Source organism: Nitrosomonas marina, from assembly GCF_900111605.1.
GTDB lineage: Bacteria > Pseudomonadota > Gammaproteobacteria > Burkholderiales > Nitrosomonadaceae > Nitrosomonas > Nitrosomonas marina_A.
This window is the reverse complement of sequence record NZ_FOIA01000022.1, coordinates 1-57,671: the sequence shown is the minus strand read 5'-3', so window position 1 is coordinate 57,671 and position 57,671 is coordinate 1. Positions and strand designations below refer to the sequence as shown.

The 57,671-nt window shown below is 46.4% G+C and carries 53 protein-coding genes and 2 tRNA genes; 39 read left to right on the top strand and 16 right to left on the bottom strand.

The genetic code is table 11. The features are described 5' to 3' along the window. Positions 1-133: 133 nt before the first annotated feature. The 7 genes from BMY62_RS10730 to BMY62_RS10700 all read left to right on the top strand — a co-directional run bounded on the left by BMY62_RS10730 (position 134) and on the right by BMY62_RS10700 (position 10,060). Positions 134-1,642, top strand: a complete 1,509-nt coding sequence (locus BMY62_RS10730) for a bifunctional metallophosphatase/5'-nucleotidase (RefSeq protein WP_256207563.1) — start codon at positions 134-136, stop codon at positions 1,640-1,642. Between the two features lie 193 nt (positions 1,643-1,835). Continuing rightward, positions 1,836-2,030 (top strand): type II toxin-antitoxin system VapB family antitoxin, encoded by a 195-nt coding sequence (locus tag BMY62_RS10725; protein ID WP_090659512.1) that lies wholly within the window; start codon positions 1,836-1,838, stop codon positions 2,028-2,030. After that, positions 2,030-2,413, top strand: a complete 384-nt coding sequence (locus tag BMY62_RS10720) for a PIN domain-containing protein (RefSeq protein ID WP_090659508.1) — start codon at positions 2,030-2,032, stop codon at positions 2,411-2,413. The genes BMY62_RS10725 and BMY62_RS10720 overlap by 1 nt, the downstream gene beginning before the upstream one ends. A 186-nt stretch (positions 2,414-2,599) precedes the next feature. Then, a complete protein-coding gene (locus BMY62_RS10715; protein ID WP_090659505.1) occupies positions 2,600-3,196 on the top strand; it encodes a LemA family protein in 597 nt (198 codons plus the stop codon). 9 nt (positions 3,197-3,205) lie between these two features. After that, positions 3,206-5,107: a M48 family metallopeptidase gene (locus BMY62_RS10710; protein ID WP_090659502.1), complete on the top strand. Its 1,902-nt coding sequence runs from the start codon at positions 3,206-3,208 to the stop codon at positions 5,105-5,107. A gap of 85 nt (positions 5,108-5,192) precedes the next feature. Next, complete coding sequence (locus tag BMY62_RS10705; protein WP_090659499.1) at positions 5,193-8,834, top strand: hydantoinase B/oxoprolinase family protein; 3,642 nt, start codon at positions 5,193-5,195, stop codon at positions 8,832-8,834. A gap of 320 nt (positions 8,835-9,154) precedes the next feature. Then, positions 9,155-10,060 carry a DUF1194 domain-containing protein gene (locus tag BMY62_RS10700; RefSeq protein WP_143058793.1) on the top strand — a complete coding sequence of 302 codons (906 nt, stop codon included), beginning with the start codon at positions 9,155-9,157 and terminating at the stop codon, positions 10,058-10,060. Between the two features lie 269 nt (positions 10,061-10,329). Here BMY62_RS10700 and BMY62_RS10695 read toward each other — a convergent pair whose 3' ends face one another. Together BMY62_RS10695 and BMY62_RS10690 are read right to left on the bottom strand one after the other, a co-directional pair. Beyond that, positions 10,330-11,031, bottom strand: coding sequence for a transaldolase family protein (locus tag BMY62_RS10695; RefSeq protein WP_090659494.1), 702 nt, complete (start codon positions 11,029-11,031; stop codon positions 10,330-10,332). 37 nt (positions 11,032-11,068) lie between these two features. Next, positions 11,069-11,506: a secondary thiamine-phosphate synthase enzyme YjbQ gene (locus tag BMY62_RS10690; RefSeq protein ID WP_218142970.1), complete on the bottom strand. Its 438-nt coding sequence runs from the start codon at positions 11,504-11,506 to the stop codon at positions 11,069-11,071. Between the two features lie 289 nt (positions 11,507-11,795). Between BMY62_RS10690 and BMY62_RS10685 the strand changes: the two genes are divergently transcribed. Both BMY62_RS10685 and BMY62_RS10680 read left to right on the top strand, forming a co-directional pair. Further along, a complete protein-coding gene (locus BMY62_RS10685) occupies positions 11,796-12,191 on the top strand; it encodes a surface-adhesin E family protein (RefSeq protein ID WP_143058792.1) in 396 nt (131 codons plus the stop codon). Positions 12,192-12,265: 74 nt separating this feature from the next. After that, the gene (locus BMY62_RS10680; RefSeq protein WP_256207562.1) at positions 12,266-12,499 is read left to right on the top strand and encodes a hypothetical protein; all 234 of its coding nucleotides are present in this window, start codon (positions 12,266-12,268) and stop codon (positions 12,497-12,499) included. A gap of 14 nt (positions 12,500-12,513) precedes the next feature. Here BMY62_RS10680 and lspA read toward each other — a convergent pair whose 3' ends face one another. From lspA to BMY62_RS10665, 3 genes are all read right to left on the bottom strand, one after another. Beyond that, positions 12,514-13,032 carry a signal peptidase II gene (gene lspA / locus BMY62_RS10675; protein ID WP_090659529.1) on the bottom strand — a complete coding sequence of 173 codons (519 nt, stop codon included), beginning with the start codon at positions 13,030-13,032 and terminating at the stop codon, positions 12,514-12,516. Between the two features lie 76 nt (positions 13,033-13,108). Continuing rightward, positions 13,109-15,940 carry an isoleucine--tRNA ligase gene (gene ileS, locus BMY62_RS10670; RefSeq protein WP_090659526.1) on the bottom strand — a complete coding sequence of 944 codons (2,832 nt, stop codon included), beginning with the start codon at positions 15,938-15,940 and terminating at the stop codon, positions 13,109-13,111. Positions 15,941-16,090: 150 nt separating this feature from the next. Beyond that, complete coding sequence (locus tag BMY62_RS10665) at positions 16,091-17,047, bottom strand: bifunctional riboflavin kinase/FAD synthetase (protein ID WP_090659488.1); 957 nt, start codon at positions 17,045-17,047, stop codon at positions 16,091-16,093. 177 nt (positions 17,048-17,224) lie between these two features. Here BMY62_RS10665 and BMY62_RS10660 point away from each other — a divergent pair, with 177 nt between their 5' ends. Both BMY62_RS10660 and BMY62_RS10655 read left to right on the top strand, forming a co-directional pair. After that, positions 17,225-18,043, top strand: a complete 819-nt coding sequence (locus BMY62_RS10660) for a glycine/sarcosine N-methyltransferase (RefSeq protein ID WP_090659486.1) — start codon at positions 17,225-17,227, stop codon at positions 18,041-18,043. A gap of 1 nt (position 18,044) precedes the next feature. Further along, positions 18,045-18,902, top strand: a complete 858-nt coding sequence (locus BMY62_RS10655; RefSeq protein WP_090659483.1) for an SAM-dependent methyltransferase — start codon at positions 18,045-18,047, stop codon at positions 18,900-18,902. Positions 18,903-19,056: 154 nt separating this feature from the next. Here BMY62_RS10655 and BMY62_RS10650 read toward each other — a convergent pair whose 3' ends face one another. The 4 genes from BMY62_RS10650 to gpmA all read right to left on the bottom strand — a co-directional run bounded on the left by BMY62_RS10650 (position 19,057) and on the right by gpmA (position 23,476). Further along, the gene (locus BMY62_RS10650; protein WP_090659480.1) at positions 19,057-19,806 is read right to left on the bottom strand and encodes a HesA/MoeB/ThiF family protein; all 750 of its coding nucleotides are present in this window, start codon (positions 19,804-19,806) and stop codon (positions 19,057-19,059) included. A gap of 24 nt (positions 19,807-19,830) precedes the next feature. Further along, a complete protein-coding gene (locus BMY62_RS10645) occupies positions 19,831-21,249 on the bottom strand; it encodes a S41 family peptidase (protein WP_090659477.1) in 1,419 nt (472 codons plus the stop codon). 186 nt (positions 21,250-21,435) lie between these two features. Beyond that, positions 21,436-22,632: a murein hydrolase activator EnvC family protein gene (locus tag BMY62_RS10640; RefSeq protein ID WP_177170360.1), complete on the bottom strand. Its 1,197-nt coding sequence runs from the start codon at positions 22,630-22,632 to the stop codon at positions 21,436-21,438. A 94-nt stretch (positions 22,633-22,726) separates the two neighbouring features. After that, entirely contained in the window at positions 22,727-23,476 is a 750-nt protein-coding gene (gene gpmA / locus BMY62_RS10635; RefSeq protein WP_090659471.1) for a 2,3-diphosphoglycerate-dependent phosphoglycerate mutase, read from the bottom strand. 386 nt (positions 23,477-23,862) lie between these two features. On the opposite strand from gpmA, the gene BMY62_RS10625 reads away from it, so the two are divergent. The 9 genes from BMY62_RS10625 (at position 23,863) to BMY62_RS10585 (ending at position 29,349) form a co-directional block, all read left to right on the top strand. Further along, positions 23,863-24,300, top strand: a complete 438-nt coding sequence (locus BMY62_RS10625; RefSeq protein ID WP_090659465.1) for a rhodanese-like domain-containing protein — start codon at positions 23,863-23,865, stop codon at positions 24,298-24,300. A 3-nt stretch (positions 24,301-24,303) separates the two neighbouring features. Next, positions 24,304-24,561, top strand: coding sequence for a glutaredoxin 3 (gene grxC / locus BMY62_RS10620; protein ID WP_090659461.1), 258 nt, complete (start codon positions 24,304-24,306; stop codon positions 24,559-24,561). A 52-nt stretch (positions 24,562-24,613) separates the two neighbouring features. Further along, entirely contained in the window at positions 24,614-25,069 is a 456-nt protein-coding gene (secB, locus tag BMY62_RS10615; protein WP_090659458.1) for a protein-export chaperone SecB, read from the top strand. A 134-nt stretch (positions 25,070-25,203) separates the two neighbouring features. Next, positions 25,204-25,584, top strand: coding sequence for an SH3 domain-containing protein (locus BMY62_RS10610; protein WP_256207560.1), 381 nt, complete (start codon positions 25,204-25,206; stop codon positions 25,582-25,584). Then, entirely contained in the window at positions 25,581-26,570 is a 990-nt protein-coding gene (locus BMY62_RS10605) for an NAD(P)H-dependent glycerol-3-phosphate dehydrogenase (protein ID WP_090659456.1), read from the top strand. The genes BMY62_RS10610 and BMY62_RS10605 overlap by 4 nt, the downstream gene beginning before the upstream one ends. A gap of 233 nt (positions 26,571-26,803) precedes the next feature. After that, on the top strand, positions 26,804-27,076 hold the full coding sequence (locus BMY62_RS10600; RefSeq protein WP_090631190.1) for an HU family DNA-binding protein: 273 nt from the start codon (positions 26,804-26,806) through the stop codon (positions 27,074-27,076). Positions 27,077-27,091: 15 nt separating this feature from the next. Continuing rightward, a tRNA-Val gene (locus BMY62_RS10595) sits at positions 27,092-27,167 on the top strand. A 34-nt stretch (positions 27,168-27,201) separates the two neighbouring features. Then, positions 27,202-27,278, top strand: a tRNA-Asp gene (locus BMY62_RS10590). A 190-nt stretch (positions 27,279-27,468) separates the two neighbouring features. Further along, the gene (locus tag BMY62_RS10585; protein WP_090659453.1) at positions 27,469-29,349 is read left to right on the top strand and encodes a SurA N-terminal domain-containing protein; all 1,881 of its coding nucleotides are present in this window, start codon (positions 27,469-27,471) and stop codon (positions 29,347-29,349) included. 92 nt (positions 29,350-29,441) lie between these two features. Here the strand turns inward: BMY62_RS10585 and ispB are convergent, their stop codons facing one another. Further along, positions 29,442-30,410 carry an octaprenyl diphosphate synthase gene (gene ispB, locus BMY62_RS10580; protein ID WP_090659450.1) on the bottom strand — a complete coding sequence of 323 codons (969 nt, stop codon included), beginning with the start codon at positions 30,408-30,410 and terminating at the stop codon, positions 29,442-29,444. 148 nt (positions 30,411-30,558) lie between these two features. Between ispB and rplU the strand changes: the two genes are divergently transcribed. From rplU to argB, 8 genes are all read left to right on the top strand, one after another. After that, positions 30,559-30,870, top strand: coding sequence for a 50S ribosomal protein L21 (gene rplU / locus BMY62_RS10575; protein ID WP_090659448.1), 312 nt, complete (start codon positions 30,559-30,561; stop codon positions 30,868-30,870). 19 nt (positions 30,871-30,889) lie between these two features. Further along, entirely contained in the window at positions 30,890-31,147 is a 258-nt protein-coding gene (gene rpmA / locus BMY62_RS10570) for a 50S ribosomal protein L27 (RefSeq protein WP_090659445.1), read from the top strand. A 109-nt stretch (positions 31,148-31,256) separates the two neighbouring features. Further along, the gene (gene cgtA, locus BMY62_RS10565) at positions 31,257-32,285 is read left to right on the top strand and encodes an Obg family GTPase CgtA (protein WP_090659442.1); all 1,029 of its coding nucleotides are present in this window, start codon (positions 31,257-31,259) and stop codon (positions 32,283-32,285) included. A 35-nt stretch (positions 32,286-32,320) separates the two neighbouring features. Next, positions 32,321-33,430: a glutamate 5-kinase gene (gene proB / locus BMY62_RS10560; RefSeq protein ID WP_090659439.1), complete on the top strand. Its 1,110-nt coding sequence runs from the start codon at positions 32,321-32,323 to the stop codon at positions 33,428-33,430. A gap of 38 nt (positions 33,431-33,468) precedes the next feature. Continuing rightward, positions 33,469-34,581 carry an acetyltransferase domain-containing protein gene (locus tag BMY62_RS10555; protein WP_090659436.1) on the top strand — a complete coding sequence of 371 codons (1,113 nt, stop codon included), beginning with the start codon at positions 33,469-33,471 and terminating at the stop codon, positions 34,579-34,581. A 48-nt stretch (positions 34,582-34,629) separates the two neighbouring features. After that, on the top strand, positions 34,630-34,995 hold the full coding sequence (locus BMY62_RS10550) for a response regulator (RefSeq protein WP_090659433.1): 366 nt from the start codon (positions 34,630-34,632) through the stop codon (positions 34,993-34,995). Positions 34,996-35,036: 41 nt separating this feature from the next. Further along, positions 35,037-35,537 (top strand): chemotaxis protein CheW, encoded by a 501-nt coding sequence (locus BMY62_RS10545; protein WP_090659430.1) that lies wholly within the window; start codon positions 35,037-35,039, stop codon positions 35,535-35,537. A gap of 78 nt (positions 35,538-35,615) precedes the next feature. Further along, positions 35,616-36,503, top strand: a complete 888-nt coding sequence (argB, locus tag BMY62_RS10540) for an acetylglutamate kinase (RefSeq protein WP_090659427.1) — start codon at positions 35,616-35,618, stop codon at positions 36,501-36,503. 51 nt (positions 36,504-36,554) lie between these two features. Here argB and BMY62_RS10535 read toward each other — a convergent pair whose 3' ends face one another. After that, entirely contained in the window at positions 36,555-37,289 is a 735-nt protein-coding gene (locus BMY62_RS10535) for an RNA methyltransferase (RefSeq protein ID WP_090659425.1), read from the bottom strand. A gap of 584 nt (positions 37,290-37,873) precedes the next feature. On the opposite strand from BMY62_RS10535, the gene BMY62_RS10530 reads away from it, so the two are divergent. Further along, entirely contained in the window at positions 37,874-40,087 is a 2,214-nt protein-coding gene (locus BMY62_RS10530) for a RelA/SpoT family protein (protein WP_090659423.1), read from the top strand. Positions 40,088-40,191: 104 nt separating this feature from the next. On the opposite strand, the gene BMY62_RS10525 is transcribed toward BMY62_RS10530, so the two are convergent. From BMY62_RS10525 to BMY62_RS16160, 5 genes are all read right to left on the bottom strand, one after another. Beyond that, on the bottom strand, positions 40,192-40,824 hold the full coding sequence (locus BMY62_RS10525) for a cell wall hydrolase (RefSeq protein WP_256207559.1): 633 nt from the start codon (positions 40,822-40,824) through the stop codon (positions 40,192-40,194). 131 nt (positions 40,825-40,955) lie between these two features. After that, positions 40,956-41,759: an OmpA family protein gene (locus BMY62_RS10520; RefSeq protein WP_177170359.1), complete on the bottom strand. Its 804-nt coding sequence runs from the start codon at positions 41,757-41,759 to the stop codon at positions 40,956-40,958. Positions 41,760-41,828: 69 nt separating this feature from the next. Next, a complete protein-coding gene (locus tag BMY62_RS10515; RefSeq protein WP_090659417.1) occupies positions 41,829-42,236 on the bottom strand; it encodes a DUF4398 domain-containing protein in 408 nt (135 codons plus the stop codon). Between the two features lie 50 nt (positions 42,237-42,286). Next, positions 42,287-42,505 (bottom strand): hypothetical protein, encoded by a 219-nt coding sequence (locus BMY62_RS10510; RefSeq protein ID WP_090659414.1) that lies wholly within the window; start codon positions 42,503-42,505, stop codon positions 42,287-42,289. 208 nt (positions 42,506-42,713) lie between these two features. Beyond that, complete coding sequence (locus BMY62_RS16160; protein WP_177170358.1) at positions 42,714-42,863, bottom strand: hypothetical protein; 150 nt, start codon at positions 42,861-42,863, stop codon at positions 42,714-42,716. Between the two features lie 240 nt (positions 42,864-43,103). Between BMY62_RS16160 and BMY62_RS10505 the strand changes: the two genes are divergently transcribed. The 10 genes from BMY62_RS10505 (at position 43,104) to BMY62_RS10465 (ending at position 57,386) form a co-directional block, all read left to right on the top strand. Next, complete coding sequence (locus BMY62_RS10505) at positions 43,104-44,753, top strand: S10 family peptidase (protein ID WP_090659411.1); 1,650 nt, start codon at positions 43,104-43,106, stop codon at positions 44,751-44,753. Between the two features lie 545 nt (positions 44,754-45,298). Then, positions 45,299-45,817 (top strand): hypothetical protein, encoded by a 519-nt coding sequence (locus tag BMY62_RS10500; RefSeq protein WP_090659408.1) that lies wholly within the window; start codon positions 45,299-45,301, stop codon positions 45,815-45,817. Next, a complete protein-coding gene (locus BMY62_RS10495; RefSeq protein WP_090659405.1) occupies positions 45,792-46,697 on the top strand; it encodes a hypothetical protein in 906 nt (301 codons plus the stop codon). The genes BMY62_RS10500 and BMY62_RS10495 overlap by 26 nt, the downstream gene beginning before the upstream one ends. Before the next feature lie 21 nt (positions 46,698-46,718). After that, positions 46,719-47,180, top strand: a complete 462-nt coding sequence (locus BMY62_RS10490) for a thiol-disulfide oxidoreductase DCC family protein (RefSeq protein WP_090659402.1) — start codon at positions 46,719-46,721, stop codon at positions 47,178-47,180. A gap of 444 nt (positions 47,181-47,624) precedes the next feature. Next, positions 47,625-47,924: a Fic family protein gene (locus BMY62_RS10485; RefSeq protein WP_090659399.1), complete on the top strand. Its 300-nt coding sequence runs from the start codon at positions 47,625-47,627 to the stop codon at positions 47,922-47,924. Between the two features lie 621 nt (positions 47,925-48,545). Beyond that, positions 48,546-50,867: a type I restriction-modification system subunit M gene (locus BMY62_RS10480; protein ID WP_090659396.1), complete on the top strand. Its 2,322-nt coding sequence runs from the start codon at positions 48,546-48,548 to the stop codon at positions 50,865-50,867. Further along, positions 50,867-52,201 (top strand): restriction endonuclease subunit S, encoded by a 1,335-nt coding sequence (locus BMY62_RS10475; protein ID WP_090659393.1) that lies wholly within the window; start codon positions 50,867-50,869, stop codon positions 52,199-52,201. Before BMY62_RS10480 ends, BMY62_RS10475 begins: the two co-directional genes overlap by 1 nt. Beyond that, complete coding sequence (locus BMY62_RS16155; protein ID WP_177170357.1) at positions 52,198-52,374, top strand: hypothetical protein; 177 nt, start codon at positions 52,198-52,200, stop codon at positions 52,372-52,374. Before BMY62_RS10475 ends, BMY62_RS16155 begins: the two co-directional genes overlap by 4 nt. Before the next feature lie 204 nt (positions 52,375-52,578). Then, positions 52,579-53,988 (top strand): ATP-binding protein, encoded by a 1,410-nt coding sequence (locus BMY62_RS10470; RefSeq protein WP_090659390.1) that lies wholly within the window; start codon positions 52,579-52,581, stop codon positions 53,986-53,988. A 149-nt stretch (positions 53,989-54,137) separates the two neighbouring features. Continuing rightward, positions 54,138-57,386 carry a type I restriction endonuclease subunit R gene (locus BMY62_RS10465; protein WP_090659387.1) on the top strand — a complete coding sequence of 1,083 codons (3,249 nt, stop codon included), beginning with the start codon at positions 54,138-54,140 and terminating at the stop codon, positions 57,384-57,386. Positions 57,387-57,671: the final 285 nt, after the last annotated feature.

The window sequence follows — 57,671 nt, the reverse complement described above, 5'->3', positions numbered from 1 at the left end:
AAGCTATTTGTCAATATTTGAGAAAAAACTGTTGTTGAACGATCACAAAGTCGGTTTCCAATAATGTCAGGCATTGTTATTGAACGGCATGCTACACTTTTGTGCCGTTTAACAGAAATCACAGGAGCCCGTCGTGAAGAAGCTGACATCAGTTGTTTTGTCGGTGTGCGTTCTCGTTGTTACTTCAGCCTGCACCACAGTATCCGATCACACAACCGCAGCAGATGACAGAATCCATGTCACCATTCTGCATTTCAACGATATTTACGAAATCACCCCGGTCAGCGGCGGCAGGGAAGGTGGCATTGCGCGCGTGGCGACGCTGCGTCAACAGCTGCTGGTACGAAATCCGAATACCATCACCACACTGGGCGGCGACCTGTTCAGTCCGTCCGCGATCGGCACAGCCGAATATCAGGGTGACCGCCTGGCAGGACGGCAAATGATCGATGTGTTAAACCGTTTCGGACTGGACTACGCCACATTTGGCAATCATGAATTCGATTTGAAAGAAAGCCAGTTTCGGCAACGCATGCGGGAAGCGAAGTTTACCTGGGTGTCGAGCAATGTGTTCGATATAGGTGGCCGATCCCATGACGGCGTTTTGCAGAACCTGGTCGTGCCTGTAAACGATCCAAAAAGCGGCGAAGTTTTCAGGATCGGTTTGTTCGGGCTGACGTTGTCGGTGAATCAAGCTGATTACGTGCGCTACGACGATCCGTCAAAGGTGGCGGGCCAGCAGGTTGCGCAACTGTCCGGGCAGACCGATTTCATCATCGCGCTGACGCATCAGTCAATAGCTGACGATGTTGCGCTGGTGCAGCAAAACCCGCAGGTCGGCCTGGTCCTTGGCGGGCACGAGCATATTAACTACCAGCGCTGGCGCGGCAGCCGTTTCGCACCTATATTGAAAGGTGATGCCAATGTGCGCTCGGTGTACGTCGTCGATCTGTATTTCGATCCAGTAACCCGGCAGACTGAGGTCAAACCGGCATTTGTGCCGATCGATGAGCGGTTCGACGAAGACTCTACGGTAAAAGCAGTCGTCGACCAGTGGGTGGGTATTGCGTTTGATGCCTTTCGCCAGCAGGGTTTTGAACCGGAAAAAGTGATTGCCAATACCACAGAATCACTCGATGGCCTGGAATCCAGCGTGCGCAGTTCGCAAACCAACCTGACGCAGTTGGTAGCCGTCGGTATGCTGGGGGCATATCCCGACGCCGAACTGTCGCTGTATAACAGTGGCGCCATCCGCATCGATGATAATTTGCCGCCGGGAAAAATCACCGTATACGACGTCATTCGTATCCTGCCGTTTGGCGGCCAAGTGCAATTGGCGGCGATCAAGGGCAGCCTGTTGATCAAGACACTTGATCAGGGGCTGGCAAACAAAAACACGGGCGGGTTTTTGCAATACGCCAACGTACAACAACAGAACGGTATCTGGCTGGTCAACGGCAAACCGGTAGACGCGGCAAAAACCTACCGGCTGGCGATTAACGACTTTCTGGCATCCGGCCGGGAACGAGGGCTGGATTTCTTGAAGCCGGACAACCCCGATTTCACCATCATTCAACCTGGTGAAGGGCTGGCGTATGACATGCGGCAGTTACTGATCGATGTGCTGGCGGATTCAAAGTGATGACTGTTTTGTAATATATCGTTTTGGTGGATGGCAATTCACTTGTCCGCCCTATAAATGAATCCATGTTTTCGATTTGCAAAATTGCGGGGTTGAAATGAAGACCAGCCATCCATCAACCGTTCAGCGCATCCAGCATTGAAACTATATGCATTTTTGGCTAATATGTTATGCATCATTTGCGAGGTGAAATATGCGTACAACGATTGATTTGCCAGAGGATTTATTGAACGAAGCGATGAAGTTAACCCATACGCGCACTAAAACGGGTGTTATTGTATTGGCGCTGGAAGAATTGATTCGAAAATCAAAAATTGCAAATCTCAAGCGGTATAAAGGAATAATTGATCTGGATATTGATCTCGATACCTTACGGAATCGCGGTTAATGCGGGTTCTGGTTGATACGTCGATATGGATAGACTATTTTCGCAGTGGGGCGCATTCCGCAGCGTTGGATAATTTGATTGATGAAAATCTGCTTGTGATCAATGACATTATCCTGGCTGAACTCGTTCCTTATTTGAGGATCAAGAAGCAAACTGCTGTTATTCAATTACTCCATGAAATTAAACAGATTCCTTTGGCTATCGAATGGAAAGAAATCATTGAAATTCAGGTGAAGTGTCTGCAGGCTGGCACAAATGGCGTGGGGATTCCTGATTTGATCATCGCCCAAAATGCGATGGGCAATGATTGTCTGGTTTATTCATTGGATAAACATTTCATTTTGTTAGGCCGGGTGATGAAAATCGGTCTTTATCAGAAATAAGTCAGCGCTGTAGTGTGAATAAGTCTGCGTCATCCACCAATCTTGCACCTTGATTCCACAGCATCCGAATTCCGGTGAAACGTTGATTTTTCCGGCCTATTCGTGCTTTACATTACGTGGGGCTGCCTTCATCATGTTAAGCATTGTTTTACCTGATAATGCTTGATCTTCAAACAGGAGAGATCGATGGAAATAACGACGATTGTGGTGCTGGTTGTGCTGGCGATGTTTGTTTTTTATGTCATTGCGATTTTCAATAATCTGGTGACCAAGCGTAACCGCTACAAGAATGCGTTTGCCCAGATTGAAGTGCAGTTGAAGCGCCGATATGACTTGATTCCCAATCTGGTTGAAACCGCCAAAGGCTATTTGAAGCATGAACGGGAAACGCTGGAAAATGTGATTGCTGCGCGTAATGCGGCTGCCAATAATCTGGCTGCGGCAGCTTCGGATCCGACCAATGCCAATGCGATACGCGAGTTGATTGGTGCTGAAGGTCAACTCGCCAGCGCGATGGGCAAATTCAATGTTGTGCTGGAAGCCTATCCCGATCTTAAGGCCAATCAGAATATGATGCAATTGAGCGAAGAGCTGGTCAGCACAGAAAATAAAGTGGCTTTTGCCCGTCAGGCCTATAATGATCAGGTGATGGACTATAATAACTACAAACAGTCATTCCCGCCGGTGGTTTTTGCTAATCTGTTTGGCCATCGCGACGATGCGTCTTTGTTGGAATTTGAAGACAGCGCCCAGATCCAGGCCGCACCAAAAGTTTCATTTTAGTGCCGGGGTATGAATTTTTTTGAATTGCAGGACAGGGCACGGCATAGCACGGTCATACTGGTTGTGCTGTTTTTGCTGGCCGTTTTTACGTTGATTATCCTGACCAATCTGCTGGTGATGTTTGCGTTCGGCTATGTTAATACGCAGCAGCTGACGTTGGAAACTTTTCAGCGGCAGTTTGACTGGAATATATTTTTGAAGGTCGGCCTGGGTGTGCTGGCGATTGTGGCGTTTGGCAGTTTGTACAAAATATACAGCCTAAACGGCAGTGGCGAAAAGGTTGCCGAGCTGATGGGCGGAGAACTGATTGTCGACGCTAGCGGTAACATGTCTAAACAACGTGTACTGAATGTGGTGGAAGAGATGGCGATCGCTTCCGGCACGCCGGTGCCGCCTGTTTATCTGTTGCATGAAGATGGTATCAATGCTTTTGCGGCCGGTAATTCGCCCAGCAATGCCGTGATCGGTGTTACGCGCGGGACGATTGAGAAATTAAGCCGGGATGAATTGCAGGGCGTGATCGCGCATGAGTTCAGCCATATCTTAAATGGCGATATGAAATTAAACATCCAGCTGATCGGTATTTTGCACGGCATCATGGTTCTCGGCCTGATTGGTTACTATTTGCTGCGTACAGGCGGCCGCTCCAGAAGCAGCAGGAATGGCGGAGGTGTTGTGGCGCTGGCTCTGGGATTGGTTGTGATAGGCTACGGCGGCACTTTTTTTGGCAATTTGATCAAGGCTTCCGTAAACCGTCAGCGTGAATATCTGGCGGATGCATCTGCCGTGCAGTTTACCCGCAATCCAAACGGCATAGCCGGCGCGCTCAAACGGATTGGCAGCGACACCCTGGGTTCCACGTTACAAAATCCGAATGGTGCGGAAATCAGCCACGCGCTTTTTGGAGACGGTATCAGGCACACATTTACCAGGCTGTTCGCTACCCATCCTCCATTGGAAAAACGCATTCTTCAGATTGATCCCGATTGGAACGGGAAGTTTGATGTTCAACCAATCGCAATATTGCAGGAGGTAGAGAGATCGCCCGCGCAAGCGGCGCGCCACAAAGCAGCCGGATTAATGACCGGTGCCGCAACGGTGATGGCCGGCGGCGCCTTTGTGGACAGAATCGGCCGGCTAAACGATGCACAAATCAATTACGCGCATCAGTTGTTAAGTGAACTGCCAGCTGAAATCAAACAGGCCGCGCATGATCCGTTTGCCGCACGGGCTTTGATTTATTTTATGGTATTGGACAATGCACCGGCCATGCGCCAACAGCAGTTGCAGCATTTGGCCACAGCGGCGGACGACGGTGTATATGCCGAAACCCTCAAGCTGACAGAAAAATTTGCCAAACTGGAACTGGCGCATCGATTGCCGGTGCTGGATATTGCACTATCGACGTTGCGTCAATTGTCAAAACCGCAATATCTGGTGTTCAAAAAGAATCTCTATACACTGGTGGCGATGGATGCCCGAATTCATTTGTTTGAATGGACACTGCAGAAGATTGTAGTGCACCATCTGGATATTGCATTTGAGGAAAAGAGACAACTGTCGGGACAGTTTAAACTGGCGCAGACACAACAGGCGTGTGCCCTGGTTTTGTCTTTATTGGTGCATGCCGGCAAACCGCAAGGGGTGAGCAAGGAACATGCTTTTGCAGTGGCCAGGGAAAATCTGGCTGGATTAAATGTTTCATTATTGCCGGCTAAAGATTTAAAGCTGGATAAGGTTGATGAAGCACTGGATCAATTGGCGCAACTGGCGCCGCTGACAAAACCGTTGTTGCTCAAGGCATGTGTTAAGGCGATTGCCGCAGATGGGCAGGTGTCGGCAGCAGAAGCCGAATTGTTTCGAGCGGTTGCCGATTTGATTGATTGCCCCATGCCGCCATTGGTGGGTTGATTGCGTTAAAAACCCGCGGGGCGGATCTGTAATGTATCATTTGTCAGTACAGTCATTGAATTCTTCTTTGTAATAACCCTGATTTATGTTTGATCCGCAATTCAGCGTCACCCATGATAAACAATGGCAATTCTGGATTGACCGTGGCGGCACATTTACCGACATTGTGGCGCGGTCGGTTAAGGGCGAACTGAAAACCTGCAAACTCTTGTCCGAGAACCCGGAACAGTATTCTGACGCGGCGCTTGCAGGTATCTGCAGGATTCTGGGTGTTACATCGGATCAAACTGTTCCGGCGCATTTGATCGACCATGTCAAAATGGGCACTACGATTGCAACCAATGCGCTGCTCGAGCGCAAAGGTGAGCGTGTGGCGCTGGTTATTACCGGTGGCTTTGCCGATGCCTTGCGCATCGGCTATCAAAACCGTCCGCGATTATTCGATCTGAATATTCAGCTGCCGGAAATGCTCTATGAAACGGTTATCGAAGCGCATGAGCGGATCGGTTCAGACGGTCAAGTCATCAAGACGCTCGACGAAACAGCGCTGGCTGCTGAATTACTCCACGCCTTTCGCCAGGGTATCCGTGCGGTGGCCATTGTGTTTATGCATGGTTATCGTTTTCATGCGCATGAATTGGCGGCTGCGCGCATTGCCAAAGATATCGGTTTCACGCAGATTTCCGTCAGCCATCAGGTCAGCCCGTTGATCAGGTTGGTGTCGCGCGGTGATACGACAGTAATGGATGCGTATTTGTCGCCGATTTTGCGCCGTTATATCGACCGGATTGAGACCGCGCTGGGTGATACGCAATTGTTGTTCATGCAGTCAAACGGGGGATTGACCCGGGCAGGCAAGTTTCAGGGCAGAGACAGTATTTTGTCCGGTCCGGCGGGAGGGGTGGTCGGTATGGCGCGCACGGCGGCAAAGGCAGGTTTTAGCAAGATCATCGGATTTGACATGGGCGGCACGTCGACCGATGTGAGCCATTATGATGGCAGTTTTGAACGTATTTATGACGGAGAGGTGGCCGGTGTACGTATCCGTGCGCCGATGATGGCGATTCATACCGTGGCGGCGGGAGGTGGTTCAGTTTTGCATTTTGACGGCAGTCGCTTTCGCGTTGGGCCTGACAGCGCTGGCGCCAATCCGGGGCCTGCATGTTACCGCCGTGCCGGGCCGCTGACGGTGACCGACTGCAACGTCATGCTTGGCAAAATCCAGCCGGATTTTTTTCCGCATATTTTTGGGCCGAATGCTGATGCCTCGCTGGATGCGGATATTGTCAGGAAAAAATTCGCTCAACTGGCTTGTGAAGTAACGGCTGCGAGCGACAGGGACTACACGCCCGAGCAGGTGGCGGAAGGTTTTCTGAAGATTGCCGTGGAAAACATGGCTAACGCAATCAAGAAAATATCGGTGGAAAAAGGCCGTGACATCACCGGCTATGCGCTCAACGGCTTTGGTGGGGCGGCGGGACAGCATGTCTGCCAGGTCGCCGATGTGCTGGGAATAAAGTCCATTCTGATGCACCCGCTGGCAGGTGTAATGTCGGCTTATGGTATGGGACTCGCCGATATCATCGCCATTCATACCGAAACGGTGGAGGCACCGCTTGATGCGCAGACATTGAAAATGGCCAGCCGATCACTGGACAAACTTGCACAGTCAGTGCAGCACGAAGTTGCCAGTCAGGGTATCGCGACCGTTAGCATTTCACTGATCAAAAGTATCGGCTTGCGTTATCAGGGCACCGATACGGTGTTGACAGTCAAGTGCGCGCCGCTTGCTCAACTGCAAACGGATTTTACCGAACTGCACCAGCGCCAGTTCGGCTTTACACAGCCCCAGCGCAGTCTGGTGATAGCAGCGGTGTCTGCAGAAGCAATCGGCAAGACCGGTGACGCTGCTGAAGGTCATTCCAATCGTGCTAATGAAGAAACCGGTTCGCGTGCAAAACCGCAACCGATCGAAACCGTTTCCATGATCAGCAACGATTTGCAATACGCTACACCGGTATATGCCAGTGGTCAGTTACAAGTCGGCGACCGTATTCAAGGCCCGGCGATCATCAGCGATGCCAATGCAACTATCGTCATTGAACCGGGCTGGCAGGCGCGGTGCCAGATTCATGGCGAACTGGTGCTTACACGGCATGAACCCCGCCCGCTGCGCGAAAGCATTGGCGCCAAAGCTGACCCAGTAATGCTGGAAATTTTCAACAACCTGTTCATGTCGATCGCCGAGCAGATGGGTGCGGCGCTGGCGAATACGGCATCGTCGGTCAATATCAAGGAACGGCTTGATTTCTCGTGTGCTGTATTCGATCGCTTCGGCAATCTGGTCGCCAATGCGCCCCATATGCCGGTGCATTTGGGCAGTATGGGAGAAAGTGTCAAGGCGGTGATTGCCGGTCACCCTGCCATGCAACATGGTGATGTATTCGCGATCAACGCGCCGTACAACGGTGGCACGCATTTGCCGGATGTCACAGTCGTGACACCGGTATTTGATATGCAGCGTAACCAGGTAATTTTTTACGTTGCATCGCGTGGCCACCACGCCGATTTGGGTGGCATCACGCCGGGTTCCATGCCCTCCGACAGTAAAACGGTTGAAGAAGAAGGTATTTTGTTTGACAACATTCAGATCGTGCGCAATCACGTACTGTTACGGGACGAGATCCGCCGGCTGCTTACCGGCGGACAGTATCCGGCACGTAACCCAGAACAGAATATTGCAGACCTCGGTGCGCAGATCGCGGCCAACGAGAAGGGTGTGCATGAACTCAAGCACATGGTTGACCATTTTGGTCTTGAAGTCGTTGATGCGTACATGCAGCATGTGCAGGACAACGCCGAAGAAGTCGTGCGCCGCGTGCTGGATATGCTTGCCGATGGCGAATTTGTTTATGAAATGGATGACGGTTCTGTCATTTGTGTAGCTATTCGTATCAACAAGCGTGCGCGCAAGGCCGTGGTCGATTTTACCGGCACTTCCGTGCAACGGCCCAACAACTTCAACGCGCCATTGCCGGTGTGTCGCGCGGCTGTTTTATATGTATTTCGTACGCTGGTGAATGATGAAATACCGCTCAATGCAGGCTGCCTGAAGCCGATCGAGATCATCGCGCCGAAAGGGTGCATGCTCAATCCACAATATCCCGCGGCCGTGGTCGCCGGAAACGTGGAAACCAGTCAGTGTGTGACCGATGCCCTGTACGGCGCGCTTGGCGTTATGGCTGCCGCGCAGGGTACGATGAACAATTTCACCTTCGGAAACGATCAATACCAGTATTACGAGACTATTTGCGGCGGCGCCGGTGCTGGACCTGGTTTCGACGGCCAGAGCGCCGTGCATACACACATGACCAACTCGCGCCTGACCGATCCCGAAATACTTGAGTCGCGTTATCCCGTCACAGTGGAAAGTTTCTTGATACGCAAAAATTCAGGTGGCCATGGAAAGCACAAAGGCGGTGACGGTGTCATTCGGAGTGTCCGTTTCAACAAACCCATGCATGCTGCCATTCTGTCCAATCACCGGCGTATCGCGCCATTCGGGCTGTATGGTGGGGAGCCGGGCAGACTGGGGCGTAATTGGTTGGAACGGAGTAATGGTGTGATCGAAGAGCTTGCCTCTGCTGCCAGTATGCAGCTTGAAGCAGGGGATATAGTGGTGATTGAGACGCCGGGCGGCGGGGGATATGAAAAAACAATTAGCTAGGTCAACTATTAATTTTTGATTAACAGCTTGCCGGGTTCGTTATTAAATTTTAAGAAATTTGGATAAATAGAATATCTAGAATTGTACGATGCAGTGTAGTTCTGGAGTGAGATTTGGAGTTGATGATTCATTGAGGGAATAACTGTAAACAAATACTGCCAAAATATTACACTCGCCGAAGTTATAATTTTTAACGATAGTTAATTTTCCAGTTGCTGATTATTTTTTTGGAAAGACTGAAAAAACTTTTCAAGAAGTCATCAACAAGAAAGTCATTGTCGATATTTTTTACATTTCTGCCAGGATAATAACAGATTTTTTTGTCATTTATTTATATATTATTGATATTAAATAATAATTATTTAAATGGCATGATTCTTGCTAGAGTATTCAATGAAACTTTAATAACAGAAGGGGAGATAAAAATGAAAAACAGAATCACTAAATGGATAATGGGAGCGTTACTGGTATTGAGTGTTTATTCGGTACATGCTGTTCCTGTTGACGTAGAACTGATTTTAGCGACCGATACCTCAGGTAGTGTTGATGCAGTGGATTTTGCACTTCGTCGAGATGGTATAGAGGCTGCATTTCGGAGCCCCACGGTAATTAACGCAATAGAAAATGGCACTATTGGAAGTATTGCAGTAACGCTATGGGACTTTGGCACAAATGTTGGTGTGGCGGTAGATTGGATGCAAATTAGTAATGCAGCACAAGCGAATGCGTTTGCGGATGCAGTTGCTGCTGCCGGTAGACTTGGCGGTGGTGGTGATGGTCAGGCAAACATGATAAGAGAAGCAACAATAGCCATAACTACAAATAATTATGAAGGGCGCGGTATTATAGATATCACATCTGAAGGTGTGCAAAGTGGGGAAGGGTGTACGTATACCAGTCCAGATTGTCAAGCTACAAGAGACGCTGGGGCAGCGTTTCTGGCAGCAGGCGGTTCCGCAATTAACGCAATTTGGATGAATGATAGAAATTTCTTTGGTCTCGATCAAAATGATCTCGTTGATGCATTTGAATACGGTAGTTTAAGTGTGATTACGGGCGCTGGCGCTTTCCAGGTTTTTGCAGAAACCAATCAAGACTTCATTGATGCGATTGATGACAAAATCATTCGTGAAATCCAAAACCCACCTACCGGTGTTCCCACACCAGGATCTTTACTTTTAATGGCACTCGGCTTTGTAGTATTTCGTTTGGTTCGACAAAAGTAACAGATTGAGATTTATAAGGAAATACCTAAAAAACTGAATCCCCCCATTTATGGGGGGTGTATTCTATGGGTTAGTATTTTCCTTTGAGAAATTGAAATGATAATTGGTCTGGTATCTGGAAATTAATAAATCGGTCAAGAATTAAGAGTGTCAGTTTATTAAATTTCACAGTATGTGATAAATGTGTATTAAGTGATACATTATTGGCGTGCAGACCATTTCTATTGCTTGGAAGACATGCGAAATAACTGATAGCGCATACTTCCCAATCAACTTTCAAAAGGCATTGTCTGGCCAAAAACGGTCTGCCAGTCCTGATTGAAACGATCTACGGCAGTTTGTGTAGCGGGATGCGAGACCATTTCGGCGGCGATGGCGGGCGGGATGGTGATCGCGGGTACACCGGCATTCAGTACGCCCAGTACTTGCCTCATATTTTTAAAGCTGGCGGGCAGTAGCCTGCCTGGCAGTTGATGCCGGTCGATCAGTGCCTGCAGATCGGCCACAACAACTGCACCTCCGATGCCGTCTATGCTGTCAACACCGTTTGTAACGATGGCATCAATACGGCTGACGTAAGGTGCCAAATAATCGGCACCGCAAAGTGCGGCCAGAAACCCCTGCTGTACGCTGTAGATGGCGGTTGCCAGTACGGGAATCCGTCGCGCTTTCATCATTCTAATCGCGGCAATGCCCGTCTCAGTGGCGGGGACTTTAACGACAATATCGTAGGGCAGTTTGTGCAGGTTTACTGCTTCATTAAGCATGGCATCAGCGCTTTCACTGACAATCTGTACGTGAATTCGCGCTTTTTCTCCAAGGACTTCTTTCACTTTAGGCAACAAATCATGCAAACCTGTATTTGCATTTGCCAGAATCGATGGGTTGGTAGTAATGCCGCGTAGTGGCAGGCAGGCACTAAAACGAATGATCTGATCAATGTCCACAGTGTCGAGATATAACTCAAACATAACCCAAAAATTGAACAGTCACCTTGTCTGGGAGCGGCTATTCGCCGTAAATCTGGACGCTGACCTTTCGTGTTCGCGGGCCGTCGAGCTCGTACAGCATTACCGATTGATATTGCCCCAGCACCAGTTCGCCATTTACAAGGGTAATCACTTCAGAGCTGCCCAACAACATGGCGGCCAGGTGCGAATGTGCATTTTCAGGTTCGTCTGGCGGACAGTCGCGCAGCGCAATATCGTTATGCAGATAACGGTCACCAGGCGGAATGAGACGCGTCAGAAAACTTTTAATATCTTCGGCCAGACGAGTTTCATTCTCATTAATGGCAATGGCCGTGGTAGTGTGCTGCGAAGTGACGGTAACAAACCCGTTCTGAATACCGGATTGCGTGACCGATTGTCTCAGTTCCGGCATCAGATCGTGCAGGGAGATCCCTTGTTCGGTCTGAAGCTCGATAAATGCAGGAAAAATTCTCACGTTTGTTGCTCTGTACCTGTAGTTCTAAAAAGTTACGCAATTTGACATTGTTAATGAACAAGCAGTCCTTGAATCTTTGTTGGTTTGTTTTCGAAAAGTCATTATTGTAAACGAATACGGACTGCTGCAATCATTTTGATTCTCAGCATCTATTTTTTTCGTTATTCGAAGTATCCGGATGAACTGTCGGTCCGTTGACAGGAATTTGCCAGTCAGTATGTTCACTGATACGGCTTTTTATCCTAGAATAGGCAGTCTTGCTTTCAAGTATAAAAATACTAACGCAATAATGAGAAAAATTTTTTTTACTGCATTGCTGGTTGGTTTATTAATTTTTTGCGCACCCGTGTTTGCGAAATGGGTACTTGTCCATAAAGACCCAGACAGACAGGCGAGGCATTTTTTTGATCCGACCACAGTCCGGCAGAGTGGCGACCATTACAAAAAAGTGTGGATTCTGTCCAGCTATGATGAAAAGCAAAAAGGAGGCTATCAGTCACTGAAGACATTTTACGAGTTCGACTGTGAAATTGACCGGGCACGCTCCTACACAATGCTGCTTTATCCGGGTGTTATGGCCAAAGGCAGCACTATTGGTGCTCACCATGATGAACTGAAGGAGTGGTTCGATTATTCCGAGACTTCCTTTTTTAAACGTATCTCTACTGCGGTTTGTAATCGATGAGCGGGATTTGGTGCAGCGCTACTGGAAATGCTCTCGCTCTTTATTGAACAGTGCCATTGTAAAACAAGGTGGCTGTGGCTAGACATACCGGTCTGTTTTTGTATCACATGATGAGGTTGATTTTGACACGAAAGCGCAATCTAAACGCAATGATGCTGGTTATTTTAGTGCCGCTATTATCGGGTTGCTGGATGGCTGTGGCAGCGGGTGCCGGAGCCTATGGCGGTTATAAAATGAAGGAAAAGGGCTACACGGTGCAGAGCCCCATTACCAAAGAGGGCAAGCGATCTGAAAAGAACAAGGAATAACTGCTGACACTTTGTCAGAGTTTTTCAGTTTTTTCTTTTCCATCGGATTTGCCGTTTATTTCTTCTGACGTGCTTTTTTTATTATAAAAGCTGTCTATGATGAGCAGGGCTGCACCTACAAAAATCGCCGAATCCGCAATGTTGAATGCCGGCCAATGATACTCGCCGATGTAGAAATCAAGAAAATCGACGACATATCCAAGTGTAATACGATCCCATAAATTACCGATAGCGCCGCCAAGTATCAGGCTAAGCGATAAACAAAACAGTTGCTCGGTTTTATATTTGTTCAACATATAGATAATAATAATAGAAGCGCCCGCGGCGATCGCGCTTAAAAACCAGCGCTGCCATCCGGAGGCTTCGCTTAGGATGCTGAAGGCTGCGCCGGTGTTGTAGGTCAGTACCAGATTGAAAAAATCTGTCACAGGAATTTGCTGGCCATAGACCATTGACGTTTGTACCCAGTATTTGGTTGCCAGATCCAGCGTTAAAACAATCAGCGCGATGCTCAGTGAGTAGTATAGTTTCATGTCAGCAGACTTGTGCGTATGTGCGTTCAAAGCATGAGTAGACATTCAGGCTGAAGAGCATGGGTTGCGGTTTATTTCAGGCATATCGTCTGTCTTCACCTGTTCCATCGAGATTGGATATGCAGCGCCCGCACAGATTGGGGTGTTCGGAATGTTGACCAACATCGCTGCGATAATGCCAGCAGCGTTCACATTTCGAATGACGGCTCGGTGTAACCGTGACTTCCAATATCTGAGCAGTTTCTGCTGCTTCCACCCTGGATTCTGAAGTAATCAGGACAAACCGTAAATCATTTTCAAGTGATTGTAACAGTGTACAGTCATTACCACCTGCGCGGATATTTACAGTTGCCGCCAGTGATGATCCAATCTTTCCCTGTGCCCTGGCATCCTCAAGCTTTTTCAATACCTGGGCGCGCAATACGCGAATTCTGCTCCAGCGGTCGCATAGTTGTTGTGCGTCAGGTTGTTCTGGAAAATGATGCCAGGTATGCAGCAGCACGCTGTCGTCTGGCTGCCCGGACAGGTGCTCCCAGGCTTCTTCGGCTGTAAAACTCAGGATGGGCGCAAACAGGCGGATCAGGCTGTGAGTAATATGATAAAGCGCACTTTGTGCGGCACGCCGTGGCGGACTGGCGGCGGCTGCGGTGTAAAGCCTGTCTTTCAGAATATCTAGATAAAAGCCGCCGAGATCTTCAGAGCAGAAATTGTGCAGTTTGTGTACCACCTGGTGGAACTCATAACGGCTATAGATCTGTACGAGTTCTTCCTGGAAATTGTTACTGTATGCCAGCATATAACGGTCTATTTCCAGCCAGTCCTCAATTGCCAGCATGTCTTTTCGCGCGTCAAAGTCCGTCAGATTAGCCAGCAGAAAACGCAGGGTATTACGAATGCGACGGTAGCTTTCAACGACACGTTTGAGGATTTCTTCGGAAATTGAAAGCTCGCCGGAGTAATCGGTGGATGCAACCCACAGGCGTAAAATGTCGGCGCCATAGGTATCCATGACCTTTTGCGGTGCGATCACGTTGCCTTTGGATTTGCTCATCTTGTGTCCGTTGCCGTCGACGACAAACCCGTGCGTCAGCAGTGCGCGGTAGGGAGCGTGGCTGTCAATGGCGCAGCCGGTCAGCAGAGACGATTGAAACCAGCCACGATGCTGGTCGGAACCTTCCAGGTATAAGTCGGCCGGATGGTCGAGCTGTGAATTGGGTTTGACTACAGTATCATGCGTTGTTCCTGAATCGAACCATACATCGAGCGTATCGGCCAGCTTAATATAATGCTGTGTGTCCTCACCAAGTAATTCGGCTTCATCTAGCGAAAACCAGGCCTCTATGCCTTGCTTTTCGACTTTTTGTGCGACTTGTTCGAACAGTTCCATGGTGCGCGGATGCGGTGAGTGGGTGTTTTTGTGGACGAATAACGCCATCGGAACACCCCAGTTACGTTGTCGGGAGACACACCAGTCAGGGCGGTTCTTGATCATGGCCTCCAGTCGTGCCCGTCCCCATGCGGGATAAAACCGCGTATTGTCTACTGCTTGCATGGCAAGATCACGTAAGGTTTTTCCCTGGTAGATGGTATCGGAATTTGTATCTGAATGTCGTGCCAGATTCATACCGATGAACCACTGCGGTGTTGAGCGAAAAATAATGGGAGTTTTATGTCGCCAGCAGTGTGGATAACTGTGTTCTATATTTTTCAGAGAGAGCAGATGGTGGCTGTTCTGCAATGCGTCAATGACGATGTCGTTAGCTTTCCAGACAAATAAGCCGCCAACCAGCGGTTTATCCATAATAAATTTGCCATCGCCTTCAACCGGACTCTCGTTGGGAAGGCCATATTGTTGGCCGACAAAATAATCGTCCAGACCGTGAGCGGGCGCAGTATGTACCAGACCAGTACCGGCTTCCAATGTTACGTGTTTACCGCAGATGATTTTGACACGTCGGTTTTCGAATGGGTGTTGCAATGGCAGGTGTTCGAGCGCCTGGCCTTTACACTGCCCTATTGTCTTACCCTCCAAATCATAGCGTTCCAGGCAAGTCTGCTTCAGTTCTGTTGCCAGTATGAGCATGCCCCGATGTGTCTCAACCAGATCATAGTCAAAGTCGGGGTGGACACAGACAGCCTGGTTGGCTGGCAGCGTCCAGGGTGTGGTCGTCCATATGACTGCCATGATTCTGCCATCTGGCAAAGCGCCGGTATCAAGGTTAAAGGCTGTTCGTAATTGCGTTTCTGCATTGCCTCCATCTGTCTGAATGACATCAAAGCCAACGTCAATTGCCGGAGAAGTTTTGTCTTCATATTCAACTTCCGCTTCGGCAAGGGCAGAGCCGCAATCAATACACCAGTTGACAGGCTTTTGCCCCTGATACAGATAACCGTTTTGATAGATTTTCCCCAGTGTGCGAATAATGTCAGCCTCAGTTTGGAAATTCATGGTGAGGTAAGCCTGATCCCAGTCACCCAAAACACCCAGCCTAATGAAATCCGCTTTCTGCCGCGAAACCTGTTCTGCAGCAAATGCCCGACAAAGTTCGCGTACTTTATCGGCGGACAGCTGCTTACCGTGTTTTTTTTCTATCTGATGTTCGATGGGCAAACCGTGGCAGTCCCATCCCGGTATATAGGGCGCATCGAAACCGGCCAGTGTTTTACTTTTTATAATGATATCTTTGAGAATTTTGTTGACGGCGTGTCCGATATGGATGTCACCGTTTGCGTACGGCGGTCCATCGTGCAAAGTGAATTTTGGTCTTCCTTTACTTACCGCACGGATTTTTTGATACAGTTTTTTTTGCTGCCAGGACTCGAGCATGGCGGGTTCCCTTTTGGCGAGATTGCCGCGCATGGGAAAAGGCGTATCGAGTAAATTAAGCGTTTTTTTATAATCAGTCATGAAAAAAATTAAAAATCGTTTCACGTCGAAATCGATAGGCTGCATTTTGCAATCATATACGAATCGGTATTGAGTGTTGCTATTTTATGACATTGTGTTGTAATTGTGATGAATTATACGTGATTACGGTTTATTTCGAGACTTAACTGGCTAAACCACGGAATCCGTCATTTGATTGAAAAAAAGTTTTGCCTGTTCGATGTCTTTGCCTATTTGTTGTACAAGCTGGGTTAAATCGGAGTATTTTTCTTCATCGCGTAGTTTATGCAGAAAGTCGACTCGCAAATGATAGCCGTAAATCGACCGGTCAAAGTTGAGCAAGTGAACTTCCAGCACCGGTTCGCAGTTTTGATGGACAGTCGGCCGAACGCCGAGACTGGCGACGCCGGGCAGCGCAGCAGATGGTGCCGATTGGATGGCGCCGTATACTTTAACGACAAAAATACCCGAAATAGGCGGGCGATTGTGCCTGATGTGAATGTTGGCGGTTGGAAAGCCAAGTCTTTTTCCAAGCTTGTCGCCGTCAACGACACGCCCACTGATACTAAAGGGTCTGCCCAGAAAGCGGCGGGCTGTATGCAGATCACCGGCATTTAACAGTTTTCTTATGTGGCTGCTTGACACGCGCTGCCCATCTATTAAAACGCCCGGCATTTCTTCCACTTCAAAACCAAATTGCCCGGACTGTGCCTTCAACATAGCGAAATCGCCGGCTCGGCGCGCACCAAAACGAAAGTCGTCGCCAACCAGTAACCAGCGAACAGAAAGTTCCTGAATTAGTATTCGATCTACAAAAGCTTCGGGGCTTATTTTTGCGAAATCATAGTTGAAGCGGTATACTCGTACATAATCTATTTTCGATCCGGCTAGCTGTTGCAGTTTTTCCCTGAAGCTAGTGAGGCGAGTAGGTGCTTGATCTGGTGCGAAAAATTCGCGTGGATGCGGCTCAAAGGTCATGACGCAAGCAGCAATCCCAAGTTTGTCGGCAGCGTCTTTCAAACGGGACAGAATGGCTTGGTGACCTAAATGAACGCCGTCAAAGTTGCCGATTGTCAGTGCAAGCGGTGTCTTATGATTTGGTGAAGGATTGCTTCGCCAGATTTGCATGTAAGTAACAACCTTAAAATAATAATTTTAGCTTGGTTTTGCCAGACTGGTCTAGGTTTGCGCAAGATTGTGATCGAAAGACAACGATTGACTCTGGAATTTTTCCGGTGTTATGTGTTGCTGTTTGGTGAAAACCATTACGGCAGTCTTATTACACTTATACCCACGGAGAGCGAAATGAATACTACATCGATACAGACAAAACAGGATTATGGTTCCGACCCGGTATCGGTTCGTGAAACGGATCAATATCGTGCGGAATATGTGCATGCTTTTGTACAAAAATGGGATTCACTGATTGACTGGAATGCGAGAATTCAATCTGAAGGCTCGTTTTTTATCGACAAACTTAAAGAGAGAGGTTGCAGGCAAATACTGGATGTGGCGACTGGAACCGGATTTCATTCGGTCCGTCTGCTGGAAGCCGGGTTTGAAGTAGTCAGTGCTGATGGCAGTGCTGAGATGCTGTCGAAGGCCTTTGCCAATGCCCGGTCGCGCGGTCATATTCTGCGTACCGTGCAGGCCGACTGGCGCTGGCTGAATCGTGACGTACATCAGAAATTTGATGCGATTATTTGTCTCGGTAACTCGTTTACACATTTGTTTAATGAAAATGACCGCCGTAAGGCACTGGCTGAGTTTTATGCCGCATTGCGACACGATGGTGTATTGATACTGGACCAGCGTAACTATGATGCCTTAATTGACTTCGGTTTTAACAGTACACATACTTATTATTATTGTGGCACTGATGTATCGGTAAAACCGGTGCACGTTGATAAGGGATTGGCCCGATTTGAATACAGCTTTTCCGATGGCGATCAATATTTTCTAAATATGTTTCCGCTCAGAAAAGATTATACAACACGGCTGATGCAGGAAGTCGGTTTTCAGCATATTGAAACGTTTGGAGATTTTCAGGAAACCTATCGAGAAAGCGAACCGGATTTTTTTATCCATATCGCCGATAAAGCCTATCACTCTGCAGACGAATAGTATGATGGACTCAAATAAAACTCAACCAGCTGCCGTTGAAACTGCGCGTGATTATTATAACAGCGAAGATGCAGATCATTTTTATAGCACAATTTGGGGTGGGGAAGATATTCACATCGGGCTGTATGAAAGTGTAGATGAGCCAATCAACGTGGCAAGTCATCGAACAGTACAGACCATGGCCAAATATATTCCTGAATTAAAATCAGGTTCTGTCTTGCTTGACCTGGGTTCCGGTTATTGTGGCGCTGCCCGTTATCTGGCAAAAGCTTACGGTGTGCAGGTAAAGGCGGTGAATTTAAGCGAAGTTGAAAATCAGCGCGCGCGCGAGTTAAATGCAGCTGCACATCTGTCCGAAAAAATCCAAGTAATAGATGGCAGTTTTGAATCATTGCCATTTACAAGCGCTGATGAGTCAACCGGTTTTGATGTTATCTGGTCACAGGACGCGATTTTGCACAGTGCACAGCGAGAGCAGGTATTGGCAGAGGCCTACCGGGTATTGAAGCCGGGTGGACATTTTGTTTTTACCGATCCAATGCAGGCCGACGATTGTCCTGCTGGTGTTTTGCAACCGATACTTGATCGCATCCATCTATCTTCATTGGGTTCGCCGGATTATTATCGGCAGGTTGCTGCTCGGTTGGGTTTTGATGTAATCAGATTTGATGATCTGACTCAGCAGTTGATCAATCACTACCAACGAGTGCTTGATGAAACAGAGAAACATACCGGAGAACTAACGGGAAAAATCGATCCGGCTTATATTGAACGCATGAAGACCGGGTTGAATTATTGGATTGATGGCGGTAGGAACGGTTATCTGGCTTGGGGCATTTTTTTGCTGCATAAACCATAAGCGAGAGTTTCGATTGCAAAAAACGCTAGACTGAGAAAAACAACTGTTTTTTTCAGTCCTATGCCTGTTGAAGATTCCGCCCGGGGTTTTAGCCATGAGACAATGGAAAAACCAGCGGATTATATAGTATTAGTAAAAAGACTGAGGCGCGCGCTCATTTATGCTGACATATTCTGCAATATGGGTCTTTCTTGAGTTTGATTGTGCGCCAATTCATGGTAAGACCGTTCAGTAGCTGTAACCTGCCATTCAGGGTTTCGCCAATTCTCAGCAGTGTCTTGATCGTTTCAGCTGCCTGAATACTGCCAATAATACCAACCAGTGGGGAGAAGACACCCATGATTGCGCATGGCATATCCCCGGTTTCTCCATCAAGCGGATAGAGGCAGTGATAACAGGGACTGCGCTGTGAACGCAAGTCGAAAACGGAAACCTGCGCTTCAAAACGAACCGCAGCACCTGAGATCAGAGGCTTTCGGTTTTCAACGCAGGCTTTATTAATGTTATGACGCGTTTCAAAATTATCACTCGCGTCAATGACTGCATCGGATCCGGCAACAAGCTGTTGTAAATTCGCTTCATTTGCGTATTCAGAACAGGCAGCAATATTTATTTCCGGATTTAGACCGGACAATGTGGTCTGGGCTGAGTGTGCTTTGAGAAGACCCACTGCGGATGATGGATGTACAATCTGGCGTTGAAGATTAGTTAAGTCTACAGAATCACCGTCGCAGATTGTCAATTTACCAATACCGCTGGCGGCAAGATAAAGTGCTGCAGGCGACCCTAAACCACCGGCCCCAATAATCAGTACATGTGCTTTAAGTAATGTTTCCTGACCTGAAATATCAATTTCGGGAAGCAAAATATGCCGGCTATACCGGAGCAACTGGTGATCGTTCAAAACGTAAGCTGCTCCGGATAACTGCTAACCGCCTGCACTATCAGATTTTTTTTCAGGAGATGTGGTTATGCCTTTAAAGTAATTCATAGCTTGAATAAGCAGAAGATCATCCTCGGATCCGAATTCAATCGGACCACTGGTTTTCTTGCTTTTACTTTCTTCTTTTTGGGACTTGTTTGCCGATTCTTCAGTAACTTTCTCAACTGCTGACTTTTTCTCGCCTTTTTGGCCATTGGCAATATGTCTACTTAAGTCCGCTTCGCGCAGGCGTTGATCATCATCCGCTGATTCATCCAGTATATCCGGGGTAATGCCGGTTGCCTGGATAGAATGACCGTTCGGCGTATAGTAGAGCGCAGTCGTTAGTTTTATTGCGGTGTCATTACCCAACGGCAATACTGTTTGCACAGAGCCTTTGCCAAATGTTTGTGATCCCATAACGATGGAGCGTTTATGATCCTGCAGCGCTCCCGCCACAATTTCTGAAGCTGAAGCAGAGCCGCCATTGACTAATGTGATCATTGGCACAGTCTTGATTTCTCCGGGTAAATCCTGCAGATAATCCCTGCCATGGCCGCGGAGATAATATTCAGGATTGGCGTGTAATCGCATTTTTGCATCTGCTGTGCGACCTTCTGTGTAAACAACCAGTGCATTTTCAGGAAGAAAGGCAGCAGACACGGCAACTGCGCCATTTAACAGGCCACCTGGGTCATTACGTAAATCGAGAATGAGTCCTTGCATGGGTTTTGTGCTTTCTGAAAACAGTGTTTTAATTGCTTTCGCCAGACTTTCTCCAGTATATTCCTGAAACTGTGTGATACGGATATATGCATAGCCTGGTTCGAGTAGTTTTGATTTGACACTTTGGATCTTGATGATGTCACGAACCAGGTTAAATACCAGCGGCTCCTTTTCGCCTTCCCGGACAACGGTAATTTTAATCGCGGTTTTCGGCTTGCCGCGCATCAGTTTGATTGCTTCGGTGAGAGTCATTCCTTTGACTGCCGTATCATCCAGCTTGACAATCAGGTCACCCGTTTGAATGCCTGCCCGGAATGCCGGCGTGTCTTCTATTGGGGAAATGACTTTGACCAGTCCATCTTCCATGGTGACTTGAATACCCAATCCGCCAAACTCACCATGTGTACCGATTTGTAATTCCTTGTATTCATCCTTGTCCAGATACGAAGAATGCGGATCAAGACCAACCAGCATACCGTTGATGGCTTCTGTAATCAGGCGCTTGTCTTCCACTGATTCTACGTAATCACTTTTAATGCGTCCGAATACCTGTGCAAAAGTGCGTAGTTCCTCGATTGGCAGCGGATGCATGATTTCCGTTGAATCTCTTTTGGCGATAGCGGAAAAATTCAAACTGAGCATCACGCCCGTGATTGCGCCAACAAAAACCAAACCTGCTTTTTTTACTATGTTACTCATGATGCTGTCTCCGCACTTATGAATTCTAAGTGATTAAATTATACTTGGTCGAAAACTGAATGATAAATTTAAACTGTTTTTGCAAATGATCATACAATAAAAACAAGTGAATATATTACTTATATAACGGTTTGTTATTTAATTCCTTACCACTTGCAAAGCATGTTTTGCGTATTTATATATCATTCATTCTATTTTTATCCATGTCAACGGATCAAACGCTTTTCCTTTGTGACGCAATTCAAAGTATAGTCCTGAATCCGGATTGCCGCCGCTGTTACCTACGGTAGCGATGGTGTCACCACTCTGGACAATGTCGCCAACTTGTTTCAAAAGCACTTCGTTGTTGCCATATAAACTCATGTAATCATGTGAATGGTCAACAATGATAAGATTACCAAAGCCGCGTAGCCAGTCGGCAAATACAATTTGTCCTGTTGCAATAACTTTGACGTCGCTGCCTTCTGGTGAACGGATAAACAATCCTTTCCATCTAACATGCCTACCTGAACGTTGACCACCAAAACGGTTAACAAGTTTCCCGCGAACAGGCAGATTGAGCTTGCCTTTGAGTGATTTGAAGGCGCTATTCTGGTGCCTGGAATCTGGCAGGCGGGTATTATTCAATACATTCTTCTGATTTTCCTGTTTGAAAAGCTTGTTGATTTCATCAACCAGTTTTGCAATACGTTGCTCGTCACGGGTAAGCTTGTCAATTTCGTTATGCTGTTGTTTGATTTCTTGGGATAAACGTGAAAACGTAGTCTTATGTATTGCCTGTTTTTGCTCGAGGATCTGGTTCTGGTTTTCGTATTCAGCCTCTATTGTAGACAACTGAGCTTGTTTTTCACTGGCAGATTGCGCAAGCACCTGCAGTTGATTTAGATCGTTGAGAAGGCTGTCGATATGCTCTGAGCGCGCATTGGAAAGTTGTTTATAGTAATGCATATCACGTGCCATCTGGTTGGGGTCCTGTGAATTGAGCAGTGTACGCAGATAATGACGTTCGTTTCCCAGATATTGTTGAAACAGTAAAGCGCTCAATTGCGCTTGTTCCGTTTCCCTTGCTAGTGTAAGTTGTTTATGCTGTGCATGAATATTTTCTAACGCTTCATCAATTTTTTGCTTGTCTTTGCTTAGCTGATGCAGCTTTCTTTTAATGTTACTGATAGCACGCTCGGTGTCGCGCAGTGCTTCTGCAGCGTCCTGTTTGTTTTTTTCCTGAACAGTCAATTCGGTTTGTAGCGCCTGTATACGGCTGCGTAAGTTGTCCAGCTGCTTATGTTTGTCCGAAGCGGTAGCGGTGTAATGATACAGCAGCGATATGCTGGATAGAATTAACAGGATTACCAATTGAATGGTTGTGAATTGTGTTGGCTTCACGTCCGGAGAAATACTATTAGGTAATAGATAAGAAGCAGTTCGTGAGCATGTGCTCGCAGACTGGTTGCCACAGACAGTGTAACAAGCTGACGGGTTATCCTGCAGATCTTCCTTGATTGGCAACCTGTTGCATGGCATCCTGTATCAGTGTCTGGTCGCCCAGGTAATAACTGCGCAACGGAATAAGCTCGTCATCCAGTTCGTAAATTAACGGAATGCCAGTTGGAATATTGCAATTTAGTATATCCTGATCTGATATATTGTCTAGATACTTAACCAGAGCACGAAGAGAATTGCCGTGTGCTGTAATTATAATATTTTTTCCGGATTGAACCTGTGGTGCGATAATGTTTTTCCAATACGGAAGAAATCTTGCAACAGTGTCCTTGAGACATTCTGTTCGAGGTAGTTCAGAGCGATTAAGGTTTTTATACCGTATATCTGTTCCGGGATATCGTTCATCCTCAATTGACAGTTCGGGCGGCCTGATGTCATAGCTGCGGCGCCAGATCAACACCTGCTCATCACCGAATTTGGCGGCGGTTTCTGCTTTGTTCAGGCCTTGCAGTGCGCCATAATGTCGTTCATTGAGGCGCCAGGTATTATGAATAGGAAGCCACATCAGATCCATGACGTCAAGCGTTAGCCATAATGTACGAATAGCGCGTTTTAGCACTGATGTGTACGCAATATCGAAACTAAAACCTGCTTCACTTAAAAGCCTGCCTGCATTCCGGGCTTCTTTGATACCTTTGGGTGTTAAATCAACATCTGTCCAGCCTGTAAACCGATTTTCTTTATTCCAGATACTTTCTCCATGACGAAGAAGGACGATTTTTTTCATGTATTATTTGGGATTGTGTGTTGCGTTCTTTCTTTTAATCTGTGCAGAAGCGTATTTTACTTGATTTTGAAGTGTTGCGCAGCATCTGTCTGATTTTTGGAGTGAATTAATTGACCGGGTAGTAAATGTTTCATGATTCATACAACATATCAACGTGTGAAATAATGAAAGCTCTGGTTTTGCTGTTTGCTCAATCAATTGCGTTAGGTGCAATGGCATGAAATTGATACATCGGCAAGTCTGGTAAAAAATTAACGTCGCAGGTAAATAAAAGAATAGCTGGCATGCAGGTAAACCACGAATGCTTTTGCGCAAAGCGATTTGATGTGGTTTCTGATAGAATCCAATTCGTGAAAACATTATAAAACACAGGATTAAACATTTTTATGGAAGAATCATCAATTTTTCAGGATTACTTTTTGCTCAGGATAGAAAACATTTTTTTTGTGATTGCCGCAATCGTCAGTGCTGCGTTGCTGATATGGCCTGCATTCACAAAGCGCGGCGCTAAGGAAATTGATACGCGCAAGGCGATAGAATTGATAAATTACGAAGATGCTATTGTGCTAGATGTGAGAGATGACAGCGAATTTGCTGCGGGTCATTTGCCCAATTCTAAGCACATACCGACTGAGAAGATTGAAGAGCGATGGGTTGAATTGACGAAATATAAGGAGAAACCTATTGTCGTTATTTATAAAAGTGGTATACGATCAGGTCATGCGAGTAATATATTGTATAAAAACGGATTTGGGAAAGTGCATAATTTGATGGGTGGAATCGATGCCTGGAAACGCGCGAGCCTGCCTATAGTCAAGAGATAAACAATGAGCAAGGTAATCATGTATACAACCGGGTTCTGTCCTTATTGCAAAATGGCAGAAAAATTATTGCGTTCCAAAGGTGTGGAAAAAATTAAGGAAATACGGATTGATCTTGACCCTGAGCAACGCAGTGAAATGATGAATAAAACGGGACGCAGAACAGTCCCGCAAATTTATATCGGAGAAAAACATGTCGGAGGATATGATGATCTTGCGCGACTGGATCATCTTGGAGAACTAATGCCTTTGCTGGCATCTTAGGTCCAGACTTGGAAGTAAATATAAATTAAAATTTCAGGGTTAAAATAATAAAATGAGCGAGCAACAACAACCAGCATTCAATATCGAAAAAATTTATGTAAAAGATCTGTCGCTTGAAATTCCGAATGCGCCCGGTATATTTCTCGAGCGCGAGGCGCCACAAGTGAATCTGCAACTCAATACGCAAAACCATGTGGTTAAAGAAGGGCTTTACGAAGTTCTGGTGATGGTGACGGTGACAGCAAAAGTGAAAGATCAGGTTATGTTTCTGATCGAGGTGCAGCAGGCAGGTATTTTCAGAATAAGCAATGTGCCAGAAAATGAGATTGGGCCGGTTTTAGGTATCGGGTGTCCAAATATTTTGTTTCCCTACGTTCGAGAAGCGGTCTCCGATGTCGTAACACGTGCGGGATTTCCGCCGGTGATACTCAATCCTGTCAATTTTGAAGCGGTTTATAATCAGAGCCAGCAACGTGCCGGTTCAGAGTCAGCGGAAACAAAGCAGTAATGAAACTCCTGCTGAAAATAATGTGTTGTATCCGACATACGCCATATATTCTGTGTTCGAGTATTTACACGTGTTGCGTAAATATTTTTTTGGTGAGCCTGCTCTGCCTGGCGCCAGCTCTGGTGAAAGCAGACATGGATTTTTATTCAATCGCAGAAAATGCGACTGTTATGTACGATGCGCCGTCTGTAAAATCAGGCAAATTATATATTGCCGGCGCAAACCTGCCGATAGAGGCAATAGTGAATGTCGAAGGCTGGGTCAAAGTGCGGGACAGCAGCGGCAGTTTGGCCTGGGTTGAGAAAAAAGCATTGAGTAAACAGCGGTTTGTTATCGTGACGGTGCCTGTCGCAAACATATACCACAAAGCTGAAGAAGGAGCGGAGATGGTTTATCAGGCACAGGAAAATGTAGTTTTGGAGTGGCTGGATTCGAATACACCAGGCTGGGTAAGAGTGCGTCATCAGGATGGGCAAACTGGATTTGTCAGAGCTGATCAGGTCTGGGGCTCATGAGACTTGCCATTTTGGGTGCAGGTGCATGGGGTACAGCACTGGCTATCAATCTGTCAGCACGTCATCAGGTAACGCTCTGGACGAAAGATTCGAATCATCTGTCTGAATTGCTGTCCAGTCGTATCAATTTGAGTTTCTTTCCGGATTTTCCTTTGCCGGATAATTTGTATCTGACAGCATCACTGGCTGAAGCGCTTGAGAATACTGAACTTGTTTTAATTGTAGTTCCGGTGTCCGGCTTTGGCGAGACACTTCACGATTTGGTAAAAACGTGCAAAAAAACACCTGTTATCTGGGGATGTAAGGGATTCGAATCGGGAACTGCCAAGTTGCCTCATCAGATCGTTGCAGAAGTGTTGCCAGACCAACTGTCATGTGGTGTTATTTCGGGGCCAAGTTTTGCCGTGGAAGTTGCGAGAGGTCTGCCGACTGCGCTGACGTTGGCTTCCGAGGATGAAAATTTTTCCCGTGAAATGGCCAGTCAGCTGCATAGCAAAAACTTGCGTATTTATACCAGCCAGGATGTAATTGGTGTGGAAACAGGCGGTGCTATCAAGAATGTCATTACCATAGCTGCTGGCATATCCGATGGTATGGGATATGGTCATAATGCGCGTGCGGCACTCATTACGCGTGGATTGATGGAGATTACACGTCTGGGGCTTGCGCTGGGTGGAAAAATGGAAACTTTCATGGGACTTGCTGGTGTAGGCGATTTGTTGCTGACTTGTACGGGAGATTTGTCGCGAAACCGTCGTGTTGGACTGCTCCTGGCCGCTGGCAAGCCTCTTTCAGGAATTTTAAGTGAGTTGGGTCATGTTGCGGAGGGGGTGCACACGGCAAGTGCCGTATTGCAGTTAGGCCGTAAATTCAACGTAGATATGCCAATTACAGAAGCCGTATGCAAAATTTTGCTTGAGGGTATGCCGGCTAGAGCTGCTGTGGACATGCTGTTGAATCGTGAGCCCAAGGCTGAGATTTATTGATGTTGTCTATTAAATATCAGAAATTGCATATTGCGGATAAATTGTCTATCTGTTTATTCGAAAACACCCAGTAAACAAGATGTTCGTTTTGGGCACAATGCCCTTGGAATTGGTAATTTATTTTTTTGAAGTGTGATGTAATCTCTTGACCTTGCACAGATGGCTTGATATAAGTGCGTTTGTGCAGTAGTTGCTTGTGAATTAATGACCAACAAACCTAAAAGGGGAATTATATGAACAAATCCGAACTCATAGAAGCAATAGCAAAATCTGCTGATATTCCAAAAGCTACGGCTGGTAGTGCATTGGATGGTGCATTATCTGCAATAACATCTGCACTAAAAAAGAATGACACCGTTACTTTAGTCGGATTTGGGACTTTTAAGGTGGGTAAACGGGCCGCCCGTACTGGGCGTAATCCTCGTACTGGAGCAGCCATTAAAATCAAAGCTGCAAAGGTTCCTAAATTTAGTGCTGGTAAAGCACTTAAAGATGCAGTAAACTAGCGGCCTTTACAGACGGGGTGCTTAGCTCAGCTGGTAGAGCGTCGCCCTTACAAGGCGAATGTCGGCGGTTCGATCCCGTCAGCACCCACCAGTTAAATAAGTGTTTATTATCTGTAGTATTTGTAGGAGTGGTAGTTCAGTTGGTTAGAATACCGGCCTGTCACGCCGGGGGTCGCGGGTTCGAGTCCCGTCCACTCCGCCAATATGTGTCTGTCATAAAGATTGTTATTATCGCCTCATTTAACCGTCGGTTTGAATGAGGCGTTTTAGTTTTGTCGCTTATCAATAGACGATGTCAATAATAAAAGAATACATTTATGCAATTCTTGCATATGATGATGTTTTTTTAAGCTGACTTCCTTTTGTCACGTAACTAACGGGTTTTCATAGCTGTGTTTGATTTTGTTAATCGTAAAAAGCGAATTGTTCAGGTAGTACTTTTGTTGGCTGTATTGCCATTCATGTTCTGGGGTGTTCAGTCATACCGCAGCGACGGTCAGGAAGGCTATATTGCTATTGTTGACGGAGAGGAAATACAGCGCCGAGAATTTGAGCAGGCGCTGCGGGATCATCAGGCCAGATTGCGTGCCATGTTTGGTGGAAATTTTGACAGCGCGATGCTGGATAGTTACGAAGTCAGGGACTCGGTTCTTGAACGTTTGATTCAGCAGCGCCTGTTATTCCGTGAGGCTGTCAGTAACGGTTTTACTGTACTAGATTCTCAACTGATGAGTGAAATCGGCCAGATTCCTGAGTTTCACCTGGACAACAAGTTTTCAAAAAAGCAATATGAAAGTTTTTTGCGCAATGAAGGTTTGAGTCCAGTGACATTTGAGTCGCGTGTGCGACAGGAATTGTTGTTAAGGCAACTGCTCGATGGCTATAGCGAATATGGTTTTGTTTCGGATACGGTCACTAATCGGGTTACCTATTTGAGCGAAGTTGAACGCGTAGTCAGTCAGGCACAGATTAAACCGGAAGATTATATATCCCGGATTGAACCTGCGGAAGAAGAAATAAAAACCTACTATGATACGCATCAATCAGAATTTTTTCTGCCCGAACGTGTGCGCGTTGAATATCTGGTTTTATCGCTTGAATCGCTGGCAGAAAATGAGCCTGTAAGTGACGAGGCGGTTCAAGCTTATTATGAAGAGCATCGTGAGGAATTCGGTCAACCGGAGGAGCGGCGTGCCAGTCACATTCTGATTGCCGTTGCAGCAACCGCAGAAGAGGAAGAAAAGCGACAGGCGCGCGAAGAGGCAGAAGGTATTCTGGAGTTGGTGCTGCAGGATCCAGAGCAGTTTGCCAAGCTCGCGGAAGAGCATTCCGATGATCCCGGATCGTCCAGTCTAGGCGGTGATCTTGGTTTTTTCGGGCGTGGTGTCATGGTTAAAGAGTTTGAAGATGAAATTTTTCAGATGCAGCCGGATGAGGTGCGTGGCCTTGTCGAGACTGATTTTGGTTTCCATATTATTCTGTTGACTGAAATCAAGGAGGCAAAAACAGCTGAATTGGCTGATGTGAAAGAACAGATTGAAGAAAGGCTAAAATTGCAGATGGCCAGCAACATTTTCGGTGAGGCTGCTGAGGAATTTAGTAATACTGTCTATGAGCAAAGCGACAGCCTTTTGCCCGCAGCTGAAAAGTTTGAATTAACCATACAAGAATCCGACTGGATTAATAGGAATTCAGATGAGCCCTCAGTGCTAGCGGATCAATCGATGATGAATGCAATTTTTTCTGAGGAGACTTTAGTAGATAAACGCAATACTGAGGCGATCGAAGTAATGCCCGATACACTCGTGTCGGCGCGTGTGCTGGAGCATCGTCAGGCAACGGCGCAGTCTTTATCGGTTGTTCGGGATGAGATTGTTGAACGGCTCAAGCGGCAGCTCGCGGAAGAAAAAGCTGTTAAAGAGGGGCGAGAATTGCTGGCAGACTTACAGAATGGAGTGGAGGATACGGTTGACTGGGGTGAGCCAAAGCAGGTGTCTTACATGCAACCGGACGGATTGAGCCAGGAGATGTTGCGAGCAATATTCAAAGCGGATATCGATAGTTTGCCGGTTTATACGGGCGTTGAAGATATGCAGGGTGGATACAGTCTGATACGTATCAGTCAAGTGATTGAGCCTGAAACAATCGATAAAGAGAGAAAAGCAGACTTTGGCAAGCAGTTGCAGCAAATGAAAACCCAGGAAGAAATGTCGGCGTATCTGGATGGGGTCAGACAACGATACGATGTTACCATCAAACGAGACAGCTACTGATTTGCATATTGATCAACAGCTGTTTATTTCTTATCACGATGGGTAGGAACCGGCTGTTTTTATAAAGACAGAAAAACAGTGAGTCAGTGATTTCAATGGTTTCGCGAAACGGCAAAACTGGCCAGCTGCATGAGGCATTCCTTATATTCAGATTCGGGTAATCCGGTTATGGCTTCAATGGCCGTTTCGATTTCAGACAATGCGCACTTTCGAGCATAATTCAGCGCGTCAGTTTGCCGGATTACATCCAGTACGTGCTCGAAACCGTCAGTACCACCGGCCTCAATTGCTTTACGAATCAGATTTGCCTGTTCCGTAGTGCCAGATCGCATAGCGTATATGAGCGGCAGTGTCGGTTTTCCCTCAGACAAGTCATCGCCCAGGTTCTTTCCCGTATCCTGATTATCGCCTGAATAATCCAGCACGTCGTCAATGAGCTGAAATGCAGTGCCCAGGTGCATTCCATAAACAGCCATGGCCTCTTCCTGTTCCGGTGTGGCATTGCCCAGAATCGCACCTAGTCGACTGGCCGCTTCAAACAGTTTTGCTGTCTTGAAACGGATGACCTGCAAATAATTTTCTTCATTTACATTCGGGTCACGGCAATTCAGCAACTGTAAAACCTCGCCTTCGGCGATTGTGTTGGTTGCATCGGCCAATACCTGCATTACATGCATATTGTTGACCTCGACCATCATTTGAAAAGCGCGTGAATAAAGAAAGTCGCCTACCAGTACACTGGCAGCATTGCCAAACAGCGCATTGGCGGTTTCTTTGTTACGGCGCATCTCGGATTCGTCGACAACATCATCGTGCAATAATGTTGCTGTATGAATGAATTCGACAACCGCAGCCAAGTTGTAGTGAAAATTTCCGGTATAGCCAAAAGAACCGGCGGATAAAATAACTAAAGCTGGTCGCAGACGTTTGCCGCCACTGTTAATAATATACTCGCTGACCTGACGTATGAGTGCGACATGAGAATGTAGTTTTTGCCGAATGACATTATCCACCTTGCCCATGTCCTGGGCAATAAAGCTCCTGATATGTTCTATTGACACGTTGTTACCTTGAAGAAAACGCTATGTTAGAAATGAGATACTTGTGTGTCAAGCTCAAAGGTGTAATCAATGTAAATTTACTCCACAAAAGCGGCTGAATTAGGTATAATCTCGTGTTCTGTATATAGTGACGCGTGGAGTTAATATTATGTATGCGGTTATAAAAACCGGTGGCAAGCAGTATCGTATCAAAGTCGGAGAGAAACTGAAAGTTGAACGGCTTGATGCTGAGGAAGGTAACGAGCTTGTCATAGATCAGGTACTAATGATCGCCGATGGCGATAATGTTTCAATGGGAAAGCCTCTGTTAGAAGGAGCAAAAGTGAACGCTACAGTACTGGGGCAGGGTAGACATGACAAAATTCGCATTTTTAAAATGCGTCGCCGCAAACATTATCAAAAACATCAGGGGCATCGGCAAAATTATACGGAGATACAGATTACTGGTATCACAGGTTAAAGTTCAGGAGTAATATACAATGGCACATAAGAAAGCGGGCGGCAGTTCAAGAAACGGGCGCGATTCTGAATCCAAACGATTAGGTGTAAAACGATTTGGTGGTGAATTGATCTCTGCCGGTTCCATTATTGTCAGACAACGTGGCACGAAATTTCATCCGGGTGTGAATGTGGGTCTGGGCAAGGATCATACTTTATTCGCTAAAGTAAACGGAAAAGTCAGTTTTGGTATCAGAGGTGCGATGAAGCGCAAGGTTGTTGACATCATTCCAGTATAAGTCAATAAAAACTAGAATTATTATTTCTGTTAAAGCCCTGTCTTTGTGATAGGGCTTTTTTTATTTGTAACTTTTCAGGCCGCCATTTGGATGGTTCAGTAACAGTTTTATGAAATTTATAGACGAAGCGACGATACAAGTGCATGCCGGCAAGGGTGGGGACGGCGTAGCCAGTTTCCGCCGGGAAAAATTTATTCCCAAGGGGGGACCCGACGGTGGAGATGGCGGCAGTGGCGGCAGTATTTATGCCATGGCGGATCGTAATATCAATACTTTGATTGATTACCGGTTTGCGCGGGTGTATCGCGCAAAGAACGGACAGAATGGGCGCGGTTCAGATTGTTACGGAAAAGGTGCGGATGATATCGTGCTACGTATGCCTGTTGGCACAGTTGTTAAAAACATCCATACCGGCAAGGTGGTTGCTGATCTTACCCGGCATCAGCAAAAGGTGCTGCTGGCCAAGGGCGGTGCAGGCGGTCTGGGGAATCTGCACTTTAAGTCCAGCACCAACCGAACGCCACGCCAGTTTACATATGGTGAAGCAGGACAGGAATGTGAACTAAAGTTAGAGCTCAAAGTTCTGGCTGATGTAGGGTTGCTGGGCATGCCGAATGCCGGCAAATCGACATTGATTCGGGCCGTGTCGGCGGCGCGTCCCAAGGTGGCGGATTATCCCTTTACCACCCTGAGGCCCAATCTCGGCGTCGTACGGATTGATCATAACCGCAGCTTTGTCATGGCTGATATACCCGGTTTGATTGAGGGTGCAGCGGAGGGTGCGGGTCTCGGTCATCGCTTTCTGAGGCATTTGTCACGCACCCTTCTGTTGCTACATGTGGTCGATATGGCGCCATTGGATGAAGCCGTGGATAGTGTGCATGAGGCACATGCCCTGATCGATGAATTACGTAAATACGATGCTGCATTGCTTGCCAAGCCGCGCTGGCTGATTCTGAACAAAATCGATATGTTACCCGAAAACCAGCGCCATTCTGCCTGCAAGGCGTTTGTTCAAAAATTGAACTGGACAGGCCGATATTTTATGTTGTCAGCGCTGACCGGAGAGGGATGCCGGCAAATGACTTACGCGCTTATGGATTATCTTGAACAACACCAGTCATCGGCTAGTGACTAACAAACAGCCATGGTGGATTTGTATACATTCTGATCATGTTGAATACAGCACGGCGTATCGTTACCAAAGTAGGCAGCAGTCTGGTCACCAATCAGGGAAAGGGACTTGATCATGCCGCTTTAAGGGGGTGGGCTAAGCAGGTTGCGCGGCTTAAACACATGGGTAAGGAAATCGTGCTGGTCTCTTCGGGCGCGATAGCCGAAGGCATGCAGCGTTTAGGCTGGAACGCGCGACCAACAGCATTATATGAGCTGCAGGCAGCGGCTGCCGTCGGCCAGATGGGGCTTGCGGAGGCGTATGCAGCCTGTTTTGATCAATTCGAACTGAAGACGGCGCAAATTTTGCTGACGCATGGTGACCTGTCAAATCGTGAGCGTTATCTGAATGCACGCTCTACACTGACGACATTGCTTAAGCTGGATATCATTCCTGTTATTAATGAAAACGATACCATAGTCACCGATGAGATCCGTTTTGGTGACAACGATACACTGGCAGCGCTGGTAACTAACCTGATTGAAGCTGATACCCTGGTAATACTGACCGACCAGGCTGGCTTGTATACCAGTGATCCGCGTAGGAATCATGATGCGGAAATGCTGTCTGAAGTAAGCGTAGCCGATCCTGCGCTTTTGAAAATGGCCGGTGGTATAGGCAGCAGTATAGGCAGCGGTGGGATGTTGACCAAGGTCATGGCGGCCAAGCGTGCAGCGCGCAGTGGAGCGCATACAATTATTGCATCTGGTCACGAACAAGATGTACTGGTACGCCTGGCTCATGGCGAAGCAATCGGTACACGCCTGAAGGCGACAATTCCTGTACTGGCGGCAAGAAAACAGTGGCTCGCCGATTATTTACAGGTACGTGGCACAGTTACACTGGATCATGGTGCGGTCAATGCACTGGTGATTGATGGAAAGAGCTTGTTGCCAATCGGTGTGACAGGTGTCGCCGGCGATTTTGAGCGTGGTGAAGCGGTTGCATGTCTAACTCCGGAGGGTAGAGAAGTGGCCCGTGGATTGATTAATTATAATGTGGTGGAAACACGGAAAATTATGGGCAAAGCCAGTACACATATCGAGACCATACTGGGGTATGTGGATGAAGCGGAACTGATTCACCGCAATAATCTGGCATTGCTTTAATTGAAATAATCTCAGACTTTGTCTGAAACACGTGAGTCATGATCAAACCATTGGATAAAAGTCAGAACCGGATCGCAGCAATTGACTGGATGCGCGGTATCGTTATGATATTGATGGCGCTGGATCATGCGTCGAGTTTTTTTAACGAAGGGCGGCTGTTTACTGATTCGGTGTTGCTGCATGAAAGCGGGGACAGCTTGGCAACCGGACAGTTTCTGACTCGCTGGATTACACATATCTGCGCACCCACTTTTATCTTTCTGACAGGGACTTCTGTAGCTGTCAGTCATGCGCAGCGTCTGCAGCAAGGAATGTCGCAAGCTAAAATTGACCGTGACTTACTGATACGGGGTGCCTTCATAGCGCTACTCGATATTTTCGTTTTGTCGCTGGCTTCAGGAAAGCCTGTGCTGCAGGTTTTGTATGCTATCGGTATCAGCATGATATTAATGGTATGGATAAGCCGGGTACGTGCTTGGATTGTTGGTTTTGTGGCGATGGTTATTCTGGCTGGCAGCGAGTGGTTGCTAAGCATGCTTTGGGAACCTGGCGGTGATGTGTCGTTTTGGCTGGCACTGACTTTTGTGCCAGATTTTAGCGATACTTATTCTGTTCTATATCCCGTCGTACCCTGGCTTGCCATGATGATGCTGGGTTGGGTGTTTGGTGTATGGCTGGTGTCGAAACCGCTGGATCAATTACCCGTCAAACGATTGCTACTGGTATATGGTCTGGGTGCTTTGGTGATATTTTTTGTAATCCGCGGACTAGACGGTTATGGCAACATGTTTATGTGGCTTGAAGGTGGTTCCGTCGTACAATGGCTGCATGTCAGCAAATACCCACCCAGCCTCTCCTATACTTTGCTGGAATTGGGGTTGATGGCAATCATACTGGCCATTTTAATATGGTTCGAACCCATTATCGGCACACGCCAAAACGGCATTGTTCAGGTGTTCGGACAGACAGCGCTGTTTTTTTACCTCGCACATTTTGCTATTCTGGCGCTGCTCAGGTTAGTTTTTGATCGTGGTGGTCTTGAAACAACCTATTTGATGACGGTTTTGGCTCTGCTGATGCTTTATCCAGTTTGCAGGGTTTATCGCCAGATCAAATGGAAAAACCCAAGAAGCATATTGCGTTATATGTGATTCCGGGTTTAGACTGCTGATGGGTTATCGTGTTTTTAAATCAACATCATGACAATTAACAAGATACTGATCGTCGACGATTCTCCCACGGAGCGGCATCTGCTCTCCGGCATTTTAACCAGGCAAGGTTATCAGGTGATTATGGCGGAAGATGGCGAGCAGGCGATTGTCAAAGCAAAAGCAGAGCATCCCGATCTCGTGCTGATGGATGTGGTAATGCCCGGAATCAACGGCTTTCAGGCAACACGAATGTTTATAAAAGACCAGATACTGCAACATATTCCAGTCATCATTTGTAGCACAAAGGGACAGGAAATCGATAAAATCTGGGGGTTGCGTCAGGGTGCCAGAGATTACATCGCCAAACCCGTTGTGGCATCGGAATTGTTGCAGAAAATATCCCGGCTGAGCTAGTACTCTATCAATATCATATTGATAGAATACTAAATGATGGCATGACAATAAAAGATAATCAACACGGTGGAGAAAATGTGACGAATACTGATGCTGCCGAACTGTCTGCAATGGTGCTTGGTTTGTTAATCGGCGAGGCGCGCTATCTTGTGCATATGAGAGAAATTGGTGAGGTGATTCAGGTGCCTGAAGTTGTCCCTGTGCCGTATACACAGCTTTGGTTCCTTGGTTTAATCAATGCACACGGGAATATTTACGGCGTCACCAATCTGGGTACGTACCTCAGCGGCGAATCGGAGCCATTAGGTTTGAAATCGCGTATTTTACTGATTGCAACCAGTCAAAAAATCAATTGTGGATTTGTTGTGCCTAATCTGCTGGGCATTCGTAATTTGTCAGAATTCGAGTTGGAACACACTGCCGATGGAGAGCTGCGAAATGGGGTCACGCATATTTACCGGGACAGGGAAGACAGGCAGTGGTACGCGCTTGATCTGGGATCGCTTATTCGAGAAAAACGCTTCCTGCAGATTGGTCGCTAAATGTTTCCAGTAACTGGGCAACGCGAGTAATGTGCTTTTGTATCGATAACTTTAATTCAATGTATCAATAGGTCGCGTATGTCAATTTCACAATCCAGCGCCAGAGACAAAGCCAAGATACTGGCAGAGGCATTGCCATATATCCAGCGTTTTCACGGCAAAACCATTGTCGTCAAATACGGCGGCAATGCAATGGTTGAAGAAAATCTCAAACAGGGTTTCGCGCGCGATGTCGTGCTGCTGAAACTGGTTGGCATGAATCCAGTGATCATTCACGGCGGCGGTCCGCAAATCGATCTTATGCTCAAGCGCGTGGGCAAACAGGGGGAATTTATTCAGGGCATGCGGGTTACCGATGCAGAAACCATGGATGTGGTGGAAATGGTGCTGGGTGGGTCGGTCAATAAGGATATTGTCAACCTGATCAATCGCCATGGCGGTAAAGCGGTTGGTTTGACAGGGAAGGACGGTGCTTTTATTCGTGCTAAAAAAATGCTTGTAAAAGACCGCGATAAGATTGGGGAGTGGATCAGTATTGGCCAAGTCGGTGAAATTGAGTCTGTCGATCCTTCACTGATTACCCTGCTTGACAGTCAGGATTTTATTCCGGTGATTGCTCCGATCGGTGTTGGTGAGAACGGCGAATCGTATAACATCAACGCCGATCTCGTGGCGGGTAAGCTGGCCGAGATTCTGCGTGCCGAGAAACTGATATTGTTGACCAACACGCCAGGCGTTCTTGATAAGAACGGGCAACTGCTGACGGGGCTGTCTGCGCAGCGTGTCGACGAATTGTTTGCAGACGGTACCATTTCCGGCGGCATGCTGCCGAAAATTGGTTCTGCTTTGGATGCGGTCAAAAAAGGCGTCAAGTCATGCCATATTATAGACGGCCGCGTAGAACACGCACTCCTGCTCGAGATTCTGACAGATCAGGGCGTCGGCACCCTGATCCGTGATTTGTGACCGGTTACTCGCAACAGTGGATACAGGCAGGGAATCACAATTACAGTGATATTACGGTTTGCTGGATAAATGTTTTTCAACAGCTTTTAAAATCCCGCGCAGTATATTAAGTTCCTCTTTCTCCAGCCGGGCACGTGCGTACAACCGGCGAAGGCGTTGCATCAGTTTCTTGGGTTGCTGCGGATTAAGAAAATCAACCCGGATCATGATCTGTTCAAGGTGATGGTAGAATAATTCTATTTCGTTCAGCGTAGCCGGTTCCGTCTGCTTCGGTTTGACAGGTTTGGCCTGCATTAGCGCCATGCGCAGCTCATACGCCATGACTTGCACGGCACTGGCCAGATTGAGCGAAGGGTAATCCGGGTTGGTTGGGATAACAATCTTCACAGAACATTTGCTGACTTCGACAGCTGTCAGCCCCGATGTCTCCGCTCCGAACACGAGTGCAACCGGGTGGTGCTGGGCATTTTTCAGCAAAATTTCCGCCCCGACGCGCGCATCGTAGGTTTCATGCTCGAGTTCGCGTGACCGTGAAGTTAATGCTGCCGCAAATACTGTATCTTCCAACGCTTCGTCGATGGTGTTGAATACTCTGGCCCGACCGAGTAAGTCGCGGGCGCTGACCGCGCGAATGTCTGCCTCTTTATCAGGAAAAGACACAGGGTTAACCAGATACAGCGAGCGCAGACCCATAGTTTTCATTGCTCGCGCCGCCGCGCCAATATTGCCAGCATGGCTTGTATGGCTGAGCACGATACGTATATTGTCTAGAGGAGATGCGTTCATTTTGCTGCCGATGATAAGGAATGAACAAGCATTGTTCAAGCAAAACCGTTTTGCAGCAGCGTTGGTCTGATAGTTACGCTATGTTCGAAAGGAGTATTTGTGTTTTCAGCCAAGTGACAAGTTGGCTAACAAGTTGGCTATAATGGACTGTGGGTACAAATTGAACACGCCGATATGAATTCCAGAGTTATGCTGGCTGCTGCATCTTGACTGTTGCCGAGATTTCTTTTAACCAATTGTTTAGGTTCATATACTTGTGACCGGACTTTTTTGGAATATTCAGCACAGTACCTGGTGCCGTGGTCCTGAAGGTTTACAATGATCTTATGACAATGACCGGGTTAGATACAAAGTTTTGAAATCAGGTAGCCCTCTAAAATTGACATAATGGTCTCGGAACACTTGTGCATTTTAGAATTATTAATTTGCAATAGGTTTTCAATACTATCAACAACACTGTCATTAGCAGTGATCATTTTGCTTTGGATGACTGCGCATACAGACGATCAAATTCAGTGAACATCTGTCATGCCAAAACTGTCTGCTGATACTAATAAACACGATAACTACGCAATTTGATAGGAATGATTACTTCAACACATATCTCTACTGCCAGTGAGATTGAAATCACTGCCTGGTTTGAATCAATTGCGGCACGGTTCTCATCCGATGAACAGGCTGCGATCAAGACTGCACTGAATTATGTTTCGCAATACTATGACAGGCAATGTCTTTCAACGGGTGAACCGGTAATGCAGCATATACTTGGAGCGGCATCGATATTGGTCACGTTGAAAGTCGATACGGATACCCTGATCGCAGGGATATTGCATGTGCTGCCGAATTATCTGGATGAATGTGTCTTTCAACTGGAAAACGATTTTAACCCAACGGTCGTGCACCTGGTAGAAGGTGTCGCACGAATGGGACGCATCGGACATATCAAGACTCTGGGTGTCAAGGGTGATGTAGCCAAACAGATCTCGCAGGTCGAAACGCTGCGTAAAATGTTGCTGGCGATGGCGGAAGATATTCGTGTAGTCATTATTATGCTAGCCAGCCGAGCACAGACCATGCGCCATGTTGTTTCAATCGACATTTCCGGGCGTATGGATATTGCATTGAAAACAATGGATATTTTTGCACCGTTGGCCAATCGGCTTGGCCTGTGGCAAATCAAATGGGAACTGGAGGATTTATCGTTTCGCATACTCGACCCGACGCAATATAAAAAAATTGCACGCTTGCTTGAAGAAACGCGTGTCAGCCGAGAGCAGTATATTACATCAGTTGTCGCTGAACTGAAAAATGCGTTGTTGCAGGCCGGTATCCGTGCTGTAGTAAATGGCCGTCCCAAGCATATTTACAGTATCCATAAAAAAATGAAACGCAAAAATCTGGATTTTAACCAGATTTACGATGCCCGCGCGGTGCGTATTCTGGTGGAGGATGTTTCAGATTGTTATGCGGCATTAGGTATCGTGCACAGTCTGTGGATGCCCATTCCGAAAGAGTTTGATGATTATATTGCCAAACCCAAGAGCAATGGATACCGTTCACTGCATACCGCTGTCGCCGGCCTGGAAGGCAAAGTGGTGGAAATTCAGATCCGCACGCATGAAATGCACCGTTATTCAGAACTGGGTGTTGCCGCGCACTGGCGGTACAAGGAAGGATCAACCCGTGATGCGCGCTATGAGGAGAAAATCGCCTGGTTGCGGCAGATTCTTGAATGGAAAGACGATGTTTCAGGCGGTGATGAATTGGCCGAACATTTTAAGACCGCGTTATTCGAGGATTCAGTTTATGTGCTGACCCCGCAGGGTAATGTGGTTGCTTTACCGAAGGGTGCAACGCCACTGGATTTTGCTTATCATGTGCATACCGATCTGGGACACCGATGCCGTGGTGCGAAAGTCGATGGAACCATGGTGGCATTGAATTATCAGCTGCAGAATGCGCAGAAAGTGGAAATTTTGCCTGCCAAATCTGGTGGCCCAAGCCGCGACTGGTTGAATGATGCGCTGGGTTACCTCAAAAGCGCACGTGCACGAACCAAAGTCAGGCAATGGTTTAATCATCAGGCATTCAAAACAACTCTGGCACAGGGGCGCTCAATGGTGGAAAAAGTGCTGCAGCGTTACGGTGCAACAGCAATGAGCCTTGACAAGCTTGCTGCTCAGTTTGATTTTTCACGTACTAACGATTTTTTCGTAGCTGTCGCCAGGGGAGAAATCAGTCAGCGCATGCTTGAAACGGCGCTAACTGGTCGGAATTTGCCCCCCGCAACGCAACCAGATTCGTGGGTAGAAAAGAAAACAACGACGCGTTCGGTGTCGCAGCATGCATGCAATGATATTTACATCAGTGGTGTCGGCGGGCTGTTAACGGTGTTGGCAAAATGCTGTAAACCCGTCCCGCCTGATCCAATCGTCGGATTTGTAACCCGGCACGGACGTGGCATTTCCATACATCGCCAGAATTGCCTGAATATGCCGCAATTATTGCAAAAAAATTCTGACCGCAAGGTTGATGCGGTTTGGGGGACCATCAGTGACAGGGCATTTTCGGTAGATGTAGAAGTCAGGGCACACGACAGGCAATGGCTATTGCGCGATATTTCTGAAATTCTGTCGCGAGAGAGTGTAAACGCAACCGCGATGAATACCCAGACCAGCCGTGGAATGACAAACATTCAGCTGACCCTCGAAGTCAAGGAAATAAAGCAATTGAGCCGGGTGCTGATATTGGTGCAGGAACTTGCTGGTGTGACAGTGGCACGACGTAAAAACCAGTGAAAGCCCGGTTTGTGCAGGGCGAAATGAAGTGTCCTGCAATTAATAACCAAAGCGGCGCGGCTTTAAGCATGTGTTTTTTGGGTGAGAAAAAACTGCCTTATCGGTTATTTTGCACTGTCAGTTTTGTAAAAAACATGTTCTCCGATTTCGGAGGTTCTGATAAATTCCATGGACCAATCTGGCCTGGTATCGCGATGATGGAAAAATGTTGCGCCCTGCGTGCGATCTGTTAACTGCTGATTCAATGCTCTGCGAGCTATCTCTTTCGCAATTGTATAAGTTTCTTCGTCGGCTTCATCGGGACGTCCGTCGCACCACCATGAAAACTGACAGGAACCCTGTTCGTTACCTTGCTTGACCACGTTACAGATTGTGTTGGGAAAATCACCTTGGTTCAGTCTATTCATAACCACGCTGGCGATCGCTTCCATTTCTGTTGTCTGCTGGCCTCTGGCTTCCCAATAAATGGTGCGTGAAAGGCATGTGATCGCGTCATCCAGCGGTTCTTCACCATCCGGATCGACTGCCTGTGCTTCATGTTTCGCTATAGTTCTGAGCGTTGCAGAGGATGATGCCTGGTCATCAGTTACAGCTTTCTGTTCCAGGATTATTGCCTTGTTTTCAGCTCTTTCTGCGTTCTCTGAAGTTTCCATTGTGTCTGGCCGATCGCCGGCGGCCAATGCAGGACTAAACCAGAAGAACACTGCGACCAGGACACCCAAACTTTCGTGTTGCATATTTGATTTTTACGTATCGAGCAGAAACACAGACAGTCTTCTGAAATTGAACCAAGAAGATTTTGCTGTATCTCTGGTGCCGTTTGTCAATGACTGTTGGCGACGTTGGAAATTTTCCGGTTGCCGATTGTTCAGCGTTTTAAGATCGGTTTGCCGTCTTCATTGGCTATAATGATTTCGACTCTTCTGTTTTGTTGTCTGCCGGCTTCTGTCGTGTTAGGTGCGACAGGATAGGCTTCACCGAGACCAGCTACGCTGATACGGCGAGGACTAACACCGTGTCTTACCAATGAGCGCTGTACTGATTCGGCACGCTGCCTTGACAGTTTCTGATTGTATTCATTGCTGCCAACGCTGTCAGTAAAACCTTCAATCAACACAAATCGATTCGGGTAATTGTTGAGGTAATCTGCGATACGTGTGACAGTCATTTCGCCACCGGGTTGAAGTTCGGCACTGTTGAATGCAAAAAGAATATTTTCCAGTGTCATGATAATGCCGCGCTCAGTTTGCTCAGCTTTTAGGGCTTCAAGCTGGGAAGCAAGTTTCAGTGCCTCAATTTTGGCGTCTCTGAGTTCACTTGCTTTATTCTCAAGCATGAGTTGCTGACGCTTTTCTTTCGCCTGTTCGGTTTCCTGTTCAATTTGTTTCAGGCGATGCCGTTCTTCGGCAATTTCAGTATTTTTGATTGAAAGGAATGCATAATGGTCAACTAAGGTATGTGATTCGTTTTCATCCTGGAGTTTTCTTGCCTTTTCAAGTGCCTCTTTTGCATTCCCCATACGCTGCGCATCCGAATTCTGAATGCCTTCAATCATTAATGCTGATTTATATCTGTTTTCAGCATCAATCAAGGATTGGCTTGGCGGATTGCTGGCACATGAGATCAGAAATACAGACAATGGTAAAGTTAATAAACCAAGCTTGAAATTCATAATATCCTCCTGCTGTCTTTGGCTTTTCAAGACCATTTCATTGAAAATGCATTACTTTGGCCGCAATGGCTATTCATTCAATTCTTTTTCCAACGTTCTTAATCCCGTGTAAATTTCATCCAGCATTTCTTGTGCACGTGAACGAGTCGCTTTTGTTTCTGCTAACTCAGCATGTAATTCAGATTCTTTAAGTAATCGAAGTGCTTTTTTGCGTTTACCATCATTGTCCGCTTTTCGTGCATCTTCAAACTTTTTTTGCGCTTCATAAAGCTCTGCTCCTGCTACTTTACCAGCATGAAGATCCTCGGCTTCCTTGATTTGTTTTTGAACGCTGGCATAGCGGCTCTCGCTGACTGGTGTGCTTCCACAAGCTGCTAGCACAAGACATACCATGACTGTCGAAATATAGCTTGCCATGCCTGAAAATTGCTTTAATCCGTTGTCACTTGTATTCTGATTGATGCGAAAAAAATTCATCACAGTTTCTCCTCAGATGATTGACAAAATAGGTTTTTCAGCAAACTGATTCAGTAAATGACTGATCCTTCATTGATTTGTTTTTTGCGTTTCAGGTATTCTTCGCGGCTGATTATGCCGTCGCTGAATTCCCTCTCCAGTTCATCCAGTTGTCGCTTGTTTTGATACTCGTATGCACCACCGGCTGCGCCGGCGCCTACCAGCGCAGCACAGCCGGTGATGGTACAAAAAATTATCAGTATCAGCATTAATTCGAGTTTATTACTCATTTGGTTTCTCCTTTATGAGCAAAAATGCATGTTAAAACTGATTAAATATCGTTTAAGAACAGGCATATATATCCTATTGTCTACGATTGGTGATGTTCTGGCTACATAGAAAGCAATCCTTACTGTTTATATTAACCTATTACAGGTTGCATGAATTTGTAAAGAACATTGTAGCCGGTATTCTCGCTGGTTCTGATACTATGGCGGGTCATTTGCCTAATTTGATGTCTTTTATGTGGACTGATTCCAGTACATCTATTTTTTTGGCATTGATCATTTCATCCAGAATTTTTTTAATATCTGTAATACTGGCCTTTGATAGATTAATATCCAGTTCTACTGTAACTTCAACTTTCATTTGCTCTCCGTTTGATGTTTTTATTTCATTGTAATATCAACAGTCGTTTGCTAATTAGAATGGCAGACAGCTGCGATCTGTTGAAGACTGAAAAATTACCAATTCGGAACATTCATATAGCAAAATTGTGGACATGGCAAGCTTTGTTCCTTTTTCATCATGCAGATTGTAGACAGATTCCAGGTTGAATTCATACAATTGGTTTTACTTACCATATGAAAATGACTGCGGAAAAATGCCATGACATACAACAGCGACAATGTGAAAATGAAACGGCCTGAGTTGTATCTTAACCGATTGTGGTGTATGGGGAAAAAAGCTATTGCCTGGGGTTGTTTTGTTCTGGTAACAGTCACAGTACATGCGACTGAAAACAATTCAGCGCAGGATGAATCTCAAGATAAAGCGCGAGCGCTTGATGAATCAATCCGTTCGGTGACCTCGCATGTCCTGACAACGGAAACATCAGAGATTGTTTATTCAGCCACTGCAGCCTCGCTCACAGTGCATGACAGCCAGTCCCGAGCTGTTGGCAAAATTTTTTACGTGGCGTACAAGCAGGAAAACCTGAACGGAAAAGAACGTCCATTAACATTTGTATTCAATGGTGGTCCGGGCGCCGCTTCTGCTTATCTGCATCTAGGTGCTCTGGGCCCCAGGCGCGTTGTTTTTAACAAGGGTGGATCGGTTGCGCCTCCTCCGGCACGCATAGCGGATAATCCGGAAAGCTGGCTAGCTTTTACAGACCTTGTTTTCGTCGATCCTATTGGAACGGGATACAGCCGCAGGGTTGAACAGGCTGGGAGCAACGAGCGTGATTCCGATAAACGTTCTCCAGAATCAGGTTCTTCCGGCCAATCGCATTCACGTCAGCGAGTCTGGGGAGTTGAGGAAGACTCAGATATTTTGTCGCGGTTTATACGCAACTACCTGACAGAGGAGAGTCGCTGGTTATCTCCCGTTTACCTGGTAGGGGAGAGTTATGGTGGTTTCAGGGTTGCGCGCCTGTCCAGGCTGCTGCAATCCGAATTCGGTATTGCCCCAAGCGGAGTGACACTGATTTCACCAGTGCTGGATTTCGGTTTTCTACTGGGCAATGATCGCAGTCTCTGGCCATGGGTATCTCTGTTGCCAAGCTATGCTGCAGCTGCCGCTGTCCACCAGAAAAACGGACGGCTAATCGACTATCAGACAGACGATCCGCGCACTTCTCTTGCAGATGTAGAGCGTTTTGCAATGACTGGATATTTGTCCGGCCTGGCGGGTGGAGTCAACAGGCCGGACTGGATTGAACGGGCTGGCAACTTTGCGGGTTTGGGTCAGGATATTTTGTTGCGAAATCGCGGACGTGTGCGATCCGGTCGTTTTGTTAAAGCATTGCTTGCTGACAAGCGCCGGTTGCTGAGCTTGTATGATGCATCGATCACGCTGATCGATCCGAGACCAGACATACAATCTGATGTCGGACGGGATTTTTATCTCGATCAGCTCAATGTACCGCTGATATCTGCAATGAATCACTATATTCGTGAAAATTTAAATTTTAAAGTTGCTGTACCCTACCTGTTGCTGAACAAACAGGTATCCAGATCCTGGAACTGGCGTTCTGGAATTCATGGTCAGCAGGGTTTTGCAGAAGCGGTTTCGGATTTGAAGCAGGCAATGAGTATGAATCCCGATATGCAGGTAATGATTATGCATGGCGTATTTGATCTGGTAACGCCTTATTTCGCTTCTGCAATAATGATTAATCAGATGGCGCTGGATACACAACTGGTCGGTAATGTAAGACTCAGAGTCTACCATGGTGGACATATGCCTTATTTGCACAAACGTTCCCTTGGCGCCATGTTCAAGGATGCGCAGCAATTTTATCGCCAGGCGTTATAAATTTTTGATGAGATTATCATCAAACTGTGCGATCTCAACGAACGAACGCTATATGATTAACGGTGTTGATATAAGTGGCATTTTTGTCGATTGACCGGAGATTGTCCCACTAACCGTTTATTTGCAAAAATACAAGTTATTACCTGCAAGGCACGCCTTGCCGCACACTGACAAGCTCACTGAACCAGGCAGTAATATCAAGATTGAACCGTACTGGCCAATGTGTCGATTAAGGTTTATCCACTTCGTCAAAACAATTGCCATATAAATTGGTATAATCGGCACATTATTTAAAAAGTACCAAATCAATCTGGATTGCACTTTAAACGATTCAGTTTCTCAATTAACTCGCTGCCTGATTATTCGCAAACAATAATCGTCAATTAATTCTTAAGACAATATCTTACTTAAAACACTTCCGTTTAGCTACTTTCCTGTTTGGCGCTCATCCCAAAAAACATGAGTCACTTCGGATAGTTCTTATGCAGTATTTAGTTGCCTCTATACAATTAACTGGTTATTCCCAATTTTAGTATTTCAGCACTATGAAAAAAATTGATAAGGTGTTGCTATGGGTGACACCACTCATTGCTATTCTGGTTGTCGTCAACCAGTTCTATCGTGTGCACAGCTTTGATTTATCTACCTGGCAAGGTGGCGGTTTTGGAATGTTTTCATCCGTAGATACCATTGATTCACGTTTCTTCAAAGTCTACTTGCATGTCGGACATGAAACCATTCCGGTACAGCTCAAAGATGAATTCAACGTACCGGCCACCATTGCACGCGCTGAACCTACCGCGGAAAACCTGGAAAATCTTGCGCGGCAGATTTATCAGGCTAACTGGATTCATTCGGGAACATTTACTTCAGATCCACATAAGCAAGACAATTACCGGCCGGTTCTGGTCTACATTCACAAAGCACATATTGAAAATACAGAACAGCTGATTAACATCGAGGGTGTTGTTTTAGAGTTATGGAAGACCCGATTCGACAGTAAAACCAGCACCATTAAAACTTACAAATATACCGAATATGCCTACCCAAACAACCCGTCCTGAGGCCATCAGTTTAAAAGCTTTTCTGCATCGTTTAACCGCGATGCAACCTTTGGATATCATACCGTTGTTAGTTTTATTCATCTTGCTGTTTTATGGTTATAACACCTGGTTTGCCAAGATTGCTACCATGTTTCTGGCCATAACCGCATTACTTTACCGTGAATTATTACGTGATCCCCGCTATTGGTTTGCGTTTGCCTGCATCAGCGGTTTCTCAATACTGTATCACTGGCATCCGGTTGACAACCACAAATTTCTTTTGAGTTATGTCACGATCATGCTGTTTTGCGCATTCTCCGCCTCGCCAGCCAACCAGTTGAGGATTATATCGGGCAATGCACGTTTACTGATTATTTTGCTGATGGGTATGTCTGTTTTTTGGAAGCTCTATTCCAGCGACCCTTACCTGGACGGTTCATTTTTTGAATATACTTTCATCGCCGATGAACGCTTTGATGTGTTCCTCGGCTTTTTTGGCCTAGACATGAAACAGCTGGCCAGTAACCACGTGGCTGCTTTTAATTTGAAACAGGCCTACCTTGACCAGGATTTGAGTTCCATCGAAGTCTATTCTCCGCCATTGCTGAAAACCCTGGCGTGGTTAATTGGTTGGTGGGTCGTCATTATCGAACTGGTCATTGCAGCTTTTTTCATGTTCCGCACTCCATTAATGGATAAGCTGGGGCATTGGTCGCTGTTATTGTTCATTGTGACCACTTATGTGCCTGCACCTGTCTATGGATTCGGGTGGACGCTCAGTGTGCTGGGGTATGCCGTCAGTCAGACATATTGGAAAAACTACGGCCGCTTGTATCTGATGTGCATACTATTGCTGATTATTTATCAAATCCCCTGGCGTATGGTAATGCCGATTTATTAGAAATACCGGCAAATCATTCATATGACAATAAAAATCCCCAATAACGCCCAATTATTTCAACACCCACTGGTATTGTTCGATGGTATCTGTAATCTATGTGATCACACCGTACGATTTATCATTAAACGCGACCGGAACGAAGTATTTCGTTTTGTCCCGTTACAATCTACACTTGGCAAGGCATTATTAGCCCAATTCGGTTTTCCGTCGAATTACCGTGACAGTTTCGTGTTCATTGACAATGGCCGCCCCTATATCAAAAGTACCGCTTTTATCCAAATCAGTAAGAAACTGCAAATGCCCTGGCCTTTATTTTCATTGACTACTATAGTTCCAAAAATCCTGCGCGATTATATCTACAATAAAATCGGACAGAATCGCTATAATTGGTTCGGCCAACATGATTACTGTGAGACACAACCCGCAGAAATGAGTCAGTACTTTCTGACTGAGCTGCCCCAGGAGTACACGGATTTGTGTTGATAATTGATAATATATCTTAAAACGTTGATGGCCAGCTTTGCACAACAAATGCACTTCTTGCGCTCGCCATGTTTGCCTTGCGTGCATGTGCAATGGATAAGATGCTGAGTGGCATCAATTTGCCGCATATTTGAAGAATGGGAATGGATATTACATGGACTAACGAGAATATATTTTCGGAAACACCTGCTCCTGAATTCTGACCCCAATATCTATTAATCAATGTCAATGATATAAGCGTTATCTATCGGCTACTTTAAGGCTATTTACGGCTATTTACGGCTATTAATATATTGCGTTTCGGCTAATTTAGAGCCATATTTCAGCTATGAGCTGGAAACCCAAATATACTATTACAGACAAGCTGCTTTCGACCATGCGTGAAATTGGTGAAGCGATTGTCGAAATCAAAAGCTTTGGCATGAACCAAAAACACTGGCACGTTTGGAATTGGAGGCCAGAGAACTATCGTCTTATGCTTCAACCAGTATTGAAGGCAATCCGCCACCCTTAACCGATGTAAAAAAACTGTTCAAAATCAGGAAAGTGCATATTCGTGATACTGAATGCGAAGAACTTAACTACAATAAGGCATTACAAACACTTTATACCTTGGTGCGTTCTGGAAAATTTACGCTCAACCTGAAAACAGTTGAAAAAATACAAAAACAAGTTGTTGACAGATTGTTGGGCAATCCAGATGATTGCGGCCGTATCCGCACAAGCAACGGTCATTATTCGTAATCCACGGAAAATCGATGAAGTTTTGTTTATCTCACCGGATGTCAAAGATGTCACAGTTTTGTTAAATAAATTAAACGATTTTGTGAACAAGCGCATATGTAAAATCGACACTATTATTTGAACCGTTGCGCGGGTTTTTGCAACATATTCTGCAATGATAATCACCGAGTGCTCTTTCTGGATTTGTTGACACAGATAAGCAAAATCCCGCAAGTTCTGCGGCCATTTGTTCTTGCTAGAAAAAGACTGGCCGAGATTGCAATACAGTTTTTGTTTCAACCGCTATAACCGTGTATCGGGTTTAATTGCTAAATATGATCTGTAGATTAATGAATATGTGGATTTACAAAATGAATGTGCAAAGTGATTAAAATAATTAATAAATAGACTTGACGTTTATTCTATGAAAATGCAGTTTTGTCGCTGTTGATATAAAAAAATCATGCTTCCATTTAGATGGATTTATCACGCAATATGTCAGTACATTGTTGTATATTATCGTATTTTAAAATGTTAGAAGTATATGGTTATTAGTAAATCTAAACTTGTTGTCTGTTTGTGCTTGAGTTGGGGTATTGCTAATAGTTACCATGTAGTGAAACGCACAAAAATAATAAAACAATGATACAAAACACAAACAACCTGGCCGCCTACATCTGGAACTTAGCGGATCTATTGCGTGGCGATTTCAGACAAAGCCAATATGGCCGCGTGATTTTGCCGTTTACCTTGTTACGCCGCCTGGAATGCGTGCTGGCGCCCAGCAAAGATGCTGTGCTGACCGAATATGAAAAAGTCCGGCATATGAATCTGAAGGAAGAAGCACAGGAAAAATTCTTGCTCCGTGCCGCCGGCGGTTTGGCGTTTTACAACACTTCCAAAATGGATCTTGCCAGATTGGGTGAATCCGATATCAAGGATAATCTGGAATCCTACATCCACGATTTCTCCAAAGACGCCCGCGAGATTTTTGAATACTTCAAATTCGGCGAGTTTATCGGCCAACTCAACGACGCCAACCTGTTGTACAAAATTGTCCAGAAAGTCAAATCCATGGACTTAAGCCCCAAGGTGATTTCAAACCATGAAATGGGGCTGGTGTTTGAAGAACTCATCCGGCGTTTTGCCGAAAGCTCCAACGATACCGCCGGGGAACATTTCACCCCGCGCGATATTGTGCGCCTCACCACCGCGCTGGTGTTTATGGAAGATGACGATGCGCTCACCAAGCCGGGCATTATCCGCACCATCTATGATCCCACCGCAGGCACCGGCGGTTTTCTGTCTGCCGGGATGGAATACGTGCATGAATTAAATCCGCAAGCGGTGATGCGCGCCTTTGGCCAGGAGCTTAATCCCGAAAGTTACGCCATTTGTAAAGCGGACATGCTGATCAAAGGTCAGGACGTGACCAACATCAAATTGGGCAACACGTTATCCAATGACCAGCTTTACGCCAATAAATTTGATTACATGGTCTCCAATCCGCCGTTTGGCGTCGACTGGAAAAAGATCGAAGGTAATATTAAAGACGAACATATCCTGAAAGGTTTTGACGGCCGTTTTGGCCCCGGTTTACCTCGAGTTTCCGACGGCTCGCTGTTGTTTCTGCTGCACCTGCTCAGCAAACTCAGGGATGCTTCACAAGGTGGCGCGCGCATTGGCATCATCCTCAACGGCTCACCGCTGTTTACCGGTGGTGCCGGTTCCGGCGAATCCGAAATCCGCCGCTATATTCTTGAAGCCGACCTGCTGGAAGCCATTGTCGCTTTGCCCACCGACATGTTCTACAACACCGGCATAGCCACTTATGTGTGGGTGCTGTCGAACAAAAAATCCAGCGAGCGCAAAGGCAAGGTGCAACTGATTAACGGCGTCAATCTCTGCGGCAAAATGCGCAAATCTTTGGGGGCCAAGCGCAATATCATGGATGACGAAGACATTGCTGTTATTACCCGCTGTTTTGGACGCTTTGAAGCCATCGACCATCAGCAACTGGACAAACCTCAGGAACAAAAAAGCAATCGTGGCCGCCAGTCAGACAACGTAAAAACTGAAGCGCCGAAAACCTTTGCCAGCAAGCTATTTGCCACGCATGAATTTGGTTACCGCCGCATCACCATTGAGCGCCCGTTAAGAGAATCCTATCAGTTCAGTGATGAACGCATTGCCGGGTTACGTTTTGCCCCAAAACCACTCACGGCACCCATGCAATGGATTTACCAGGAATTCGGCCAGCGCTGGACAGACGACGCCGACTGTCACAACTACGGCGAATTAACCGAACACCAGGACACCATTCGCAACTATGTCAAAAAACATTTCACCGACCTCAAAGAAAAACAAATCAAAGACCTGCTGGACAAAAAAACCTGGCAAAGCCAGCAACAAATCCTGCACAAGGCCAAACAACTGCAACAAGCCATCGGCACCGCGCAACATGATGACATGAACGGCTATGAAGATGTCCTGAAAGCCGCATGTGATCAGCAGGGTATCAAACTCGACGCCAGCGAGAAAAAGCAAATCACCCATGCCGTCAGTTGGAAGAATCCGCAAGCGGAAAAAGTCATCAAAAAAATACACAAAGGCAAAGCCAATCTGATTTATGGACTATTTGAAGTCAACGGCAAAACCATCGAATATAAAGCCGACGGCGACCTGCGTGATTTTGAAAACGTCGCGCTTGATCCATCAAAAACCGTCAATGAAATTAACGAAGCCTATTTCGCCAAAGAAGTGCAGCCACACGTCCCGGACGCCTGGATAGACGCCAGCAAAAAAGACGACAAGGATCAGCAGATTGGTATCGTCGGTTATGAAATTCCGTTTAACCGGCATTTCTACGTCTATCAACCGCCACGAGATCTGGCGGAAATTGATGCGGATTTGGATAAGGTGAGTGCTGAGATCATGCAGCTCTTACAAGAGGTACATGTGTGATGGACGGGAAGTATCGGGCCTATCCAGAATACAGGGAGTCCGGCATAAAGTGGCTGGGAGAAATGCCAAAATACTGGAAGCTAAGAAAGTCGAAGTATTTGTTTAATAGGCTTCAAAGAGACGTTAGACCAGAAGATGGCGTAGTAACAGCTTTTCGTGATGGACAAGTTACACTTAGGTCTAAAAGGCGTATTGACGGTTTCACTGAGTCCATCAAAGAAATTGGTTATCAAGGAGTAAGAAAAGGCGACCTGTTAGTTCATGCGATGGATGGTTTTGCTGGTGCAATCGGAGTTAGCGATTCTGATGGCAAATGTTCACCAGTTTGCTCGGTGTGTGTTCCAAATAAGCCAAATCAGATTTATATGCCTTATTATGGCTATTTAGTAAGGCAATTAGCTGTCACAGACTTCATAACGTCTTTGGCTAAAGGTATCCGAGAACGTTCGACAGAGTTTAGGTTTAATGAATTTGCTACTCTAGAGTTAGCGTTGCCTCCGCTGGAAGAGCAACAAACAATCGCCAACTTCCTCGACCACGAAACGGCCAAAATCGATACCCTGATCGAAAAACAACAACAGCTCATCAAACTGCTCAAAGAAAAACGCCAGGCGGTAATTAGCCATGCCGTCACCAAAGGCTTAAACCCCAATGCCCCCATGCGCGATTCAGGGGTTGAGTGGTTGGGTGAAGTGCCAGCGCATTGGGAGTTACTTAAAGGAACATATATAGGAAGATTATTTGGTTCGGAATCAGTTTCAGATGATGAGGTTATGCCTCAAGGGGAGATACCATTTATAAAGGTTTCCAATTTATCTGTCGATAGCTTTGACCTCGAAGGGTTAAACTTTTTCGTGGATAACCCACCTGGAAGAAAATTAAAAACTAGATTTAATTATATTGTGTTCCCAAAACGTGGAGCTGCTATTTTTACTAATAAGGTTAACATTGTGAAAGTAGATTCAATAATTGATCCTAATCTTATGGGCTGGGAGATTGGAGAAAAGGTACGCTCAGAATATATTGCACACCTTTTAAAATTAAGAGGTCTAGCGGATATTGCTGATGTATCAACGGTGCCACAAATTAATAATAAACATATAGAACCAATAAAGTTCCCGATTCCACCAACGCAAGAACAAGAAGGAATTCTAAAATACCTTAATATAGAAACCAGAAAATTCGATCTACTAATTAAAAAGTCAAAGTTAGCGATTGAATTAATGCAAGAACGCCGCACCGCCCTAATCTCCGCCGCCGTCACCGGCAAGATTGACGTTCGCAACTGGCAAGCCCCGGAACAAAACCCCGCTGACAAGGAAGTTGCCGCATGAGTCTATTCGGCGGCGACAAGGCCAACGAGTTTACTTTTCAAAACGACATCATCCGCCAAATGCTTTCCAATGGCTGGTTGTTGGGCAAGCCGGAGAACTATAATCGTGAGCTGGCTTTATATCCCGAAGATGTGCTGGGCTTTGTCAAAGAAACCCAGGATGCGCAATGGTAACAGTGCTGCAAAATTTATCCAAACAATCCCGAACAAAAGTTTTTACAACGCGTCGCCGCGCAGTTAAACAAGGCCGACCCCAAGGCGGCGAATACCGAACTGCGTATGTTTGGCACGCTGGATGTGGTTACGTCATGAATTAGATGAGTCGGCAATAAATGAGGATTACTCGGTAATTCAGTTGGGAAACGAGAAAATTATAGTATGACGATTACACCTGAGCAAATTGATCTGTGGCGTAGTGTTCGTTCTGAAACGCAGAATCTGGAATTTAAAGAAGCAAAAACACAATTTGATAATACAAAGCTATATAAATATTGTGTCGCGATTGCTAATGAAGGTGGTGGCTATCTGGTTTTAGGCGTTGCGAATAAGCCGCCGCGAAGCGTTGTTGGGTCGGCGGCATTTAATGATTCGGTTACTATGGCTGCCAAGCTCTTTAATGCAGTTGGTTTTCGTGTTGAAATTGAAGAAGTTCAGCACCCAGATGGAAGAGTTGTAGTTTTTCATATTCCTTCCAGGCCAAAAGGGACGGCCTATCATTTTGAAGGTTCCTATCTTATGCGCTCTGGTGAAGAATTAGTGCCAATGAGCGAAGATCAATTGCGGAAAATATTTGCTGAAGGCCAGCCCAGTTGGTTGGAAGAGATTGCTAAAAGGGATTTGAGTGGCCAAGATGTCATCCAACATTTGGATACACAAACTTTCTTTGATTTGTTAAACCTGCCATATCCGACAGACCAGGTTGGAGTGCTTCAGCGGCTTGAATCGGAACAACTTATTCGTTCAACTAATGGTAATTACGCAATTCTAAATATTGGCGCTGTATTACTTGCTAAGAATCTACGGGATTTTGAAGGCGTCCAGCGCAAAGCAGCTCGGGTTGTGGTTTACGCGGGTCATTCAAAGTTGCAGACGGAATCTGATATTACTGGTGAAAAAGGCTATGCAGTTGGTTTTAAGGGATTAGTGCAGTATGTGATGGGAAAACTGCCCCAGAATGAAGTCATTGAAAATGCAATCCGAAAGGCGGTGAAACTTGTTCCAGAGGTAGTGATTCGAGAATTAATGGCAAATGCATTGATTCACCAGAGCTTTGAGTTTACGGGCATGTCGCCTGTTGTTGAAATATACACTGACCGTGTTGAAATTTCGAACCCGGGAGAACCTGTTGTTCCAGTTGAGCGCTTTATTGATGGTTATCAGTCACGTAACGAGAGGCTGGCTGACATAATGCGTCGTTTTGGAATCTGTGAGGAAAAAAGCAGTGGTATAGACCGGGTTGTAGAAACAGCAGAATTTCTACAATTACCTGCCCCAGATTTTTTGGTAGAACATCAAAGAACCGTTGTGGTGATATTCGGTCCCCGGGATTTCCGCGCAATGGACCGCAGTGACCGAGTCCGTGCTTGTTATCAGCACTATGTATTGCAATGGGTGTTACGAAAGAAAATGACAAATCAGACGTTAAGAGATCGATTTGGTTTGTCTGAACGTAGTGGTAATTCAATTTCGCAGATTATTTCTGAAGCAGTTCAGCAGGGATTGATTAAGAATGACCCAAGTGCGCCTGATTCCCGAAAATACGCGAGGTACATACCTGCATGGGCTTAGTTTTATTTCAATTTGTCTGTTGTACCTGGGCATGAAATTCCGTAAGCAATTGATAAATTATGTATATCTTATTTCATTACAACCGGAAGATCGTAGAAACCGAAATTAACCGGAAAGTTGATTTGTGGTCTGTAAAGGACGATTGAAACATGGGTAAGGAAAATGAATTTACCTTTCAAAACGATATCATCCGCCAAATGCTTTCCAATGGCTGGTTGTTGGGCAAACCGGAAAACTACCATCGTGAACTGGCGTTGTATCCCGAAGATGTGCTGGGCTTTGTCAAGGAAACCCAGGATGCGCAATGGCAGCAGTATTGCAAGATTTATCCGAACAATCCCGAACAGAAATTTCTAGCGCGCGTTGCCGCGCAGTTAAACAAGGCCGACCCCAATGCGGCGAATACCGAGCTGCGCACCTTTGGCACTTTGGGTGTGTTGCGTCATGAGTTGCGTGATCGCGGTACGCGTTTTAGTTTGTGTCAGTTTAAACCTGAACATGAATTGAATCCCGATACTTTGGCGCGGTATCAAAAAAACCGTTTGCGTGTGGTACCGGAGTTGGTCTATAGCCCCTGGGTGACGGACGCGCATTTTGCAGAAACCGGCGCCAAAGCCAAAGCCTGGCGTATTGACCTGGTGTTATTTGTGAATGGCCTGCCGGTCGCAACGCTGGAATTGAAATCCGAGTTCAAACAGGCGGCCGAGAATGCCATCAAGCAATACAAAACCACGCGCTTGCCCGTTGACCCTGCCACTAAAAAGCCTGAGCCATTATTGACCTTCAAACGTGGCGCGCTGGTGCATTTTGCGGTGAGCCAGTATGAAGTCGCCATGGCTACGCGACTGGAAGGGGATGAGACATTCTTTTTACCGTTTAACAAAGGCACCCAAGACGGTGGGGCGGGCAATGAGGTACCGGCGGATGTTAACCAATACGCCACGGATTATTTGTGGAACGAAGTGTTGTTGCCCGATAATTTGTTAAACATTCTCGCCCGCTATGTGCATTTGCAGATTGAGGAGAAAGAAACCTGGGAAGGGCGCAAATATAAGCAAGAAACCATGATCTTCCCGCGTTATCACCAATGGAATGTGGTTAATAAACTGATCAGCGCCGCACGCACCGAAGGTCCCGGCCACAAATACCTGATTCAACACAGTGCCGGTTCCGGCAAGTCCAATTCCATTGCCTGGACGGCGCATCAATTGTCCTCCCTGTATGGCGAGGATGGTAATAAACAGTTTGATTCGGTGATCGTGGTCACCGACCGCACCGTGCTGGATGCCCAGTTGCAGGATACCATTTATCAGTTTGAACATCAGGACGGCGTGGTGGCGCGCATCAATCGCCAGGAAGGCGAAGGTGCCAAATCGGAAAAACTGGCCACGGCGCTGGAAACTTCCCAGCCGATTATTATTGTCACCATCCAGACCTTTCCATTCGTGTTAAAGGCGATTGAAAGCAGTGTCAGTTTAAAAACGCGCCATTACGCCATCATCGCTGATGAAGCGCATTCTTCGCAAACCGGCGCTACCGCACGGCAACTCAAAGAAGTGCTGATGACAGATGCCAGGGAGGATGACGAAGAAGAACTGACGTCAGAAGACATCTTAGATGCGACAGTGGCTTCACGTCGTGCCTCCACCAATTTGAGTTATTTTGCTTTCACCGCTACTCCCAAAACCAAAACTCTGGAATTGTTTGGCCGCTTGTCCAATCCTGCCGAGCCGCCTTCCCGTACCAACAAGCCCGAAGCCTTTCATGTGTACAGCATGCGCCAGGCAATTGAAGAGGGTTTTATATTGGATGTGTTGAAGAATTACACCAACTATAAGGTGGCCTATAATCTGGCGTTGAAGGTGCAGGCATCCGACCAGGAAGTGGAGAGTAAAAAGGCCAGGATTAAGCTCAACCAATGGATGCGCCTGCATGACTACAATATTGCACAAAAAGTGCAGGTGATTATTGAGCATTTCAAAGATAACGTCATGGGCCTGTTAGGCGGGCATGCCAAAGCCATGGTGGTGACCGGATACCGCAAAGAAGCGGTGCGTTACAAACTCGCGTTTGATAAATACATTGCCGAAAAAAATTATCAAAAGATACACGCCATGGTGGCGTTTTCCGGTGAAGTGGTATTCAGCGGCAAAGACCCGAATACTGACGGCCTGTTGGGCGAGAAATTTACCGAAAGCAACATGAACCCAAATCTCAAAGGCCGTGATATGCGCAAGGCGTTTGATTCCGACGATTATCAAGTGATGATTGTCGCCAATAAATTCCAGACCGGTTTCGACCAGCCCAAACTCTGCGCGATGTACGTGGATAAAAAACTGGGCGGGGTAGAGTGCGTACAAACCTTATCGCGTTTAAATCGCATTTATCCCGGAAAAGCGGAAAGCGGAACCTTTGTGCTGGATTTCTTCAATGACCCGGACGATGTTCTTGCTGCATTCCAGCCTTACTACCAGACAGCGGAACTGGCTGATGTATCTGATCCCGACTTGATCTTTGATTTGTTCGACAAACTCCGTGCGGCGGGTATTTTCCAGTGGCAGGAAGTCGAGCAATTCTGCCAGGCATTTTTTCAAAAGAATAAAAGCAATGCCGCGATTGCCAATATCTGCAAACCTGCGGTACAACGTTGGCAAAACCGTTATCAATCCGCCATCGAGGCCTATCGCCAAGCCAAAGGCATGTTTGAACGTAGCAAGAAAACCGGTGATGCTATTTTGATAGCCAATGCAGAAAACAGCTTTAAGGAATGCAAGCAGGAAAAAGATGCGCTGGAAATCTTCAAAAAAGATTTGGGTAGTTTTGTACGCTTTTATGAATTCATGTCGCAGATCGTCGACTACAACAACAAGGATCTGGAGAAACTCAGCCTGTACGCCCGCAACCTGCGTCCAATGCTGCGTGAGGCAGTGATTGAAGAAGAACCTATTGATTTAAGCAATGTGATGCTCAGCCACTATCGGCTTGCCAAAATCCGCCAGCAAGACCTGAAATTAAGGCAGGATACGGCTGAATATCAATTGATGCCAGGCGACAGTGTCGGTACTGCGAGAGCAAAAGACAGCAAAGAAGAATTCTTGTCACAGATCATCAGCCGATTGAATGAGCTTTTCATCACCGACCATCTAACCGACAACGACTTGGTCAATTACGCCTACACCATCCGGGACAAAGTCAGCGAGAACGCATCAGTCATGAACCAGATCGCCAATAATACGCCTGAGCAGGCCATGCTGGGCGACTTCCCCAAAGCGATTGACGACGCCATTATGGACAGCAGTAGCGCACATCAAAATCAAATGATGCAATTACTCTCTGATCCTGCCAAAGCTGCAGGGTTTGCCAAAGTAGTGTTTGATTTGTTGAGGTTAACGAAGTGAGTAAGTTATATCCTACTACGCTTTTGGAAAAGATGTCGGTATCGGCAGTAGAGTTTGGAGATCTCTACGCTTCCTGGGGTGACGGAACATATTGACTCGACTCTAGTCTTTATTAAAGTAGTTAACTCGGCAATATTTTTCAGTTTTAATGTGCATGTGCAAAATAATAGGTGCTGAGGGAAAGTTATTTGTAAGCGTTTAGCCCCACCATATATAAATTAGAAATTGAACTGGTTATCCTCGAATATTTTCACAGGAGGATGGCCGATGACAACACATGAACAA

Bases quoted from the DNA above. Each gene is read 5' to 3' on its own strand.
- BMY62_RS10645 (WP_090659477.1), bottom strand. From the start codon at position 21,249: ATGAGTAACATAGTAAAAAAAGCAGGTTTGGTTTTTGTTGGCGCAATC.
- BMY62_RS10655 (WP_090659483.1), top strand. From the start codon at position 18,045: ATGATGGACTCAAATAAAACTCAACCAGCTGCCGTTGAAACTGCGCGT.
- BMY62_RS10555 (WP_090659436.1), top strand. From the start codon at position 33,469: ATGATCAAACCATTGGATAAAAGTCAGAACCGGATCGCAGCAATTGAC.
- BMY62_RS10605 (WP_090659456.1), top strand. From the start codon at position 25,581: ATGAGACTTGCCATTTTGGGTGCAGGTGCATGGGGTACAGCACTGGCT.
- BMY62_RS10705 (WP_090659499.1), top strand. From the start codon at position 5,193: ATGTTTGATCCGCAATTCAGCGTCACCCATGATAAACAATGGCAATTC.
- BMY62_RS10495 (WP_090659405.1), top strand. From the start codon at position 45,792: ATGCCTACCCAAACAACCCGTCCTGAGGCCATCAGTTTAAAAGCTTTT.
- BMY62_RS10500 (WP_090659408.1), top strand. From the start codon at position 45,299: ATGAAAAAAATTGATAAGGTGTTGCTATGGGTGACACCACTCATTGCT.
- BMY62_RS10490 (WP_090659402.1), top strand. From the start codon at position 46,719: ATGACAATAAAAATCCCCAATAACGCCCAATTATTTCAACACCCACTG.
- BMY62_RS10535 (WP_090659425.1), bottom strand. From the start codon at position 37,289: ATGAACGCATCTCCTCTAGACAATATACGTATCGTGCTCAGCCATACA.
- BMY62_RS10520 (WP_177170359.1), bottom strand. From the start codon at position 41,759: ATGAATTTCAAGCTTGGTTTATTAACTTTACCATTGTCTGTATTTCTG.
- BMY62_RS10685 (WP_143058792.1), top strand. From the start codon at position 11,796: ATGAGAAAAATTTTTTTTACTGCATTGCTGGTTGGTTTATTAATTTTT.
- proB (WP_090659439.1), top strand. From the start codon at position 32,321: ATGTTGAATACAGCACGGCGTATCGTTACCAAAGTAGGCAGCAGTCTG.
- BMY62_RS10550 (WP_090659433.1), top strand. From the start codon at position 34,630: ATGACAATTAACAAGATACTGATCGTCGACGATTCTCCCACGGAGCGG.
- rpmA (WP_090659445.1), top strand. From the start codon at position 30,890: ATGGCACATAAGAAAGCGGGCGGCAGTTCAAGAAACGGGCGCGATTCT.
- BMY62_RS10515 (WP_090659417.1), bottom strand. From the start codon at position 42,236: ATGAATTTTTTTCGCATCAATCAGAATACAAGTGACAACGGATTAAAG.
- gpmA (WP_090659471.1), bottom strand. From the start codon at position 23,476: ATGAAAAAAATCGTCCTTCTTCGTCATGGAGAAAGTATCTGGAATAAA.
- BMY62_RS10545 (WP_090659430.1), top strand. From the start codon at position 35,037: ATGACAATAAAAGATAATCAACACGGTGGAGAAAATGTGACGAATACT.
- argB (WP_090659427.1), top strand. From the start codon at position 35,616: ATGTCAATTTCACAATCCAGCGCCAGAGACAAAGCCAAGATACTGGCA.
- BMY62_RS10510 (WP_090659414.1), bottom strand. From the start codon at position 42,505: ATGAGTAATAAACTCGAATTAATGCTGATACTGATAATTTTTTGTACC.
- BMY62_RS10660 (WP_090659486.1), top strand. From the start codon at position 17,225: ATGAATACTACATCGATACAGACAAAACAGGATTATGGTTCCGACCCG.
- secB (WP_090659458.1), top strand. From the start codon at position 24,614: ATGAGCGAGCAACAACAACCAGCATTCAATATCGAAAAAATTTATGTA.
- BMY62_RS10600 (WP_090631190.1), top strand. From the start codon at position 26,804: ATGAACAAATCCGAACTCATAGAAGCAATAGCAAAATCTGCTGATATT.
- BMY62_RS10480 (WP_090659396.1), top strand. From the start codon at position 48,546: ATGATACAAAACACAAACAACCTGGCCGCCTACATCTGGAACTTAGCG.
- lspA (WP_090659529.1), bottom strand. From the start codon at position 13,032: ATGAAACTATACTACTCACTGAGCATCGCGCTGATTGTTTTAACGCTG.
- BMY62_RS16160 (WP_177170358.1), bottom strand. From the start codon at position 42,863: ATGAAAGTTGAAGTTACAGTAGAACTGGATATTAATCTATCAAAGGCC.
- BMY62_RS10475 (WP_090659393.1), top strand. From the start codon at position 50,867: ATGGACGGGAAGTATCGGGCCTATCCAGAATACAGGGAGTCCGGCATA.
- BMY62_RS10665 (WP_090659488.1), bottom strand. From the start codon at position 17,047: ATGCAAATCTGGCGAAGCAATCCTTCACCAAATCATAAGACACCGCTT.
- BMY62_RS16155 (WP_177170357.1), top strand. From the start codon at position 52,198: ATGAGTCTATTCGGCGGCGACAAGGCCAACGAGTTTACTTTTCAAAAC.
- BMY62_RS10695 (WP_090659494.1), bottom strand. From the start codon at position 11,031: ATGTTTGAGTTATATCTCGACACTGTGGACATTGATCAGATCATTCGT.
- BMY62_RS10625 (WP_090659465.1), top strand. From the start codon at position 23,863: ATGGAAGAATCATCAATTTTTCAGGATTACTTTTTGCTCAGGATAGAA.
- ileS (WP_090659526.1), bottom strand. From the start codon at position 15,940: ATGACTGATTATAAAAAAACGCTTAATTTACTCGATACGCCTTTTCCC.
- BMY62_RS10710 (WP_090659502.1), top strand. From the start codon at position 3,206: ATGAATTTTTTTGAATTGCAGGACAGGGCACGGCATAGCACGGTCATA.
- BMY62_RS10720 (WP_090659508.1), top strand. From the start codon at position 2,030: ATGCGGGTTCTGGTTGATACGTCGATATGGATAGACTATTTTCGCAGT.
- BMY62_RS10470 (WP_090659390.1), top strand. From the start codon at position 52,579: ATGACGATTACACCTGAGCAAATTGATCTGTGGCGTAGTGTTCGTTCT.
- BMY62_RS10465 (WP_090659387.1), top strand. From the start codon at position 54,138: ATGGGTAAGGAAAATGAATTTACCTTTCAAAACGATATCATCCGCCAA.
- rplU (WP_090659448.1), top strand. From the start codon at position 30,559: ATGTATGCGGTTATAAAAACCGGTGGCAAGCAGTATCGTATCAAAGTC.
- BMY62_RS10505 (WP_090659411.1), top strand. From the start codon at position 43,104: ATGACATACAACAGCGACAATGTGAAAATGAAACGGCCTGAGTTGTAT.
- BMY62_RS10725 (WP_090659512.1), top strand. From the start codon at position 1,836: ATGCGTACAACGATTGATTTGCCAGAGGATTTATTGAACGAAGCGATG.
- BMY62_RS10715 (WP_090659505.1), top strand. From the start codon at position 2,600: ATGGAAATAACGACGATTGTGGTGCTGGTTGTGCTGGCGATGTTTGTT.
- BMY62_RS10530 (WP_090659423.1), top strand. From the start codon at position 37,874: ATGATTACTTCAACACATATCTCTACTGCCAGTGAGATTGAAATCACT.
- cgtA (WP_090659442.1), top strand. From the start codon at position 31,257: ATGAAATTTATAGACGAAGCGACGATACAAGTGCATGCCGGCAAGGGT.
- grxC (WP_090659461.1), top strand. From the start codon at position 24,304: ATGAGCAAGGTAATCATGTATACAACCGGGTTCTGTCCTTATTGCAAA.
- BMY62_RS10525 (WP_256207559.1), bottom strand. From the start codon at position 40,824: ATGCAACACGAAAGTTTGGGTGTCCTGGTCGCAGTGTTCTTCTGGTTT.
- BMY62_RS10610 (WP_256207560.1), top strand. From the start codon at position 25,204: ATGGATTTTTATTCAATCGCAGAAAATGCGACTGTTATGTACGATGCG.